A 55439-nucleotide genomic window follows, 5' to 3' on the forward strand; every position below is an offset into this window, starting at 1 on the left:
AGGCGTGATGCGCATCTTCGACCCGCACATCCACATGACGTCCCGGACCACGGACGACTACGAGCGGATGGCCGCGGCCGGGGTGCGGGCCGTGGTGGAGCCGGCCTCCTGGCTGGGGCAGCCGCGGACCAGTGTGGACACCTTCGTGGACTACTTCGACTCGCTGATCGGGTGGGAGCCGTTCCGGGCGGGCCGGTTCGGCGTCCGGCACCACGCCACCGTGGCGCTGAACCCGAAGGAGGCCAACGACACCCGCTGCCGCCCGGTGCTCGATCTGCTCCCGCGCTACCTGGACAAGGACGGCGTGGTGGCGGTCGGCGAGATCGGCTACGACTCGATGACCCTGGCCGAGGACGCCGCCTTCGCCGGCCAGCTCGCCCTGGCCGTGGCGCACGACCTGCCCGCCCTCGTGCACACCCCGCACCGGGACAAGGCGCGCGGGGTCGCGCGCACGCTGGCCGTGGTCGCCGAGTCCGGCATCGACCCCGGGCGGGTGCTGGTCGACCATCTCAACGAGGTCACCGTGGAGCTGGTGCGGGACACCGGCTGCTGGCTCGGCTTCTCGATCTATCCGGAGACGAAGATGTCGCCGCCGCGGATGGTCGAGCTGCTGCGGGCGTACGGGACCGAGCGGATGCTGGTCAACTCGGCCGCCGACTGGGGGCGCTCGGACCCGCTGCTCACCCGGGACACCGGGGAGGCCATGCTGCTCGCCGGGTTCACCGAGGACGACGTGGACCGGGTGCTGTGGCGCAACCCGGTCGAGTTCTACGGTCAGTCCGGCCGGCTGGATCTCGCCGACCTGGGCGGGCCCCGAGGCTGAGCGGCTGTCCGGTGGACTCCACGGGACAGGCACGCGCGGTATTGTCAGCCATGGATACCGACCGGCTCGGGATCTGCCTGGATCGGGCGCCCCGGGAGGGCGCTGTGACCGTGACCGTCGCACCGACCGACGCGGCCCTGCTGCGGGGCCGTTTCGACGCCGCGCTCGCCGCGTTCCTGCACGAGCGCCGGCCGGGCCGGCCGGACGACGACGGCACGGCGGCCGTCCACGCCGTGCTCCGCCGGTTCGTCCTGGCCGGCGGCAAGCGGCTGCGACCCCTGTTCTGCTACTGGGGCTGGCGGGGCTTCGGCGGCACCGACGGGAGCCCGATCGTGGTGGCCGCGGCGGCGCTGGAGCTGTTCCACGCCTTCGCGCTGATCCACGACGACATCCTGGACCGCAGCGACCGCCGGCGCGGCCGGCCCACCGTGCACCGGGTCTTCGCCGAGTGGCACGCCCGGTCCGGCTGGCAGGGCGACCCGGAGGCGTACGGCCGGCAGGCGGCCCTGCTCTGCGGGGACCTCTGCGCCGCCTGGTCCGGCCAGATGTTCCACGGCTGCGGGCTGGACACCGAGCGGCTGCGCCGGGGCCACGCCGTGTTCGCCCGGATGCGGGCCGAGGTGATCGCGGGGGAGTACCTCGACGTGGTGGCCGCGGCCGGCGACGGCTCGGTGGAGAGCGCCCTCGCGGTGGTGCGGCTCAAGACGGCCCGCTATACGGTCACCCGGCCGGTGCAGCTCGGTGCCGCCCTGGCCGGTGCGGATCCGGACGTGGTGGCCGCGCTGGCCGGATTCGGCGACCCGTTGGGGGACGCCTTCCAGCTCCGCGACGACCTGCTCGGCGTCTTCGGCGACCCGGCGGTGACCGGGAAGTCCAACCTGGACGACCTGCGGGAGGGCAAGCCGACGGTGCTCATGGCGTTGGCCCGGGCGGCCGCGGGGCCGGCGGGGGTGGCGCGGTTGCGGGCGCTGGTCGGCGATCCGGCCCTGGACCCGGCGGGGGCGGCCGAGGTGCGCGCGATCGTGGAGGCGTCCGGGGCGCGGGCGACGGTGGAGCGGATGATCCGGTCCCGCGCGGACGCGGCCCTGGCCGCGCTGGACGGGTTGCCGCTGGCGGAGCCGGCCCGGACGGCGCTGGCCGAGCTGGCGGCCCGGGCCGTCGACCGGCGTCGCTGACCCCACTTTTGTCGCTCATTGACGAAAGTCGTTCCGGAACCAGCGGAAGCTATGGACAGGCAGATCGAAAGGTCTTAATGTCGTCCGCAAGCACAGAGCTGTTTCGTCGAGGGTGAACCGCCCGCACCCGGCACCCTCGTCGAGGTGACCGGCCGGCCGCAACCACCGGCGGTCACGGCCTGCCGGGCCGCACCCGGCGGGCCCGGCGCAGCATCCCCGCACGGCATCCGGCGCGACGCGCGCCCGATCCAGGCTGCGCGCGTCAGGAAGGGACAGCAGAAGCATGTCCAGCCCCCACCACACCCCCACCCGACGATGGCTCCCCGCCGGATCGGCGCTGCTGCTCGCGGCGGCCGCCGGCGCGGTCAGCCTGGCCGCGACCCCCGTCCCGGCGTCCGCGCACCCCATCCCGGCCAGCGACTTCCAGCAGGTCGAACTCGCCCGCGGCGTCGCCGAGACCGGCGAACCCATGTCCCTCGCGGTGCTGCCCGACCGGTCGGTCCTGCACACCGCCCGCAACGGCACGCTCCGGCGCACCGACGCCGCCGGCACCACCACCGTGATCGGCACCCTGCCCGTCTACAACCACGACGAGGAGGGGCTCCAGGGCGTCGGGGTCGACCCCGGCTTCGCGAGCAACCGGCAGATCTACCTCTACTACGCGCCCCCGCTGTCCACCCCGGCCGGCGACGCCCCCGCCACCGGCGGCGACTTCTCCGCGTGGCGGGGCGTCAACCGGCTCTCCCGGTTCAACCTCAACGCCGACTTCACGCTCAACCAGACGAGCCGGGTCGACGTGCTCGACGTGCCGGCCGACCGGGGCATGTGCTGCCACGTCGGCGGCGACATCGACTTCGACGCCGCCGGCAACCTCTACCTCTCCACCGGCGACGACACCAACCCGTTCGACTCCGGCGGCTACGCCCCGCTGGACGAGCGGACCGAGCGCAACCCCGCGTACGACGCGCAGCGCAGCGCCGGCAACACCAACGACCTGCGCGGCAAGATCCTGCGGATCAAGGTGAACGCCGACGGGTCGTACGCCATCCCGGCCGGCAACCTCTTCCCGCCCGGCACCGCCCGGACACGGCCCGAGATCTACGCGATGGGCTTCCGCAACCCGTTCCGGATGAGCGTCGACCGGGCCACCGGGACCGTCTACGTCGGCGACTACGGCCCGGACGCCGGCACCAGCTCGGCCCGCGGCCCGTCCGGGCAGGTCGAGTTCGACCGGGTCACCGGGCCGGGCAACTACGGCTGGCCGTACTGCACCGGCACCAACACGGCGGCCGAGACGTACGCCGAGTGGGACTTCGCCACCGGCACCGCGGGCGCGAAGTTCAACTGCGCGGGCGGCCCGACCAACAACTCGTTCCGCAACACCGGCCAGAGCACCCTGCCGGCCGCGAAGCCGGCCTGGATCCGGTACGCGGGCGACGCCGGCAGCCCGCCCGAGTTCGGCGGCGGCTCCGAGTCGCCGATGGCCGGCCCGGTCTACCGCTACGACGCCGCCAACCCCTCCACCACGAAGTTCCCGCAGTCCTTCGACGGGCAGTTCTTCGCCACCGAGTTCGGCCGCGGCTGGATCAAGCCGATCCACCTCAACGCCGACGGCTCACCCGGCACCATCGACGCCTTCCCGTGGACCGGCAAGCAGGTGATGGACTCCGCGTTCGGGCCGGACGGCGCCTACTACGTGCTCGACTACGGCACCGGCTACTTCAACGGCGACGCCAACTCGGCGCTGTACCGCTTCGACTACCTCGGCGGCGGCAACCGCGCCCCGGTGGCCCGGGCCGCCGCCGACCGGACCTCCGGCGTGGCTCCGCTGGCCGTCGCCTTCTCCTCGGCCGGATCGTCCGACCCGGAGGGCGGGGCGCTCACGTACGCGTGGGCGTTCGGCGACGGCGGCACCTCCACGGCGGCCAACCCGTCGCACACCTACACGGCCAACGGCCGCTACACCGCCACGCTGACCGTCCGCGACCCGCAGGGCGCCACCGGCACGGCCAGCGTGGTCGTCACCGTCGGCAACACCGCGCCGACCGTCACCGTGAACAGCCCCGGCAACGGGCAGCTCTTCTCCTTCGGCGACACCGTGCCGTTCCGGATCACCGTCACCGACCCGGAGGACGGCACGATCGACTGCACGAAGGTCAAGATGACCTACGTGCTCGGCCACGACCAGCACGGCCACCAGATCACCTCGGCCACCGGCTGCACCGGGTCGATCAGCATCCCCGTCGACGGCGAGCACGACGACGCGGCGAACATCTTCGCGATCTTCGACGCCGAGTACACCGACTCGGGCGGCCTCACCACGCACACCCAGCACACCCTCCAGCCCCGGCACCGGCAGGCCGAGCACTTCAAGACCTCGGCCGGCATCAACACCTTCGACAAGGCGACCGCCGAGGGCGGCCGCACCGTCGGCGACATCCACAACGGGGACTGGATCGCGTTCGAGCCCTACCAGCTCGGCAACGTCACCGGGTTCAGTGCCCGGGTCTCCTCCGCCGGGGTGGGCGGCACCCTCCAGGTCCGGGCCGGCTCGGCGACCGGCACCGTCCTCGGCTCGGCCACCGTTCCGGTGACCGGGGCGTGGGACACGTTCACCACGGTGACCGGCACGGTCGCCAACCCGCCCGCCGGGACCACCACGCTCTACCTCACCTTCGCGGGCGGCGCCGGCGCGCTCTACGACCTCGACTCGTTCACGCTCACCACGTCCGGCGCGCGCACCGGGCCGGTCCGTGGACTGGCCGGCAAGTGCCTGGACGTGCGCAACGCCGCGACCGCCGACGGCACCCAGATCCAGCTCTACACCTGCAACGGCACCACGGCGCAGAGCTGGACGGTGACCCCCAACTCGACGGTCAGGGCGCTCGGCAAGTGCCTGGACGTCTCGGGCGGCGCGACCGCCGACGGCACGAAGATCCAGCTCTGGACGTGCAACGGCACCGGCGCGCAGAACTGGTCGGCGCAGGCCGACGGCACGCTGCGCAACCCGCAGTCCGGCAAGTGCCTGGACGTCTCCGGCAACAACTCCGCCGACAGCACCCCCGTACACCTCTGGACCTGCACCGGCGCGGCGAACCAGAAGTGGATCCTGCCCTGATCCGACGGTGCGGGGCCGGTCCGCCGGCTCCGCACCCCGTCCGGCCCTGGAGAGCGACATGAGACTCCTCCGCACCGTCCTCGGCGCGGCCACCGCCGTCCTCGCCACCCTCGCCTGCACCACCCCGGCCACCCCGGCGGCCGCCGCCGACGCGCCGTACGACGTGCTGGTCTTCTCCAAGACCGCCGGTTTCCGGCACGACGCCATCCCGGCCGGCATCCAGGCCGTCCGGGACCTCGGCGCGGCCAACAACTTCACCGTCACCGCCACCGAGGACGCCGCCCAGTTCACCACCGCCAACCTCGCCCGGTACGAGGCGGTGGTCTTCCTCAACACCACCGGCGACGTGCTCGACCCCACCCAGCAGGCCGCCTTCGAGGCGTACGTCGGCGCGGGCGGGGGCTACGTGGGCGTGCACGCCGCCGCGGACACCGAGTACGACTGGCCGTTCTACGGCAACCTGGTCGGCGCCTGGTTCGCCTCCCACCCGGCGATCCAGCCGGCCACCGTGCGGGTGGAGGACCGGGCGCACGCGGCCACCGCCCACCTGCCGCAGGCCTGGAACCGCACCGACGAGTGGTACAACTACCGCACCAACGCCCGGTCCACCGCGCACGTGCTGGCCACCCTCGACGAGTCGTCGTACTCGGGCGGCTCGATGGGCGGCGACCACCCGCACGCCTGGTGCAAGACGTACGCGGGCGGCCGGTCCTTCTACACCGGCGGCGGCCACACCCAGGCGTCCTACGCCGACCCGGCGTTCCGGGCTCACCTGCTGGGCGGCATCCGGTACGCGGCCGGCCGCGCCAAGGCCGACTGCCGCCCGGAGACCGGCTACGCGCCGCTCTACGCCGGCGCCACCACCGGCTGGTCCCAGGCCGGTCCGGGCAGCTTCACCAACGCCGACGCCACCCTCACCTCGGTCGGCGGGATGGGCCTCTACTGGTACAGCGCCCGGCAGTTCACCAGCTACTCGCTCAAGCTGGACTGGCGGCTGGCCGGCGACGACAACTCCGGCGTCTTCATCGGCTTCCCGCCGTCGAGCGACCCCTGGTCGGCCGTGGACAACGGCTACGAGATCCAGATCGACCCGACCGACAGCCCCGACCGGACCACCGGCGCGGTCTACACCTTCAAGTCCGCCGACCTCCCCGCGCGGGACGCGGCGCTCAACCCGGCGGGGGAGTGGAACACCTACGAGCTGCTGGTCGAGGGGGAGCGGCTCCAGGTCCTCCTCAACGGCGTGAAGATCAACGACTTCACCAACACCGACCCGGCCCGCTCGCTCGCCGGCCACATCGGCATCCAGAACCACGGCACCGGTGACGACGTCTCGTTCCGCAACATCCGGATCAAGGAGCTGGGCGGCAACCCGCCGACCGGCAGCACCACCGTGCAGGCCGAGGCGTTCAGCTCGGCCAGCGGGGTCACCCCGTTCACCAAGGCCGGCGCCAACGGCGGGCAGACCCTGGGGTACGTCGACCCGGGCGACTGGGCCGCGTACCAGGGGCTGGACCTGACCGGGGTGACCGCGCTGCGGGCCCGGGTGGTCTCCGGCGGGCCGGGCGGCACCCTCCAGCTCCGCACCGGCTCCCCGACGGGCACCGTGCTCGGCCAGGTGGCGGTGCCCAACACCGGCGGCTGGACCACCTTCGCCGACGTCAGCACCGCGCTGGCCGGCGTGCCGGCCGGCAGCCAGACCGTCTGGCTGACCTTCGCCGGCACCGGCACCGGCCTGTACGACGTCGACGACTTCACCCTGGTCCGGGGCGGCGGGGGCGGCGGCGGCACGGGTCCGGTCCGGGGCCTGGCCGGCAAGTGCCTGGACGTGCGGGGCGGCGCGACCGCCGACGGCACCCAGATCCAGCTCTACACCTGCAACGGCAGCACCGCGCAGACCTGGACGGTGACCCCGAACTCGACGGTCCGGGCACTGGGCAAGTGCCTGGACGTCTCGGGCGGCGGGTCGGCGGACGGCACGAAGATCCAGCTCTGGACGTGCAACGGCACCGGCGCGCAGAACTGGTCGGCCCAGGCCGACGGCACGCTGCGCAACCCGCAGTCCGGCAAGTGCCTGGACGTCTCCGGCAACAACTCCGCCGACAGCACCCCCGTACACCTCTGGACCTGCACCGGCGCGGCGAACCAGAAGTGGACCCTGCCCTGACCGGCCGACCGGCGGCGGACCGGGCGACCTGCGGGATCCGCCCGGCCCGCCGCCGGGGTGCTGCCGTACCTTGACCGTGTGGGACGCCTGGAGCGGTGGCGTCGGGTCGCCCGGGCGGGCCCGAACGTCGGTGACGTGCTGCGGGCCGCCCTGTTCCGGGTGCGGGGCCGCGCCGAGCCGCCGGCACCGTCCACCGGACCCGCGCCCAGCCTCACCCGGCTGGACGCGCTCATCGACGAATTCGCCGCCGGCCAGCTGGTGCGCTGGCGGGTGGGCGGCCAGCCCCGCCCGCTGCCCGCCGCGGTCGACGCGGCCGCGTACCGGATCATCCAGGAGGCGCTGACCGACGCGCGCCGGCACGCGCCGGGGTCGGCCGTCGCGGTCCGGCTGCGCTACGACCCGGCCGGCCTCACCGTCGAGGTACGCGGCGACGGGCCGGCCATCCCGGCGGCCGGCCTGCGGGCGCGGGCCCAGTCGGTCGGCGGGGCCGTCCACGCCGGTCCGTGCCCCGAGGGCGGCTGGCTGGTCCGCGCCGAGCTGCCCGCCCCCGAGGACGAGGCCGACCCGGCCTGACGGTTCCGGGCCTTCCGCGCCGGCCCCGACCGACCTAGAGTGAGGGCGGCGACCGCGAGGTGGCCGGTGACTCGGTGGGAGGCGCAACCCGTCGGGCCCAGACGCGACCGCGTCCACCGGTGCCCGTCGAGGTCGCCCGCACCCCGGTCGCCCTCGCCCCGGTCCGCTACGGAATCCCCCCATCACGACAGGGGAGAAGGACAATGGCGCGACCCATCACGCTCTTCACCGGCCAGTGGGCCGATCTTCCGTTCGACGAGGTCTGCCGGCTGGCCGCCGAGTGGGGGTACGACGGTCTGGAGATCGCCTGCTGGGGCGACCACTTCGAGGTCGACAAGGCGCTCGCCGACGAGTCGTACGTGGACCGCAAGCGGGCCACCCTCGCCAAGCACAACCTCCAGGTCTTCGCCATCTCCAACCACCTCGTCGGGCAGGCGGTCTGCGACCACCCGATCGACGAGCGGCACCAGGACATCCTCCCCGCCCGGATCTGGGGCGACGGCGAGCCGGAGGGCGTACGCCGCCGCGCCGCCGAGGAGATGAAGGACACCGCCCGGGCGGCGGCGAAGCTCGGGGTGAAGACCGTGGTCGGCTTCACCGGCTCGTCCATCTGGCACACCCTGGCCATGTTCCCGCCGGTCCCGCCCGCCATGATCGAGCGCGGCTACCAGGACTTCGCCGACCGGTGGAACCCGATCCTGGACGTGTTCGACGAGGTGGGCGTGCGCTTCGCCCACGAGGTGCACCCCAGCGAGATCGCCTACGACTACTGGACCACCAAGCGGGCCCTGGACGCGATCGGCCACCGGCCCGCGTTCGGGCTGAACTGGGACCCGTCGCACTTCGTCTGGCAGGAGCTGGACCCGGTCAACTTCATCTTCGACTTCGCCGACCGGATCTACCACGTCGACTGCAAGGACGCGAAGGTGCGCACCGGGGACGGCCGGCGCGGCCGGCTCTCGTCCCACCTGCCCTGGGCGGACCTGCGGCGGGGCTGGGACTTCGTCTCCACCGGCCACGGTGACGTGCCGTGGGAGGACTGCTTCCGCGCGTTGAACGCGATCGGCTACACCGGCCCGATCTCGATCGAGTGGGAGGACGCCGGCATGGACCGCCTGGTCGGCGCGCCCGAGGCGCTCCAGTTCGTCCGCCGGCTCGCCTTCGACGCCCCGTCCGCCGCCTTCGACGCGGCCTTCAGCAGCAGCCGCGACTAGGTGTGCTGTCCAGGCAGGTTGGTCGAGGTTGTGTGACGACCTGATCTAGATCCTGGACGGGTGAAGGCCTCCGGTTGTGGAGTGGAGCTGTCTAGGAACCGCTCCGGCAACAGGAGGCCTTCGTGCTCCACCGTAATGCTGCTTTGACTCCACGCGCGCGTCTGCGGCTGGCGCGTTTGATCATCGAGGAACGCTGGCCGGTCGCGCGGGCCGCCGAACGCTATGACGTGTCCTGGCGCACGGCGAAACGATGGGCCCAGCGTTACGCCGAGCAGGGCGAGGCGGGGATGCAGGACCGCTCGTCACGCCCGCATCACAGCCCGGCCCGGACACCACGGCCGGTGGTCCGCAAGATTGTGCATCTGCGGTGGAGACAGCGGCTGGGTCCAGTGCAGATCGGCGGGCGGCTCGGTATCCCGGCCTCGACCGTGCATGCGGTGCTGACCCGCTGCCGGCTCAGCCGGCTCAGTCATCTCGACCGGATCACCGGCGAACCCGTCCGGCGTTACGAACACGACCGGCCCGGGGCGATGCTGCACGTCGACGTCACCAAGTACGGCAGCATTCCTGACGGCGGCGGCTGGCGCTACGTCGGCCGGGTCCAAGGCCGCCGCAACCGTGAGGCCACGGCCGGACGCACCGGAGCCCGCAGCAAAACCTACGAACCACAGATCGGTACTGCGTTCGTGCATACCGTCATCGACGACCACTCCCGCGTCGCCTACGCCGAGATCCGCGATGACGAGAAAGCCGCGACCGCGATCGACGTGCTGCGCAACGCCGTCGCCTGGTTCGCCGCCCGGGGCATCACCGTCGAACGCGTGCTGTCGGACAACGGCTCGGCCTACAAATCCTTCGCCTGGCGTGATGCCTGCACCGAACTCGGCATCCGGCCGAAGAAGACCCGCCCCTACCGGCCCCAGACCAACGGAAAAGTCGAGCGCTTCCACCGCACCCTGACCGACGGCTGGGCCATCGCCCGCTTCTACAACAGCGAACAAGCCCGCAGGAAAGCCCTACCGGCCTTCCTGCATCACTACAATCACCACCGGCCTCACTCAGCCATCGGCGGCCTACCACCCATCACCAGGTTGACCAACGTCCCTGGACAGCACAACTAGGCCGTGTTTCATAAGCCGGGTCGGAGCCATTCGTTGATCGTGGCGATGTGCACGGTGGCGTGGTAGCGGACGGCCAACTTGTCGTAGCGGGTGGCCAGCGCTCGGTTGCGTTTGAGCTGGTTGATGCCGCACTCGACGGCATGGCGTTGCCGGTAGGTGCCGGGGTCGAAGGTCGGTGGCCGGCCGCCTTTCGAGCCCTTCCTGCGTCGGCTCTCCGCCTGGTCGATCTTGATCGGGATGGTCGCCGCGATGCCTCGACGGACCAGGTGCTGCCGGTTGGCGCGGGAACTGTAGGCCTTGTCCGCCAGGACCCGATCCGGTCGTGTGCGGGGCCGGCCACCGCCGACCCTGGGGACCCGGATACCAGCCAGCACGGGAACGAACTGCGGGCTGTCGCCGCGGTGCCCGGCGGTGAGCACCGTCGACAACGGCTTACGACCCTGTTCACAGGCCAGGTGAAGCTTGGTGGTCAACCCACCTCGTGACCGCCCCAACGCATGATCATCGGGTTCGTCATCGACACCGCCGGGCGACTCGACCTGCAACTGGCCACGGTTGCAGGCGCCGGCAGCGTGCTGATGAGCGCGGGCGCTGGTGGAATCGACGCTCACGTCCCACGTGATCATCCCCGCCGCGTCGGCCCGAGCCTGCAACCCGGTGACCACATCCCGCCACACTCCGGCCCGCTGCCACCGCCGGAACAACCCGTAGACGGTCTGCCAGGGCCCGTAGAGCGCCGGCACGTCCCGCCACGGCGAGCCGACCCGGGTGCGCCACCGAATCCCGTCGATCAACTGCCGTCTGCTCCACTTCGGCGGACGTCCTGACCCACGCAGCCTGGGCAGCAACGGCTCCAGCACCGCCCACTGAGCGTCGGTCAGGTCGTGTCGCCTCGTCACCGCTAAGGTGGCCACGAGGTCTCCGGTATGAAAGTTCGTCTTGGTCGATGAACCCTCTACCGGAGACCTCACTGTCTATCGATCACCGACACGCCTGAGCCGGCCCGGTGCGGGCCAACGGCGGACGATCAGACGGTTTTCATTTTTGAAACAGGGCCTAGATCCGTCGGCCGCTACGAACTTGATGGCGTGAACGACTCATCCGCTCCGCCGGGCGGCGACCCGGACGGTCGGCGGGTGAGTCACCTGCGTCATCAAGTTCGTAGCGCCGAGACAAGGTCGGCCGCCGGTGCGGGGCGGTGGGCGGTCAGCAGGCGGCGAAGACCTGGTCGCTGACCAGCCGGGCCGCGCCGATCAGGGCGGCCCGGTCGTCGAGGTCGGAGAGGACGATCGGCATGCTGCCGGTGGCCAGCGGGGTGGAGCGCCGGTAGACCACGCCCCGGATCTCGGCGAGCAGGACCGGCCCGATACCGGGTGCCGCGCCCCCGATGATCACGATGGCGGGGTTGACGAAGCTGACCAGGCCGACCAGCACCTGCCCGAGCCGGCGGGCGGCGTCGCGGACCAGCGTCTGCGCGGCCGGGTCCCCGGCGGTCGCCGCCGCGGCCACGTCGGCCACCGTGAGCGCGCCGGCGGCGGCCAGCCGGTCGGCGAGCGCCGTCGAGCGCCCGGCCCGCGCGGCCGTCACCGCCTCCCGCACCAGGGCGGCATCCCCGCAGTACGCCTCGACGCAGCCGGTGCTGCCGCACCCGCAGAGCGGCCCGTCCTCGGTGAGCTGGAGGTGCCCGATGTCCCCGGCGCCGCTGGCCGCGCCCCGGTAGAGCGCCCCGCCGAGCACCAGCCCGCAGCCCACCGCGTCGCCCAGCTTGACGTAGAGGAAGTCGTCGAACGGCCGGCCGGTGCCGGCGTGCCGCTCGCCCAGGGCCATCACGTTGGCGTCGTTGTCGACCTGCACGGGGCAGCCCAGCTCGGCGGCGATCGTGTCGCGTACCGGGAACTGGTGCCAGCCGGGCAGTGCGGGTGGGGCGACCGGGGCGCCCTCGCGGACCGCGACCGGGGCGGGGAGCGCGACGCCGACGCCGGTGAGCCGGGCCAGCCCGGCCTCCGCCCGTAGCTTGCCGAGCAGCTCCACGGCCCGGCCGATCACGACCTCCGGGCCGAGCCGCACGTCGACCGGCTCGTCGTGCCGGGCGAGCGGGGTCAGCTCGCCGTCGGTGAGCGCCACCGCCAGCCGCCCGTCGCCGATCCGCACCGCGCCGAAGCGCACCTGCCCGCCGACCCGCAGCAGGGAGGAGCGCCGGCCGCCCCGGGACGCGGCCGGCCCGGCGGTCTCCACCAGGCCCTGCGCGGCCAGCCGGTCCGCCTCGGCGGTGAACCGGGCCCGGGGCAGGCCCAGGGCGTCGGCCAGTTCGACCCGCGAGCGCGGACCGTCGTCACGCAGCAGGCGCAGCAGCCGCGCCTGGTCGGCGGTCTCCGGTCCGACCATCGTCATCACGATCACCTGCCCCCGAATGTGCCATACCGGCATCACGACCGCGTGATGCGAGGGGGCCGCCCCGGTTTCCCGGGCGCGGCCCCCTGCGATCCTGGTGTCGAGTCCGTCAGCCCCGCAGACCCGACATGTGCTGGTAGCTGATCTCCGCGTAGCGCAGCGACCGGCCCGGGTCGGCGGCGCCGCCCGGTGCGTTGTCCTGCTCCCACATCGGGTTGTGGTAACCCTTCGCGCCCATGTTCGCGAAGAAGTTGCCGTAGTCGATGTCGCCCTGGCCGAGCGGCACCATCTCGTAGCCGGCCGCGCTGGCCGGGTCGTACGTGCCGTCCTTGGCGTGGAACAGCGGGAACCGGATGGTCTGGGCGGCGACCACGGCCAGCGGGTCGAAGATTCTGGTCTGGGTCACCCCGTCCGGGTCGGTGTAGCTGCGGAACCGGTGCTGGGCCACGTGCGCCCAGTAGATGTCCATCTCGAACCAGACCCACTCCGGGTTGGTCCGCGCGATGAAGTACTCCAGCTTGCGTACGCCGGAGGAGCGGGTCGGCCGCCCCAGCGCGTCCAGCGGTCCGCTGTCGAGCAGGAAGTTGTACGCGGCGTCGTGGTTGTGCGTGTACAGCTTCAGACCCCGGGCGGCGGCCATCTCGCCGAAGGTGTTCCAGCGGTCCACGGCGGCGTCCCAGTCGGCCTTGTAGTTGCTGCCGGTCGGGTCGTTGCCGGTGCCGATGTGCGTCATGCCGAGGATCTCGGCGGTGTCCAGCGTCTGCTCGAACGCGGCGATGGTGTCCGGGGTGACCGTGTTCGGGACGGAGGCGTGCGAGCCGTTGGCACGCAGCCCGTTGTCGTCCAGGACCTTGCGGATCTCCGCCGGGGTGATCTGCCGGCCGAGAATCGAGGTGTGCTGGGTGTACCCGGCGAACTCGACTTCCTTGTAGCCGATCTCGGCGAGCCGGGCGAGCACCCGCTCGAACCCGTACGGCACGCCGGTGGCGTCCGGGGCGGCGCTGATCCGGTCGCGGACGCTGTAGAGGATGATGCCCCGCTTGCCGGTCGGGACGAGCACCCCGTTGCCGGCGAAGGCGGCCGACGGGAGTCCGGCCGCGCCGACGGCGACGGCGCCCGCCGCCCCGGCGATGGTGCCGAGTACCCGGCGGCGGCTCATTCCGTGCGATGTCTCGGTCATGTCCTGACTGCCTTTCTCACGGTGCTGGTGGTGTGGGAGGGAGAGGGTGAGGGTGGGGCCGCCGGGGTGGCGACCCCACCCCGGGCGTCACGGGGTGACGCCGATGCCCTGGCCGGTGAACTCGACCCAGTTGAGGTTGCCGAAGCCGCTGGCCGGACCGCCGGGGACGGTGGTCAGGACCAGGTAGAGCTTGTGCGTCCCGCCCGGGTCGGTGACCGGCACGGTGGTGCTGGTGAAGGCGTTGTTGCCGGCGGTCGCGTTGACCGTGGCCGTGGCCAGCAGCGGGCCGGTGGGGGAGTCCAGCCGGAACTGGACGCCGAACCGGGGCTGCCCGGCGGTGGCGGCGCTGCCTCCGGAGGTGCGCAGCGTCACCGACTGCATGTTCCGCAGGTTCACGGTGTTGTTGACCGCGATCCAGTCGCCGGGGTCGAGGCTGCCGCGCTGCTGCCCGCCCCCGGTGTCGGTGGTGGTGCCGACCGTCGTACCGGACGCCTCGGTGGCGAACTCGACCTCCTGCCGCTTGGCCTGGATGATCTGCTGGTCCACCGTGGTCAGCGCCGGCTGGCCGTTGGCCCCTTGGTCGGTGTACGACGCGCTGACCACGCCGTAGATGTAGCCGCCGTGCGAGGCGTCGTCGGCGTCCGTGGGCAGCGCCCCGGAACAGCCGAACTGGTTGGCCTCGCCGTGCCCGTGGCTGTCGTGGCCGAGCACGAAGGTCACCTCCACCTTCGCGCAGTCGACCGGCCCGTCCTCCGGGTCGGTGACGGTGACCGTCCATGGGATGTCGTCGCCCCAGTTGAAGAAGCCGCCCTCCAGCGGGGTGGTGACCGTGACGGTCGGCGCCGTGTTGCCGACGGTGATGGTGGTGTTCGCCGACGCGCTCTTGCCGCTGGAGTCGGTCACCGTGAGCCGGGCGGTGTAGACGCCGTTGGTGGTGTAGGTGAACGACGGGTTCGGGTCGATCGAGTCGGTGGTGCCGTTGCCGTCGAAGTCCCAGGCGAACGAGATGGAGTCCGCCGGGTCCGGGTCCGCCGAGCCGTCGCTGGAGAAGGCGACGGTCAGTGGCGCCCGGCCGTTGGTGGGGGTCGCGTTCAGTGCGGCCGTCGGCGCCCGCAGGCCCTTGACGTAGCTGAACTTGAGCATGGCCGCGTCCGGGTTGACGTTGAAGAACCCGTCCCCGTACGTCAGCAGGTAGAAGTTGCCGTCCGCGCCCCAGCGCATGTCCATGGGGTTGTCGCAGAGGAACGGCTTTGCGGGCGTGGTGGGCGCCTGTCCGCAGTTCAGCACGTTGTTGATCTTCAGGATGTCGCCCTGGTCGTCCAGCCGGATCTCCTTGAGGGTGTCCCGGGTGAACTCGCCGAAGAAGATCGCGCCGTCGTAGTACTCGGGGAACTTCGTCTCCGACCTCAGCTCCGGGTCGAAGTCGTACTTCGCCGCTCCGTGCGGGCCGACGCCGCCCGTGCCCAGCTCCGGGAAGAGCACCGGGCAGGTCTGCGTCGGAGTCGACAGGTAGGACTCCGGGCAGGGCGTTGGGGCCTGGAACGAGTACCACAGCTCCGACTTCTCGACCCGCGGCAGGTCGGTCAGGCCCGTGTTGTGCCGCGAGGTGTTCTTCGGTGCCGCGCAGTCAAACGGGGCCACCGGCGAGATCGGGCTGGTGGTCCAGTTCATCTCGATGTACGGCAGGTTCGGCTGCACGCACATGGGCCAGCCGTAGTTCGCTGGCTTGTCGACCACCATCATCCGACCGGTGCCGGCGGGACCGCGGCCTACCTGGGCGACCGAGGAGTCCGGCGAGTAGTCGGTGATGTAGGCGATGTCGTTCTTGTCGAGGGTGATCCGGAACGGGTTCCGGAAGCCCATGGCGTAGATCTCCGGCCGGGTCCTGTCGGTGCCGGCCGGGAACAGGTTCCCCGTCGGGACCGTGTACGACCCGTCCGCGCCGACCGTGATCCGCAGGATCTTGCCGCGCAGGTCGTTGGTGTTGGCCGCGCTGCGCCGGGCGTCGACGAACGGCGCCTGGTAGACGCCGCTGGCACTCACCGAGTCGTTGTGCGGCGAGAAACCGCCCGACCCGCCGCCGCCTGCCGGGGTGTCGTCCCCGGTGACCAGCCAGAGGTTGTTCTTCGAGTCGAACGTGATGTCCCCCGCCACGTGGCAGCAGGCGCCCCGGTCCACCGGCACCTGGAGGATCCTCTGCTCGGTGCTCACGTCCAGCGACGGCGTCTCCCCGTCGACGAACTTGAACCGGGACAGCTGGAAGTAGCCCTTCCACTGCTCCCACGCGGCCGGGTCGGTGCTGGTGGTCGGCGCGCTCCCCGGCGGGGTGTCCAGCGGGGGCGCGTAGTAGAGGTAGACCCACCTGTTCGTGGCGAAGTCGTGGTCCACCGCCGGGCCGTACATCCCGTCCTCGCTGTTGGTGTAGACCGGGATCTGGGCCAGCACCGTGGTCTGGTTGGTCTCCGGATCGTGCAGCCGGACGCCGCCGCGCCGGTCGGTCTGGATGACTCGCCCGTCGGGGAGGACGTCGAAGCCGATCGGCTCGTTGACGTTGGGCTGCGCCCCGACCACCGTCATCTGGTAGTTGGCGAGCACCGTCGCGCCGCAGTCGCCGTCGGTGACGCCGGCTGCCCACTGGATCGCCCCGCCGAGGTGGGCCCGCAGGTCGGCGCTGTCGTAGCTCGCCGGGGTGGCGCCGAGCCCGGTGTAGAACGAGCGGCCGCCCTGGTAGTCCTTGCACCAGGTGACGGGGTGGTCGAAGCCCATGCTCCCGCCGGCGTAGGTCTTCTCATCCACCGTGGCCAGCACGTGCGAGACGCCCCGAACGTTGGCCGCGAAGTTGTACCACCGGTCGGTGGTGGACCAGCGCTGTGGCAGCGTCTCCGACGCCGGGTGGACCCGGTCGGCGACGGTGACGGTCGCTCGGCTCGCGGCCGTCGGCGCGCCGGTGGCCCGGGTACCGAGCACGTTGGTGAGGAACGACCAGTCCGGCTCGGCCTCGATGGCGGAGTGGACGCCGACGAAGCCGCCGCCGTCGCGGTAGTACGCCTCGAAGGCGGCCTGCTGGGCGTCGTTGAGCACGTCGCCGGCGGTGTTCAGGAACACCACGGCGCGGAACTGCTTCAGGTGAGCCTGATCGAACTTGCGGGGGTCGTTGGTGACCTCGACGGTGAAGCGGCGGTCCTGCCCGAGTTGCTGGACGGCCTGCACGCCGGCCGCGGTGGCGGCGTTGTTGCCGCCGGCCGACCGGGTGAAGACGAGCACCTTGTACTGGATGCCGTTGCTGACGGGTGCGGGGGCGGTGAGCACCGGCGCGGCCTGCGCCGGGGTCGGGGCCCGCTCCGCCGTCGCGACGAGCGTCGCAGCGACGAGAGTGAGCAGGCCGAGATATGTGGTGGCCCTGCGGCCGAACGGTCTTCTGCGCATCGAACCTCGCTCTGGTCGGGCGGGTCCGCCTCAGCGCCGGGACGAGGCTGAGGAGGTCGCTGGAAGTGACGAGAGCCTGGCCAGGTTCTACGCGAGACGATATTTGTGCCCGCGACCAAAGAGAAGAGGTTGAAGCCAAAAGTTTGCGATTAATCCCCGCGACTTTTGTTCAGGATGAGCAAAAGTCGGAGCGAGTCCCATTCGGACAGACGAGAGCGGGCCGGTCGCCCGATGGCGACCGGCCCGCTCCCGCTGGGTCAGAGGTTGGTGCTCGTGCCGGACGACCTGGTGGTCGACGAGCCGGTCGAACTGGTCGAACCCGTGCCGGTCGAGCCGGACTTGGCGCCGACGGCGGCCGGCGTGCCCGCGAACGGCTTGTCGGCGTCGGTCAGCCCCGGCTTGCTGCCGGCGCCGTTGCCGTTGCCGGTGCCCAGCTTCTCGCCGAGCTTGGTCTGCCCGAGCTTGTCCTTGCCCTCCGAGTAGAGCCGGGTCGCCTGGGCCTGCGCGACCCCCGCCGCCTCCTGGACGGTCGGGTGGTCGAGCACCTTGCGACCCCGGACCACCAGCTCCTCGTACTTCTCTCGGCCGGCACGGGCGCCCAGGACGAATCCCGCAGCCAGCCCGCCAAGAAACATGATCTTTCCGCGCATGGCGGCTCCTTCCGTACCTGACGCGCCGCCGATCCCGACCGGGGGGTCCCGGCGGGAGCGACCTTCTCGCGCCTGCATTCTCTGTCGGCGGCTAACTACCCATCCTGCTCTCCGCTCATGCCTCCCTGTGCCGAGATGGCGATTTGTCCGGTAATCTGAGCGGGCTCCGGGGCGGGCCACCGGGCGGCGGAAGTCGGGTAACCCCCTGGCGCACCACCCCCCGATGTCCTGTACTCTTGTCCCCGTCGCACGGCACGGAGAGATCCGCAGCCGGGCGATCTACGGTCCCCCGTAGCTCAATTGGCAGAGCAGCCGGCTGTTAACCGGCAGGTTTTTGGTTCGAGTCCAAACGGGGGAGCTCCACTCACGCAACGCCCGTCGGCCCAGCCGGCGGGCGTTTCCCGTTGTGCCGCCCCGCGCGCCGGGTCGGGTGGTTTCCGCCCGCCGGTGCTGCTTCGCCCGGCAGGATGGTCGATGTCGACTTAGACTCGCGCTGCGTCGATTGCTGCGTCGATTCGAGGGTGGATGGGATGGCCGGAGGGCGGAGCCGCTGGACCGCGACGCTGGTCGCGGTCGTCGTGGTGCTGGGCTGGCTGGTCGTCGGCGGCCTCGCCGGCCCCTACTCGGGGAAGCTCGGCGACGTCGCCACCAACGACAACGCCGCCTTCCTGCCCGCCGACGCCGAGGCCACCCGGGCGCAGGACCTCGCCGCCGGCTTCGTGGAACGGGAGACGACCCCGGCGCTCGTCGTCTACGAGCGCGCCTCCGGCATCACCCCCGCCGACCAGGAGCGGATCCGGGCCGAGGCGGCCCGCTTCGCCCACCTGCCCGGCGTCGTCGGCCCGCTGCCGCCGCCGATCGTCAGCCAGGACCGGCAGGCCGTGCAGGTGATCGTCCCGATCGACGCGGCCGAGGGCGAACAGATCGGCGCGGTGGTCGACCAGCTGCGGGACATCGCCGGCGCCGACCGGGACGGACTCACCGTCGACGTGGCCGGCCCGGCCGGACTGCTCGCCGACCTGATCGAGGTGTTCACCGCCATCGACGGGCCGCTGCTGCTGGTCACCCTGGTCGTGGTGCTGGTCATCCTGCTCATCGTCTACCGCAGCCCGGTGCTCTGGGTCTTCCCGCTGCTCGCCGCCGGGATGTCGTACTCGCTGGCCTCGCTCGTCGTCTACCTCCTGGCGAAGAACGACGTCGTGAAGCTCAACGGGCAGGCCCAGGGCATCCTCACGGTCCTCGTCTTCGGCGCCGGCACCGACTACGCGCTGCTGCTCATCGCCCGCTACCGGGAGGAACTGCACCGGCACGAGCGGCCGTGGGACGCCATGAGGGCCGCCTGGAAGGGCGCCGCCCCGGCCATCATCGCCTCCGGCGCCACGGTCATCGTCAGCCTCCTCTGCCTCCTCCTGTCCAGCCTCAACTCCAACCGGGCGCTCGGCCCGGTGAGCGCCGTCGGCATCGCCGCCACCCTGCTGGTGATGCTGACCTTCCTCCCCGCCCTGCTGATGCTCGGCGGGCGGTGGGCGTTCTGGCCCCGGCGACCCCGCCTCGACCACGCCGACCCGCGAACCGAACACGGCATCTGGGGGCGGATCGCGGGCTTCGTGGCGCGCCGCGCCCGTACCGTCTGGATCGTCACCGCGGTGGTCCTCGCCGCGCTCGCCCTCGGGGTGACCCAGCTCGGCGCCACCACCCTCGGCCAGTCCGACCTGTTCACCCAGCGCACCGACTCGGTGGCCGGTCAGGAGGTGATCGCCCGCCACTACCCGGCCGGCACCGGCAGCCCGGCCACCATCTTCACCAACCAGGCCGCAGCCGAGCAGGTCGCCCGGGTGGCGCAGGGCGTACCGGGGGTGTCCTCGGTCCAGCCCTTCAGCCGGCAGGGACCCACCGGGTCGCCCGAGGTGGTCGACGGGCGGGTGCAGTTGCAGGCCACCCTCGCCGACCCGCCGGACAGCAACGGCGCCGAACACGCCCTCCGCGAGCTGCGCGTGGCGGTGCACCGGGTGCCCGGTGCGGACGCCGTGATCGGCGGCTTCACGGCCATCAACGTGGACACCGCCGACGCGTCCACCCGGGACCGCAACGTCATCATCCCGGTGGTGCTGCTGGTCATCGCGGTCATCCTGGCGCTGCTGCTGCGGGCCCTGCTCGCCCCGGTGCTGCTGATCGCCACGGTCGTGCTGTCGTTCCTCGCGACGCTCGGCCTCTGCGCGCTGATCTTCCGGTACGTCCTCGACTTCCCCGGCGTGGACCAGTCGTTCCCGCTGTTCGCGTTCGTCTTCCTGGTCGCGCTCGGCATCGACTACAACATCTTCCTGATGAGCCGGGTCCGCGAGGAATCGGTCCGGCGCGGCACCCGGGCCGGCGTGCTCACCGGCCTGGCCGTCACCGGCGGCGTGATCACCTCCGCCGGCATCGTGCTCGCCGCCACCTTCTCCGCGCTCGCCGTGCTGCCGCTCGTGGTGCTCGTCGAGCTGGGCGTGGCGGTCGCCGCGGGGGTGCTGCTCGACACCATCGTGGTCCGCTCGCTGCTGGTGCCCGCGCTCGCGTACGACATCGGGCCGAAGGTCTGGTGGCCGGGCCGGCTGTCCCGGACGAACCGCAACGGCGACCGGGCCGGGACGGAGGCGGACCGTGCCCGCTGAGACGGACGTCGTCATCGTCGGCGGTGGCCTGGCCGGCCTCGCCGCCGCCCGCCGGCTGCACCGCGCCGGCGTGCCCTGGCGGCTGCTGGAGGCCGCTGACCGGCTCGGCGGCCGCGTCGCCACCGACGAGGTCGACGGCTACCTGCTGGACCGGGGCTTCCAGGTGCTCAACACGGCGTACCCGCGCCTCGGCGGCCTGGTCGACCTCGGCGCCCTCGACCTGGGCTGGTTCACCTCCGGCGTGCTGGTGCGCCGCGGCGACCGGCTGGAACGCCTGGTCAACCCGCTGCGCGACCCCGCTGGCGCACCCGGCACCGTGGCCGCGGGCGTCGGGTCGCTGGTCGACCGGCTGCGCTTCGCCGCGCTCGCCACCGGCTGCGCCACCCTGCCGATGGGCCGGCTGCTCAACGCGCCCGAGACCACCAGCGAGGCCGCGCTGCGCCGGGCCGGGCTCTCCGCCGCGTTCATCGAGGAACTGCTCCGGCCCTTCCTCTCCGGCGTGCTGCTCGACCGCGAGCTCGCCACCTCCAGCCACGTGCTGGCCGTCCTCCTGCGCGCGTTCGCCCGGGGCCGGATCGGGCTGCCCGCCCGCGGCATGGCCGCGCTGCCCCGGGCTGTCGCCGGCCCGCTGCCCGCCGAGCTGATCGACCTGCACACCCCGGTCGCCGAGGTCGCACCCGGCCGGGTCCGCACCCCCGCCGGCGACATCGCCTGCCGCGCCGTCCTGATCGCCGCGGACCCACCGGCGGCGGCCACCCTGCTGCCCCGGCTCCAACGGGTACGCATGCACAGCTACACGACCTACTACCACAGCACCGACACCCCACCGCTGGCCGAGCCGATCCTGCTGCTCGACGGGGAGCGGCGCGAACTGGTCGCCAACACGGTGGTGGTCAGCAACGCGGCACCCACCTACGCGCCGGCCGGGAAGCACCTGGTGGCCACCTCGGTGGTCGGCCCGCAGGCCCCGCCCGAGCCGCTGATCCGCGGCGAGCTGGACCGGCTCTACGGTCGCTCCACCGCCGACTGGACCCACCTGGCGACCGTGTCGGTGCCGCACGCCCTGCCCGCCGCGCCGCCACCGCAGGGCCGGCTGCGCAAGCCGGTCGCGCTCGGCGACGGGCTCTTCGTCGCCGGCGACCACCGGGACACCCCGTCCATCCAGGGGGCCCTGGCGAGCGGCTGGCGGGCCGCCGGGGCGGTGCTCGCCGAGCTGCGCGGCACGCACGGAGCAGGACCACCCGCACCCTGACGGCTCTCCGGCGGTGCGGGCGCTCCGGCCTCCGCCGGTGCCACCGAAAGGGACGCTGCGCGCTGTTATCCTCGCGTTGCCCATCGTGCCGGCCAGATCATCAACCGGCCCGACGGGTGATGGCCGGTGATCCGTTGAGCGGGTTACGATCCGGCGCGGTAGCGGGGCGGTAGCTCAGCGGGTTAGAGCAGGGGACTCATAATCCCTCGGTCGCGGGTTCGAGTCCCGCCCGCCCCACCATCCGTTTTCCCTGGTCAACGATGCTGCCGACGACCCGGGGCGAACCGCGTCCAGGTCCGGACCGAAGCCCTCGGTCCGCACTGAGTCCCGGAGGAACCTCTCGAAGAGGTTGCTCGACCTCCGATGAGTTTCCGCACGGTCCCGGGTCTTCAGGTACATCCACTCCGCGCGCGAACCTGGAGGCACCTTGAAGCTCCGGCTGACGTCAGGCGGCGTCACGAACCCGAGCATCCACGCGGCGCTCGTGCAGCTCCTCGGCAAGCCGGTCGCCGAGTGCCACGCCCTCTGCATCCCGACAGCACAGTGGGGTCACCCGATGTGCGGTCCGAAATCGGTGCGGGGCTTCGTAGCCGCCGAACCCGAGTGGCACCTGTCCGGCCTGGGTTGGGCGTCGCTCGGTGTCCTCGAGCTCACCGCACTGCCCACCATCGGCGCGGAGCGATGGATCCCCTGGGTCAGGGAGGCCGACGTTCTCCTGGTCGACGGCGGCGACGCGACGTATCTGTGCCACTGGATGCGGGAGTCAGGGTTGGCCGATCTGCTGCCATCGCTGCCCGACATGGTCTGGGTGGGAGTGAGTGCCGGAAGCATGGTGATGACGCCCCGGATCGGAACGTACTTCGTCGAGTGGCCGTCCGCGCCGGACGACCGCACCCTGGGAGTCGTCGACTTCTCGATCTTCCCGCACCTGGACGCTTTCCCAACGAACACCCTGGCCGACGCAGAGCGGTGGGCCGCGGAGATCGGCGTCCCGGCCTACGCCATCGACGAACAGACGGCCATCAAGGTCGTCGACGGCTCGGTCGAGGTGGTCTCCGAAGGGCAATGGAAGAAGTTCGGGTCATAGCCGCCCGGCATCCGTGACGTCGCGTCGCTGGACGTGCCCCATCGACTCGCAGCATTTCCGAGAGCGCCCGCCCATGTCGCAGGTCGCGTGCGCTCTCGGACCTGCCGCGATCCGCGCCTGTCGCAGTTGGCAGACGGTCGCAGCATCAGCGGACGGACAACCGCTGAGCGAACGCTAGACGTACCCACAAGGCTGGGCCAGAGACGCCTGGCTCCACTCGGGGCGGGGGTTCACGGACGGCGGGGAATGGTGAGAGATGTCGGCTGAAACCCGGGCGGTCAGGACTCGCGGCCGGGCGCGACGTAGCGCAACGCAAGGAATGATCCGTACTGGTTGGTCTCTGCCAAGGTCCACGGCGTGTATGCCGCTGCGTGCAGCAGTCGGGTGCCGGAGCCGACCAGGACCGGTGCGACGCCGATGTGCAGCTCGTCGACGAGGTCGGCCTGCACGAACTGGGTCGCAAGCTCCGCACCGCCGAGGATCCAGACGTTCTTTCCCCTGGCCGCCTCGACCAGCTGCTGGTGTACCTCGGTCACCTCACTGTCGGTGAAGCGTAGGTCAGCGCCGTCCGCTGCACCATCGTCAAGCCGCAGTTGCCGAATTGACCCCTCAAGTCCCCGCGCATGAGCCCGACCTTGGTCGGGTCCGGTGTCCTACCGCCCGGCACCTGCCATCCCGGCCACCGGCGTCTCCGATCGGAAGGTGTGCCCGAGTTCAGGGCCGAGGCCGAAGTAGTGCCGGAAGTTGTAGATCAGTGGGCGCCAAGCGGTGGGGGCGACGTGGTCCGTACCGGGCACGACGATGGCGGGATCTGCGTGCACGCGGAGCACGTGCGCTTCGACGATCAGGAAGTCGCCGTGCAGGTCGGGGTTGATCCGTGCGGCCCGCGCCTCCAGTTGGAGCGGGCACTCCGCGACCCGCTGCGGTCGCACCAGCGCTGCGGGCTCGGGACGCAAACCAGCGGCGGCGAACTTCGCCGGCTCATACCGGAAGGCACCCCGCTTGTGGTCTGGAACCGGGTCGCGGCCGGTGAGCGGGGCAAGCCGCTCCACCGCTTCCCACTGCTCTGCGCCAGGTAGGTTGATCACGAGGTCTGGCCGCTCGCGCAGGTTGCGGGCGGTCTGTCCTTCCGCCCCGAGGCCAAGCACCACGACCTGGCCGAGCGCCCAGGCCGACGACATGGGCGCGAGGTTGCTCGTCCCATCCTCGTTCTCGGTGCTCAACAGCACCACAGGCGTCCCGAAGTAGAGGATCTTGGGATGGATGGTCAGGTGATCGTTCGTCTGGATCATTTCGGGAGGGTATGGGCGAGACGATTCGGTGCGCGGCGAACGGTTCCCGAGGCGGCCCGCATGCGTCGACGAACTGCCAGCCCTAGGTTGCGTGGGTGGACCTTTCACATCTCGGCGCGCCGATCGGTCCGATGCTCCGCGTCCACGGCGGGTTCGCCAACCGGCTGTACCGACTCGACACCGACCAGGGGTCATTCGCGGTGAAGGAGTTGAACCTCCTCGATCGCCGCTGGACCTACCGGGCCGAGGATGTGTTCAGGTTCGAGCGGGCGGCCTTCGCCGCCGGCATCCCGATGCCAGAGCCGATCTCGGCCAGCCACCACACCCTCGTCCACCGGTGGGTCGAGGGCGAGAAGGTGCCCGAGGCGCCGGTGTCGGCGGCGTACGCGTTCGAGATCGGTGAGATTCTCGCGCGCGTCCACGCGCTCGACGTCGCGTGGACCCACGTCTCGATCGAGGACCAGACGCCACGGGACTGGCCCGAGCTCGCCGAGCGGGCGGCGGCGACCGGGCAGCCGTGGGCCGGCGAACTCGCCTCCCAGGTCGGGACGTTCCTCGCGATCGCCCACTTCGTCGACACCTGCGAGCGACCGGGCCCCGTCGTGCTGACCCACAGGGACATCCATCCGTGGAACCTGCTCGCTCGCGAGGGGCGGCCGGTGGTGCTCGACTGGGAGCTCTCGGGGGTGCTCGACCTGTCCGGTGAGCTCGGCTCGACGGCGCTGAGCCTCGCGAAGGGACCCGGCTTCGACGACATCAAGCCCGCCATCTTCCGCTCGGTCCTCGACGGCTACGTCGCAGGAGGCGGAGCGCTGCCGCCGCCGGGTCCGAGCTGGTTCGTGTTCATGATCGGCGGCTGGTTGGGGTTCACGAGGTGGAACATCCTCCGCTGCCTCGCCGGTATCGAGGCGAGCACGGGCCCTGACCTCGCGCTGTCGCACGTGTCCGTGCGCAACGGAGTGCGCGGCCTCCCCGAACTGTTCGGCCGACTTCCCGAACTCGAGGCGTGTCTGGTCCCACCCCATGCGTGACGTTCGGTCTGGGTCGCTTGGTCAGTCCAGGTAGTAGCCGGCATTCCAGCGGGCCTCCTCGGCTACGGAGAAGGTGTCGAAGTCGCCGGCGGCCTCGCACTCCAGCAGGTAGCGGAGCGCTTCTGCCGCCTCCACGGAGCCGTCGGCCTCCAGGTATGCCTTGGTCGGGTCCAGTCCTGCTCCGCGGAATCAGTTGGCGGGTTTGCCGAACCAGCGGGTGAGGTGGTCGTCCAGGTCCTGCTGGTCGTCGCCGATCCAGGCGACGTGGCCGTCGGGGCGTAGCAGGACGCACGGAACGTCCAGGGCCGCGGTGGGATCCGCGAGGTGGTCGACCCGGTCCGCCCAGCCGCCGACGGTCAGGCGTTCGGTGCGGTCCAGCAGCAGGCCGCGGCCGCGATGCAGCAGACCGTAGAGGTGGCCCTGTTTCACGTCGACGTCGGGCACGCGGCGGCCGACCAGGTCGTGGCCCTCGCCGAAGTCGTAGCGGATGCCGGTCGCGGTGATCTTCTCCAGCAGATAGCGGTTCACCTCGTCGAAGTCCATCAGCTCGGTGAGCAGCCTGCGCACGGCCTGCGGCCCCGGTCCGGCGGACAGCAGTTCCATCTGGGCGCGGGTGTTGTCCAGCACGTCCGCGGCGACCGGATGGCGTTCGGCCTGGTAGGTGTCCAGCAGCGTGTCCGGCGCCCAACCCCGGATCTGCGCGGCCAGCTTCCAGCCGAGGTTGAACGCGTCCTGAACGCCCAGGTTGAGGCCCTGCCCGCCGATGGGCGGATGGATGTGCGCCGCGTCGCCGGCCAGCAGCACCCGCCCCACCCGGTACCGTTCGGCCAGCCGGGTGGCATCCCCGAAGCGGGACAGCCAGCGCGGGGAGTGCACGCCGAAGTCGGTTCCGGCGATGGCGCGCAACTGTTGTTGGAAATCCTGGAGCGTGGGCGGTTCCGCGCGACCGCTGACTCCCGCGGTGGGGACCACGACGCGGTAGACCCCGACGCCGGCGGGCCCGAAGCTGAATCGCTTGTCGGTCGCACGGATCTCGGTCACCCTGGCGGCGACCTCCTCCGGCGGCACACCCACTTCCATCTCGCCCATCAGCGTCTCGGTCCGCGAGGGCTCGCCGGGGAAGCCGACGCCGAGCAGCTTGCGCACCGTACTGCGCGCGCCGTCACAACCGACGAGATAGCGCGTACGCAGTTGTTCCCCGCCGGCCAACTCGACGGTCACACCGTCGTCGTCCTGCGCGAAACCGGCCACCGCACCACCGTGCCGGACCTGCGCACCCAGTTCGATCGCATGGTCTTCGAGCAGCTGGACGATGACCGGCTGCGGGATGCCCAGCAGATAGGCGTACGCGGAATCCAGGCCCGCGGGCGCGGGCTTGTCGATGGCGGCGAAGAAGCCGGCGGCCGGACGCCGCCGTCCGCGTTGGAGAATGCGCTCCAGCAGCCCGCGCATCGCCATCAGCTCGATACTGCGAATGTGCAGACCGACGATGCGGACGTACGACGCGGGCTCGGTTTCCTTCTCGAGGACGAGAACCCGCACATCGTGCAGCCGCAGTTCGGCGGCCAGCATCGCACCGGTCGGCCCGCACCCGGCAATGATCACGTCGAACATGGGGGACGCGCCGTCGGTGCCGGAGGCTGGCGCGGGGAGTCCGGGGGCGTCGCCCACGACGGAATCGTGCTGGACCGTGTCGGTCGACGACGGCGCGGCGGTGACGTGCGGAGTGCGCATAGGTGATGCCTTTCGGGAGTGCCTTCATGGCGGGGCGCTCCCGGCGACACCTACGTCAATCGCCCTGCCGCGACGGGAAGGGGGAGCACCCACATCGATACAGCGGTCATGGGTCTCACCTCCTCGGGCGGTGTCACGGGCAGCTGCAAGCTACAAGCCCGGGCATCGTCCCGTCCAGTCATTTACCGGCCAGGCGCTCACGACTCCGAGCGGCGTGCCGTGAGGGGCGCGAGGACGAGGACGGCAACGCCCAGTGCGGCGGCGCCGATCGCCCACCACCAGAAGAATCCGGAGAAGACCGAGGCGACCAGGAGCCCCACGCCGAGGCCGGCGAGCAGGCCGAGTCCGAACAAGGCCCGTGGGGGCAGGGCGAGGTGTGGCAGGCGCCGCACCACGAGCACTTCCAGCCAGGTGCCGCCCACCGCGAGCAGTGCCGCGCCGGCCGCGTCCACGGCGGACAGCCCGTGACCTTCGCTGACGGGTACGAGGACCGGACCCTCGTCACCGGCGGGGATGAGCAGGATGAGCACGCCGGCGACGATGAGCAGTGCGGTGACGGTCACCTGGGTACGCGGCGCGGCCCGGATATCGTGAGACATCGCTTCAGTCTTGGTGATCAGGCGGCTTCCCGGCAGGAGCCGAACCGCCGAACCTCGACGGGCCGACGGTCATCGCCGCATTCGTGACCCGGCCTTCCTCACCCGACCCGGCGCGACCGGTCGGCAGGGACCAGCGGATCGGCGGACGGCCGCGAACTACGCGTTGACGATCTGCTCTCGGAGAATGTCCGCGTGCCCGCAGTGCTGGGCCAGCTCGCGCAGCACGTGGAGATAGACCCACCGCAGCGGCAGCGGGCCCCGCGGATGCCCGTGAAGGATGTCGTCCAGACCCAGGGATCGGATCGCACGCCGTGACGCTTCGCAGGCCTCGCGGTGCGCGTGCTGGACGGTGGCGATCGTGTCGCCGTCATCGAGGATGAACGACTCTTCCGACCTCGCCGGGATGCCGATCTCCGCGCGCGACCGGCCCGTCACGGCCTGGTCGAACCAGACCTTCTCCACGAAGGTCGCGTGCTTCACCAGACCCAGCAGCGTGGTCCGGGAGGCCACCAACGACCGGCGCGCCTGTTCCTCGGTCAGCCCGTCCAGGCAACCGTTGAGGGCGCCGCGGTGCTCGTCGAGGAACGCCTCGAACTGGGCAGGTGCGGGCTGTGCGATGACCTGGTCGGCGAAGGTGGGCGGGAAGGACGGCATGGGCGCAGCATTCCAGACCGTCGTCATCCAGGGGCAACTCGTGGGCACGAGCGGTCGGCTGACGTGTCGGTCTCGCAGGTACCGACCAGCATGGGAGCCCGGTGGCTCCAGAGCCACCGGAGATACTGCTGCACCTCCTCGGGCGTGGCGACCCACCCTTCCTCCATGTAGGTGAGGATGCGTTTGATCTCGCCGGGTACGAGGTCGTAGGCGGTCGCTCCGGTCTCCGGGACGGGTGTGTCGGGCGAGACGGCCACGGGCATCGGGATCATGGGGACTCGGACTCCCGCCTTCGTGAGGGCCTTGAGGACCGTCAGGTAGACGCGGGCCAGGTGGTAGGGGGAGACGACGAGGGCGAGGCTGGTGATGCCCCGGGCCCGGACCTGACTGACGATCCACGCGGCCTGCACGGCGGTGTTGGCGGCCGGCTCGGCCTGGAGGTGGACCCCGTCGGTACGACGAAGGCCGAGGCTCCGCAGGTGGTCGAGCGTGATGTCGACGTGGGTCCGTTCGTCCGGGTTGCCGTTCGCCACCAGAAGATGGGACAGCGCCGGGTTGGCCTCCCAGCTGCGGATCGCGTGCGTGAGGCGCCACTCCTCGCCCTGACCGACGGCTACCACGAGCGCGTCGACCTGGCGGGCGGCCGACTGGGGCAGGGTCAGGATCATCGTCAGGACTTTCATGACCGCCAGGAGTTGGCCGGCGGTGAAGCCGGCCAGGTCCTCGTCCGCGACAACCCGGGGAACAGCCGTGCCGGGGCTCACCGGACCGCCCCCGGCCGCGTCGCCCGTGCGGGCCGTTGCGCAGGACCAGGGCGCCAGGTCGTCGGATCGAGGTAGGGAGACCATCTCGCGATCGTTCCAGCCCTCGCGGCCGCGGGGGAGCCCGACACCGTCATCGAACTCGTCGGTGTCCCGCCTAGAGTCGGAGGATGCTGATCCGGATCGAGGGCAGCGACCTGCCGGGGCGGCGCGTCGGGGCCGAGGCGGACCTGCTCCGGCTCCGGAACGTGCACGTGGGGATGCAGCGCGGGGCCGCGGTGGTCGACCGAATCCGGGTCGACGCGCAGGAGGCGGCCTGGCGGTGCGAGGTCACCAGCCGTGAGGTGGACGACCTGCTCGACGTGGGCGGGCCGTGGGTGCACTGCCGGCCGGGGGCGCGCTTCCTCTACCTGAGCTGGGGTGCGGTGACGGACGACCGCTTCGAGATGTTCCGCCGGGCGAAGATCCTGTTCGGTGACATCCCGCCCGAGCTGCTCCGGGCCGGCCACGACGGTGCCGGTGTGCTGGTGGGCCGGCTCGGGCTGACGGACGCCCAGGGCGGGCCGATCTGCGCCCGGGTCCGGCCGCCCCACGTGCGCTGGGCCCTCGAATGACCGGTTGCGAAAGGGGCCTCTCCGACAGGGCGCGGCACGGCTGAGGTGCCCGCGCCCCCCGACCGAGTACGCATGCTCATCCGCGCGACCGTGGCGACCCGGCAGGATCGGGCCGTGACGAAGACGACGCGTACCCTGCTCGGCGGCCTGCTCCTGGCGGCCGCGACCGTCGGCGCCTGGTGGGCCTGGCTGGGCTGGGAGTCGGGCTACACGGTCGACCCGGAGACCGGCGCGACCAGCGGCCCGTACGCCGTCTGGCAGGTGGCCGCCGCCGTGCTCACCCTGCTCGTGATCGCCGCCGTGGGCGGCTGGTTCTGGAGCCCGTGGCTGGTGGCGCCGGTGATGACGGTGGCCTTCACCGCGGCCTGGGCGGCGCGGGCCGCGTCAACGGACGACACCGGGCTCTGGGCCGTGGGGGCGGCGCTGGTCGCCATCGGCACCGCCGCCGGCGCGACGGTGGTCAGTGGCGGCGCGGGGTGGCTGCGGCGGCAGGTGAGATGACAGCGGGGCCCGCCGGGCATCCCGGCGGGCCCTCGGTCAGGTCAGGCGAGCGCCTTCACGTAGTCGGGGTTGGCCTTGAGCCACTCCTCGACGGCCTTCTCCTCGTCGCCCTTGTGGGTGTTGAACATCAGGTCCTCCAGGGACGCGAGTTGCTGGCCGTCCATCTTGAACTTCTTCAGCATCTCGGTGGCCTCCGGGAAGTCCTTGCCGAAGCCCTTGCGGGCGAAGGTGTTGATCTGCTCGGCCTGGCCGAGGGTGCCCTTCGGGTCGGCGAGGTCCTTCAGTTCGTACTTGGCGTAGGCCCAGTGCGGGTGCCAGAGGGTGACGACGATCGGCTTCTTGTCGGCGATCGCGCCGTCGAGCGCGGCGAGCATGGCCGGGGTGGACGAGGTCTTCAGCTTGATGGCGTCGTCCAGGCCGTAGCTGGGGAGCACCTTTTCCTGGGTGGCCTTGGTGAGACCGGCGCCCGGCTCGATGCCGATCATCTGGCCACCGAAGGTGTCGGCCTTCGCGGCGAGGTCGTCGAGCGAGTCGACGCCCTCGACGTACTTCGGCACCGCGATGCTCAGGCTGGCGTCGTCGTGCCAGACCCCGAGCTTCTCCAGCTTGTCACCGTACTTCTCCAGGTAGGAGGCGTGGGTCTGGGGCAGCCAGCCGTCCAGGAACAGGTCGATGTCGCCGCTGGCGAGACCGCCGTAGACGAGACCGGCCTCCAGGTTCTTGAGCTGGACCTGGTAGCCCTTCTCCTCCAGGATGTGTTGCCACAGGTGGGACGCGGCGATCGCCTCGTCCCAGGCCATGTAGCCGATGGTGATCTTCTTGCCGTTGCCGTTGCCGTTGCCGGAGCCGTCCGACTCGCCGGTGCAGGCCGCACCGGCCAGCGCCAGGGTGGCGGTCACGGCGAGCGCGAGGACGCGCTTCATGGTCGTGAACACAGGGTTGTCCTTCCGGTTGTGGAACAGGCCGGCGGACCCGCCTACGCGGGAACTGGGGTGCCGGCGCGGAGGGCGACAGTCAGGCGGCTTCCCGCGCGAGGCGCTGTGCCCGCGCGGAGGGGAACCGGTCGCCTACGGAATCGGTGAGCCGGTCGAGCACCACGGCGAGGACCACGACGGCGATCCCGCCCTCGAAGCCGCTGCCCACCTCGACCTGGGAGAGCGCGAACATGATCACGTCGCCGAGGCCGCCCGCGCCGACCATGCCGGCGATCACCACCATGGACAGGGCCAGCATGATCACCTGGTTGACCCCGGTCATGATGGTGGGCAGGGCCAGCGGCAGCTTGGTGCGCAGCAGCACCATCCACGGCGGCGCGCCGAACGCCTCGGCCGCCTGCACGATCTCCTTGTCCACCTGGCGCAGGCCCAGTTCGGTGAGACGTACGCCGGGCGGCATGCTGAACACCAGCGTGGCCAGCACACCGGGCACCGTGCCGATGCCGAAGAAGAAGATCGCCGGGATGAGGTAGACGAACGCCGGCATGGTCTGCATGAGGTCCAGCACGGGCCGAGCGATCGCGGAGGCGCGCTTGTTCTCCGCCACGAAGATGCCGAGCGGAATCGCCAGCAGCAGGGCGAGCGCACTCGCCACGAGCACCTGCGCGAGGGTGCTCATGGTCTCCTCCCAGTACGGCATCCCGGCGACCAGTCCGAGGCCCACGGCGGTGCCGAGACCGAACTTCCAGCCGCGCAGCCACCAGCCGAGCGCGGCGAGGACCGCCACGACCGCCACCGCCGGTACGCCGGTGAGCAGGTCGCTGAGCGGGCGCACGAGGGCGTCGACCACGGTGGCGATCGCGTCGAAGACCGGGCCGAGGGTGGCGGTGGCCCAGTCGACGGCGGACTCCGTCCACGTGCCCAGCGGCACCCGGGGCAGCCAGGAGTCGAGCGGAGACTGAGTCAGGCTCATACCGGCTCTCCCTTCTTGCTGATCGGGTCCAGATCGGCCTGCGCTGCCGCGTCGGCCGGCCCGCTGTCGACGGGGTCGTCCACCCCGGGCTCGGCGTCGTCCGTCGGGGAGCCGTCGGGCGCCGTACTGGCCAGGGCGGCGAGCAGCGTGATCCGCGGGATGACGCCGGACAGCCGGCCTGTCGCGTCCAGTACGGCCACCGGATGGACGCTCGCCGCGCATTCGGCGAAGAGATCGGCCACGGAGGTGTCCGCGGTGACCGTCCGAACCTGTTCGGTCGAGACGTACCCCTCCAGGCTCTGCCGGCCCTCGCGGAACGCCCGCAGGACCTCGTCCTCGGTGACCGTGCCGAGGAACTGCTTCCTCGGACCGGTCACGTAGACCACCGAGGTCTGGTTCTCCCGCAGCGCACGGGCGGCCACCCGGGGGCCGACGTTGACGTCGAGCACGGTTTGCGCCTTCTCCATGACCGACGAGGCGGTGAGGATGCGGGTGCGGTCGACGTCCGCGACGAACTGCGCGACGTAGTCGTTGGCGGGGTCGGTGAGGATCTCCTCGGCGGTGCCGATCTGCACGATCCGGCCGTCCCGCATCACCGCGATCCGGTCGCCGAGGCGCATCGCCTCGTTCAGGTCGTGGGTGATGAAGATGATGGTCTTGCCCAGCTCGGCCTGGAGTTCCAGGAGCTGGTCCTGGATCTCCCGGCGGATGAGCGGGTCGAGCGCCGAGAACGCCTCGTCCATGAGCAGGATGTCCGTGCCGGCCGCGAGCGCGCGGGCCAGCCCGACCCGTTGCCGCATGCCGCCGGACAGGTGGTGAGGGAGCTTGTCCGCCCACTCGGTCAGGCCCACCATCCGCAGTGCGTCCATGGCGCGCACACGCCGCTCGGCCTTGCGGTGGCCGGCGACCTCCAGCGCGTACCCGGCGTTCTCCAGCACCGTCCGGTGCGGCATCAGCGCGAAGTGCTGGAAGACCATGCTGATCTTTTCGCGGCGCAGCTTGCGCAGGGCGGCGGGCCTGAGCGCGGTCACCTCGACCCCGTCGACCCGCACGCTCCCTCGCGTCGGTGGGAGCAGGCCGTTGAGCATCCGGATGAGGGTGGACTTGCCGGAGCCGGACAGGCCCATCACGACGAAGATCTCGCCGGGGCGTACCTCGAAGTTCGCGTCGATCACGGCGGCCGTGGCCGGCAGCCCGGCGAGGGCCTCCGCGCGGGGCGCGCCGTCCGCGAGGCGCCTCATCGCCTCGTCGGCTCGGTTACCGAATATTTTGTAGAGCGACTTCACTGCGAGTGCAGGCACGATCCCCTCTCCGATGAAAACCTCTGGCGGATCGCGCCATCGGTGGCCATCTTCGCGTCTCGTCCGTCGATATCAACATCGGTCACATCGGTGCGGCCATGGGGGCCGGCCCGGAAACCTACCGACTGCATCGCGGATGATCCAGCCCGGACTGCGGGGAATGTGGATCTGCCCACAAAAAATTGCGGTCCTCGGATGTCGAATTCGGTCGTCGCACGCAGCGAGGACAGGCCGCCCGGGCCGCCGCACGCGGGGTTTTGCCGCTCTCTGCCCCCTTCGTCCCCTCCGGGGGCAACCTCGGTGGCGACCGAGCCGATTGTCGTGGCTCGTCCCGGAATTTGTCAGGAGTGATAGAGAACTGTCATACGTTCGTCATATTCCGGCGTGGATCGGCCGTATCCACCGCTCGGGCTTCTCGTTTGCGATTCCGGATCTCGATGGCGTCGGGCGGAAATCCTTGACGACATATCCGCCGGCCACGTTCCGGCATGGCCGGCGAAGCTCGGCTGACCCGCGTCGGGGCCGGCCGCCGATCCCTTCTCGACGGCCGGCCCGCGCGTGGCCGGCGCCCCTCGCGCCGGCCGGAGACCGGGCCCCACCGGTCCCCACGACCGGGTCAGTACGCCAGCGCCGTTGGCCGTCCCAGCAGCCGCGCGCCGTTGTTGCCCAGCCAGCCCTCCGCGGCCGCCGCGTGCTGGGCGAACGTGTGGATGTCCCGGAACCGGCGCTGGAGCGGGGAGGAGTCCCGGGCCGCGCCGCCGCCGGCCGCCCGGTAGCAGGTGGCCACCGCGGCGATCGCCTGCTCGGTGACCCACGGCAGCGCCGCGGAAATGGTCGGTTGCAGCGCCGGGATCCGCTCCGGGTCCCGGGCGCAGGCCGTCCAGAGGTCGTCGGCAAGATCGGCGAGGAGCGTGCGGGCGGCGCGTACGTTCAGGTCGGCCCGGCCCAGGTGGATCCGGAAGGCGGGGGAGTCGGCGAGCGGCTGCCCGGCGTAGAGCCGCTGCCGGTCGCCGCCGAGCAGCGCGGTCATGTCGTCCAACGCGCCCTGCGCGATGCCGACCGCCACGGCGCCCAGGTGCAGGACGAACTGCGCCAGCGGCGCCACGAACCCCGGCCCGGGCACGCACGGCGTGCCGGTGAACAGGTCGAAGCTCGCCTCGGCCGGGCAGAAGGCCGAGTCGATCGCCACGTCGTGGCTGCCGGTGCCGCGCAGGCCCAGCACGTGCCAGGTGTCCACCACGGTCACCCGGTCGGCGGGGAAGAGCATCGAGCGGGTCTCCGGCGGTGCGCCGTCCGCGCCCGGCAGCGGCTGGCCGTCGGCGGTGACCAGGCAGTTGCCGAAGATCCAGTCGGCGTGCCGGCAGCCGCTGGCGAACGCCCAGCGCCCGCTGACCTGGAAGCCGCCGTCGGCGAGCTCGGCCCGGCCCTGTGGGGCGAAGGCGCCGGCCACCACGACGTCCGGACCGGCGGCGTAGATCTTGTCGAACCGGTCCCGGGACAGCAGGGCCAGCAGGTGCGGGGTCTCCGCGCCGATCATCACGGTCCAGCCGGTCGAGCCGTCCGCCCGGGCCAGGGCCTCCAGCACCGCCATGCCGGTGCGCAGGTCGACCTCGTGCCCGCCGTGGCCGCGCGGCACGAACATCCGGAAGCAGCCGGCGGCGCGGAGCCGGTCGAGCAGGTCGGCGGGCAGCTCCCGCTCCCGCTCGATCTCCGCGGCCCGCGCGGTCAGTTCGGGCGTCAGCTCGCGTACGGCGGTCAGCAGGTCGTGCGCCATTGGTGGCCTCCCTCGGCATCGTGTGCGGCTCCACGGTGAGCGGCCCACCGTCCCGACCACCAGGGACACCGGCACCGACCGGTCGGGACACCGCCGCAGCCCGGGTACGCCGCCGGAAGCGCCCGGACGGTCGGGACGCCTCGCCCCATGCGCCCGGGACGCCAGGACGGCGACGCTCTGACTCGCGGCGCTCCACCCGCGCCCCCGACCTGTAGGAGGAACCCATGACCAGCGCCCTGCTCGACACCACCGCCGCGCCGGCCGGCACCGGCCGCCCCCGCCGGGGCTGGGCGGTCGCCGGGGCCGTCGGCGGCCTCACCGGCGTAGCCCTGTTCCTGGTCAGCCCGGCGCTGACCGAGGTGGACCGGTCGCACTTCGCCGACAACGAGCGCTTCGTGGCGGCCATGGCGGGCCGCGAGGCGTACGCCTGGGTGTTCCAGGTCCTGGCCGTGCTGGCCGCCGGGTGCCTGGCGGTCTTCGCGGCCGGGCTGCGGCGGCGGCTGGCCGCTCGGGAGCCGGCCGGCGGCCTCCTGCCCGACGTGGCCGCGGCCGGTCTGCTGCTCACCGCCGCGCTGCTGCTCGTCGGCGGCGGCGTGGCCACCGAGCTGTACTGGGACCTGCGACACCTGTCCGAGACCGACCCCGACACCGTCGCCGCGCTGGCCGCCGCCTACAGCACCCTCCCGTGGGTGTGGGCCGGGGCCGGGCTGAGCGCCGGTGCGGTGGCCGTGGCCGGGCTGCGCCGCCGGTCGGTGAGCCGCTGGCTCGCGGTGTTCAGCCTGCTCATGACGCTGCTGGTGCTGGTCACCCAGGCGGTGCCGCTGCAGTACCTGGCGCTCGCCCCGGTGGCGCTCTGGGCCACTGTCGCCGGTCTGACATTCGCGCTGGAACGGCGGGGCCTCGGCAACTGAGCCGGCGACTGCCAGGATCAGGGCCATGTCCGTCCCGCCGACGCCCGCGCCTCCCCGCGACCGCCGCCGCCCGGTCGCCGCCCGGCTGGTCGCCGTCGGCTGCGCGCTCCTGCTCGTCGGTACGGCGGCCTGCTGGGTGGCGGCCCACCGGCCGTGGGGGCTGTCGCAGCTCTACTTCCTGGTCGACTTCACCGACTGCGCGGTCTACGGCACGGTCGCCTGGCTGGTCCTGCTGCGCCGTGGTCACCCGGTCGCCTGGCTGCTCGCCGCGACCGGGCTGGGCGGCGGGGTCTCCGCGCTGAGCGCGCAGTACGTGGATCTGCTCGCGGTCCGGCCCGACCTGCCCGCGCCGGTGCTGCTCACCTCGGCCCGGGACTGGGCCTGGGTGCCCGGGATGCTCTCGCTCATCACGGTGGTGCCCTGGCTGGTCCGGGAGGGGCGGCTGCCCGCGCCGGCCCGGGTCGCCGTGGTGGCCGGCACGCTGGTCACCTCGGGGATCGCGCTGTTCCACCTGACCTGGCCGGGGCGGCCGGGGCATCCCTCGGGAGCGCCGTTCCCGATCACCGCGCCGCGCTGGGCTGAGTTCGTGGTCGCCGGGGAGCCGTGGCTGTTCCGGGTGGTCCCGCTGCTCGGGCTGGTGGCCGCCGCCGGGGTGCTGCGGCGGTGGCGTACCGGGCCGCCGGCCGAGCGGGTGGGGCTGGGCTGGCTGGCGGTCGGCACCCTGCTGCTCGCGGTGAGCTTCGCCCCGCTCGGCTTCCCCGCCGGGTGGGCCCGCCAGGTCCCGGACTGGCTGGCCCCGACCGCGATGCTCGCCTCGCAGGCGTTCTTCCCGGCTGCGGTGCTGGCCGTGGTGCTCCGGCAGCGGCTGTGGGGGATCGAGATCGCGGTGCGCCGCACCCTGGTCTGGTTCCTGCTCACCTTCCTGCTGGTGACCGCGTACGTGATCGGGGTGAGTCTGCTTGACGGGCTGCTGCCGTCGTCGCCGGCCGTGCCGGGGGTGCTGGTCACCGCGCTCGTGGCCGCCGGCACCCAACCGGCCCGGTCCCGGGTGCAGCGCGGCGTGGACCGGCTGATCCACGGCGAGGCGGTGGAGCCGCTCGGCGTGGTCCGCGGCGTCGGCCACCGGATCAGTGCCTCCACCGACCCGGCGGACGTGCTGGACGGGGTGGCGCGCAGCGTGACGGACCTGCTCCGGCTGGGCGCGTGCGCGATCGAGGTGGACGGCCCGGAGCCGTACGCCGCCCACGGCTCCTCGGCTGGCCCGGTGGGCGCGCCGCTGGTGCTGCCGCTGCTCCGGGGCGGCACCGAGATCGGCCGGCTGGTCGCCTGGGCCCGGGCGGGCGAGCGGCTGGACGGCCGGACCCGCGCGGCGCTGCTCGACCTGGTGCCGTTGGTCGCCTCGGCCGCCAGCCTGGCCGCCACCGGCCGGGCGCTGGCCGCCTCCCGGTCCCGGCTGGCCGAGGCGCGCGAGGAGGAGCGGCGCAAACTGCGCCGGGACCTGCACGACGGGCTCGGTCCTGCGCTGGCCGGGGTGGCGCTCGGCCTGGCGGCGGCCCGTAACCTGCTCACCGTGGATCCCGAGGCGGCCGGCCGGTTGCTGGACCGGTTGCGCGACGAGACCGACCAGCGGGTGGAGCACGTCCGGGACCTGGCCCGGGGGCTGCTGCCACCGGTGCTGGGCGAGCGCGGCCTCGCCCCGGCGCTGCACGAGCTGGCCCAGCGCTACGCGGGCTCGGGGCTGGCCGTGCAGGTGACGGCCGAGCCGCTGCCGCTGCCCGAGCCGGTGGCCACCGCGATCTACGGGATCGTCTCCGAGGCGGTCCGCAACGCGCACCGGCACGCGGGCGCGACGGCCTGCCAGGTGACCGTGCATCGGGACGACGGGGGGCTCACGCTCCGGGTCGAGGACGGCGGTCGCGGCATCGTGCCGGGCACGCCCGCCGGGATCGGGATGCGCTCGATGCGGGAGCGGGCCGAGGGGATCGGCGGGGTGTGTGTGGTCGCGCCGGGGCCGGACGGTGGCACCACGGTCACCGTCCGGGTGCCGGCCGCCCGGCTGTCCGGCGACGCCGCGGCGGACGTAGCCGGGCAGCCGTTCGCGGTGGTCCCGTGACCGGGGAGACGATCCGGGTCGCGGTGGTCGACGACCATCCGGTGTTCCGGCTCGGCATGAGCGCGCTGCTGGCCTCGACGGCCGGACTGGAGGTGGTCGGCGAAGCGGCCGACGCGGACGCCGCGCTGCGGGTCGCCGACCAGTACCAGCCCGACGTGATCATCATGGACCTGCACCTGGGCGGCCGTTCCGGGGTGGCGGCGACCCGGGAGATCGTGGCCCGGCACCCGGGGATCGGTGTGCTGGTGGTGACCATGCTGGACGACGACGACTGGGTCTTCGCGGCGCTGCGCGCCGGGGCCCGGGGCTACCTGCTCAAGGGCGCCGCCCCGGCCGAGGTGGAGCGCGCGGTCCGCGCGGTGGCCAACGGCGAGGTGCTGCTCGGCCCGGTCATCGCCAGCCGGGCGGTGAATTACCTGTCCGGGGCGCGCGGCGGCGGGGCGGCCCCGTTTCCGGAGCTGACCGACCGGGAACGCGAGGTGCTCGACCTGGTCGCCCAGGGGTTGAGCAACGTGGTCGTCGCCCGGCGGTTGACGTTGAGCCCGAAGACCGTCCGCAACCACCTGTCGAACGTGCTGGCCAAGCTCCAGGTGGCCGACCGCGCCCAGGCGATCGTGCGGGCCCGGGAGGCGGGCCTCGGTCAGCCCTGACGGAAGTCGGCGGCCAGGACCCGCAGCGCCCGGGTCAGCTCCCGCGCCGAGGGGGCCGCCGCCGGGTCGACCAGCCACTGGGCCGCGACGCCGCCGATCAGCGCCTGGTGAAAGGCGCCGAGGGCGAGCGCGGTCGACTCGTCGAGGCCCGGGTCGAGCCGGTGGAAGACCTCGGCCAGCCCGAGCCGGGCCTGGCGGGTGACCCCGGTGAACGCCTCCCGCAGCTCGGGCGCCCGGTCGAGCTGCGCGATCAGCTCGAACTGGACGGCCCACAGCGGCCGTAGCCGGGTGAACGACTCGATGATCCGCTCCCACGCCGCCTCGAAGCGCTGCTCCGGCGTGGCGTCCGGCCCGGCGTCCTCGGCGAGGGCGCGTTCCAGCTCCTCGCCCCACTCGGCCATGGCCTCCACGAGCGCCTCGTTGAGCAGCGCCTTCGTGGTGCGGAAGTGGTAGCCGATGGCGGCCAGGCTGGTGCCGGCGGCGCCGGCCACGTCCCGGGCCGTGGTGGCCGCGTAGCCCTTCTCCATGAGGCAGCGCTTGGCCCCGGCCAGCAGGTCCTCCCGATTTCCCATGCGAGCAGCCTAGCCGATTCCTTGAACAAAGGTCTTGCACAAATGTCTAACACGCTTGTACCGTCGGTGGCATGACTGATGTGCTGATCTCCGGCGCCGGTGTCGCCGGCCCCACGCTCGCCTGGTGGCTGCGCCGCCACGGCTTCCGGCCGACCGTCGTCGAGCGCGCCCCGGCGCTGCGCGACGGGGGCTACAAGGTGGACGTCCGAGGCGCGGCGCTGACCGTGCTGGACCGGATGGGCCTGCTCGAGCAGGCGCGCCGGCACGACACCGGGATGCGGCTGGCCCGCTTCGTGGACGCGTCCGGCGCGCAGCTGGCCACCATGGACGCCGCGCTCTTCGGCGGCCGGGAGGGCGACGACGCCGAGCTGATGCGCGGCGACCTGGCCCGGCTGCTCGTCGCGGCCACCGGCGACGTGGAATACCTCTTCGGCGACTCGATCGCCACGCTGGATCCGGCCGCCGACGGGGTGGACGTGACCTTCGCCGGGGGCGGGCGCCGCCGCTTCGACCTGGTGGTCGGCGCCGACGGGCTGCACTCGACGGTACGCCGGCTCGCGTTCGGCCCCGCCGCCGCGCACCTGCGCCCGCTCGGGCACCACATCGCGATCTGCACGGTCCCCGCCGAGTTCGGCGAGGAGCGGGTCGAGCTGATGCACCCGGCGCCGGGCCGGACCGTCGGGGTCTACCGCACCGCCGGGGCGCCGGACGCCCGGGCGCTGTTCCTCTTCCCGTCGCCCGCCGAGGAACCCGATCACCGGGACCTGCCCGCCCAGCGGGCCGTGCTGGCCCGGGCGTTCGAGGGGGCCGGCTGGCGGGTGCCCGAGCTGCTCGCCGCGGCCGCCGACGCGCCGGACTTCTATCTCGCGCCCATGAGCCAGGTGCGGATGGACAGCTGGTCCACCGGCCGGGTCGGGCTCGTCGGCGACGCCGGCTACGGCCCGTCGCCCGCCTCCGGGCAGGGCACCAGCCTCGGGCTCGTCGGGGCGTACGTGCTGGCCGCCTCGCTGGCCGAGGCCGGTGGGGACCCGGTGACCGGCTTCGCGGGGTACGAGCGGCGGATGCGCCCGTTCGTGACGGCGAACCAGCTGCTGGCCGAGCGCAACCTCAAGGGCATGGTGCTCTCCTCGGCCGCACAGATCCGGTTCCAGACGCTGATGCTGCGGCTCATGCCGCGCATGCCCGGCCGGGAGCGGATGATCCGCCGGGTCACCGAGCCGATCCGCCGGGCGGCCACCGCGATCACCCTGCCGGACGCCCCGGCCGCCACCCGCTGATCCGTCAGTCCGTCAGGCGCTCGTCGTACGCGGCCCGCAGCTCGTCCCAGCCGAACTCCTTGGCCTCGGCGCCCCGGATCGGGCCGACCGGGTCGCCGTCGAGCAGGTGGCCGGCCACGTCGAGGCAGAGGTGCCAGCCGGCGGCCATGCTGGCGCCCAGCGCGCGGTCGTCGAAGCGGTGCCGCAGCGTCAGCCGGGTGCCGCCCTCCGTGCCGGCCAGCTCCCAGCGGAGCAGGCCGTCGCCCCAGGTGTACTCCAACAGGGTGGGCGGCTCGGCGCGCCGCACGGTGGCCGGGGCGGGCCAGCGCCGGTCGCCGTCGACGGTGCTCAGCGTGACCGCCCCGGGCGTGGCCAGGTCACGGTCGGCGAGGAAGGGCGCCCACTGGGCGAGCTGGTCCGGCTCGGTGAGCGCCGCCCACACCCTGGCCGGCGGGTGCCGCAGGTCGCGGACGAGGACCAGGTCCCACCGGTCGCCGGCCGGCGCCCAGGAGACGTCGGCGAGCGGGCCGGGCCGGAAGCTGTCGCGGTCCATGGTCACTCCTCACTGTCGAGATGGCGTTCCAGGGCGTCGAGGTGGTCGGCCCACATCCGCCGGTACGGCCCGAGCCAGTCGTCCACGGCGCGCAGCGGGCGGACGTCGAGCCGGTAGATCCGCTGCTGGGCGGCGGTGCGGCAGCTCACCAGGCCAGCATCCCGCAGCACCTTCAGATGCTTGGAGACGGCCGGTTGGCTCATGCCGAGCGCGTCCACGAGGTCGCCGACGCTGCTCTCCGCCCGGCGCAGCCGGTCGAGGATGCGGCGTCGGGTGGGCTCGGCCAGCACGGTGAAGGCATCCCCGGACACCCCCACAATATGCCCCGACGCTCATATGCCTGTCAAGGAATACGAGCCGCGCACACGGCCGGTCCGCCCGCTTTCTATGCTCGGGGGCATGGAACTGCGGATCTTCACCGAACCCCAGCAGGGCGCCAGTTACGACCAGCTGCTCGCCGTGGCCCGCCGCGCGGAGGAGACCGGCTTCGGCGCCTTCTTCCGCTCCGACCACTACCTGAAGATGGGCTCGGTGAGCGGCGACCCGGGTCCGACCGACGCCTGGACCACCCTCGCCGGCCTGGCCCGGGACACCACGCGGATCCGGCTCGGCACCCTCATGACGGCGGCCACCTTCCGGCTGCCGGGCCCGCTCGCCATCACCGTCGCCCAGGTCGACCAGATGAGCGGCGGCCGGGTCGAGCTGGGCATCGGCACCGGCTGGTTCGCCGAGGAGCACACCGCGTACGGCATCCCGTTCCCGCCGCTGGGCGAGCGGTTCGACCGGCTGGAGGAGCAGCTCGCGGTCATCACCGGGCTCTGGGCGACGCCGGCCGGGTCGACCTTCGACTTCCCCGGCAAGTACTACCCGGTCAGCGACTCCCCGGCGCTGCCCAAGCCGGTCCAGCAGCCGCGCCCCCCGATCCTGCTCGGCGGCATGGGACCGAAGCGGACGCCCCGCCTCGCCGCCCGGTACGCCGACGAGTTCAACCTGCCGTTCGCCTCGGTCGAGGACTCGGCCGCGCAGTTCCAGCGGGTCCGCGAGGCCTGCGCCGAGGCCGGCCGGGACGCGTCGAGCATGACCTGGTCCAACGCGCTGGTGCTCTGCTGCGGGCGGGACGACGCCGAGGTTGCCCGGCGCGCCGCGGCCATCGGGCGGGAGCCCGCGGAACTGCGGGAGAACGGCGCGGCCGGCACGCCCGCCGAGGTCGTCGACAAGCTCGGCCGGTACGCGGAGATCGGCAGCGAGCGGGTCTACCTCCAGGTGCTCGACCTGGCCGACCTGGACCACCTGGAGCTGGTCGCCGCCGAGGTGATGCGGCAGGTGTGAGGTCAGCGGGCCGGGCCGCGGCGCACCGTGTCGAGCCGGCCGTCCCGGTCGCTGTCCAGGTACGTCACGTCGGGGACACCGTCGCCGTCCAGGTCGACCTGCACCACGTCGGCCACCCCGTCGCCGTCGAGGTCGGTCACCACCTCGACCGACCCGTCCAGGTGGCGGGTGACGATCGACCGTCCTCCGGCGGCCCGGGGCGGCGGCCCCGGCCGGGGGACCGGGTCGGGCTCGGGTTCCGGTGTCGGCGCCGGCACCGGGGCCGTGGCGTACGCCGCCCCGGCCGGATCGGGACCCACGCCGGTCGGGTCGATCTCCTCCTCCGACGGGTGCACGTCGCCCCGGAGGGTCGGGTCGCGGTAGCTGCTCATGCCCACAGGGTTCCCTACCCGGCGGCGGGGCAACCACGCCTTGCGCGATTGGCGGATGATGCACGCGGACACCGGCGACCGGAACCGGGGAGGAACGACATGGAGCTGCACCGGAACCGAGGGGCCCTGCCGCTGGCCCTCGTCTGTGTGGCGGGCGGGGTGATGGTGCTCGCCGTCGCCGGCGACGGGCCGGTGCTGCGGATGCTGGTCGCCCTGGGCGTCGTGGCGGTCGGCGTGGCGGTGCTGGTCGGCGCGCTGCGGCCGTTCCGCTGCGTGCTCGGCCCGGAGGGGCTGGAGGTGCGCCGGCCGGGCCTGCGCGGGACGTACCGCTGGGAGCAGTTCGCGGCGCTCGCCCTCGACGACGCCGGCCGCCTCGTCGGCGTGCCTGAGGCCGGGCTGCCGCCGGGCCCGCGGGTCACCGCCCGGCACCCGCGCGACGGCCGTCCCGCCGTCGAGCTGCTCGACCTCCGGCAGGTGCGGGAGAGCCCCGACGAGGTGACGGCGGCGCTGGCCCGCTACGCGGGCGAGCGGTTCACCGACGACCGCACCCCGCACGCCGGCAAGGCCACGGCATGACCGGCACCAACTGGGCGGGCAACGTCACCTGGTCGGCCCGGGCCCGCCACGAGCCCGCCACCCTCGACGAGCTGCGCCGGCTGGTGGCCGGCGCGGACCGGGTCCGGGCGGTGGGCACCGGGCACTCGTTCAACCGGCTCGGCGACACCACCGGCGAGCAGGTGTCGGTCGTCGGGCTGCCGCCCACCGTCGCGCTCGACCGCGACCGGGGCACCGTCACCGTCGCCGCCGGGCTGCGCTACGGCGACCTGGCCACCGCGCTGCACGCCGAGGGGTACGCCCTGGCGAACCTCGCGTCGCTGCCGCACATCTCGGTGGCCGGGGCGGTCGCCACCGCCACCCACGGCTCCGGACCGACCAACGGCAACCTGGCCACCGCCGTGGCCGCGCTGGAACTGGTCACCGCCGACGGCGACCTGCTCACGGTGGACCGCGCCGATCCCCGGTTCGCCGGGATGGTGGTCCACCTCGGCGCGCTGGGCGTCGTCACCCGACTCACCCTCGACGTCGTGCCCACCTTCGCGGTGCGGCAGTACGTCCGGCTCGGCCTGCCCCGCTCGGCACTGGACGCCGCCCTCGACGCGGCCTACAGCGTGAGCGTCTTCACCGGCTGGCGGTCGCCGCGGTTCGACCAGGTGTGGGTCAAGCAGCGCGCCGACCAGCCGCCGCCCCCGGCGGACTGGCTGGACACCCGCCCGGCCGACACGCCCCAGCACCCGGTGCCCGGGATGCCGGGGGAGATCTGCACGGCCCAGTTCGGCGCGCCCGGGCCGTGGCACGAGCGGCTGCCGCACTTCCGGCTCGGCTTCACCCCGAGCTGCGGCGACGAGCTCCAGTCCGAGTGGCACGTGGCGCGCTCCGACGCCGCCGCGGCGCTGGCCGCGCTCGACCCGGCGGCGGAGCGGATCGCCGCCGTGCTCCAGGTCTGCGAGCTGCGTACGGTGGCCGCCGACGGGTTGTGGCTCAGCCCGAACCACGAGCGGGACAGCCTGGCCGTCCACTTCACCTGGATCGGCGACCCGGCGGCGGTGGCGCCGGTGGTGGCCGAGGTGGAGGAGCGGCTCGCCCCGTTCGCCGCGCGCCCGCACTGGGGCAAGGTGTTCACCCGCGACCCGGCCGCCACCTATCCGCGCCACGGCGACTTCCGCGCCCTGCTACGCGAGTTCGACCCGGCCGGCAAGTTCCGCACCGCGTTGCTGGACCGTTACTTCCCGCGATACTGACCTACCCGCGGGTCACCCGTAGCCTATGGGCCGACCATCCACGGTGGACAGCGGTGAGGAGAAGATGGTGCAGGAGACCTCCGGGCCGGGCGGGCTGGTCCGCGTCGACAACCGGGCGTTGTCCCGGATCAGCGTCGTCGCCCAGTGCCTGGACAACCAGTGGGTCACCCGCGACCTGCTGGAGCACATGGTGAGCCGGCGGCTCTCCTACGCCGAGGTGGAGCGCCGACGCCGGCAGGACGCGCGGGCCGAGTACCTCCGCTCGATCCTCAACGCCGAGCAGGTCATCGTGAACCGGGCGTACTTCTTCAACAACCCGGTCGTCTACCAGGACTTCGCGGTGCGCGGCCCGCAACGCGACGCGGTCCGGGCCCTGCTGGACGAGAGCGTGCTGGTGCCCTTCCTGCTCCGCGAGGGCTCACCCGCGGACGAGCCGCGGTTCACCGTCGACCGGGTCGGGTGGGACGCCTGGCGGAGCCTGCTCGGCGACCTCGACCACATCCGGTGCCTCCGGCTGAGCTGGGACGACGCCGAGAACGAGGAGTGCACCCAGCGGCTGATGTTCGAGGAGTTCCACCGCTTCCTGCTGCAGGTACGCGGCTTCAACCTCGACGCCCTGCGCCGCGACCTCGGTCTCGACGGGGAGAGCATCCCGGTGCTGCGGGAGCGGCTGCGGGAGGTGACCCTGTGGGCCGCGGACACCGACCGGGCCGACCGGGAAGGGTTCTACCGGCAGTTCCTCGTCGAGCCGGGCAGCGACCCCGCCCAGGGCCGCTTCCGGTCGGCGCCGCTCGTGGCGGAGCTCAAGCAGCTCATCGACCTGCGGTACAACACCACCGTGCCCGACGCGGTGGAGCGTTTCGCGCTGATCCCCACCGACTCGCTGCGGCGCACCGCCCTGCAGGAGCGGCCGCCGGTGCGGGCGGCCCGCCCCGCCGAGGAGGGCGCGCCGCGGGCCGACCTGGAGCAGCTCGTGGAGCTGCTCCGGACGCTCCGGCCGCAGGCCTTCGACCTGGCCCTGTCCCCGCTGCGGATCGACCTGACCGGGCTGGAACTGGCGCACGTGCGGCAGGCGCGGGACACCGACGAGTGGCGCCGCTACCTGGCCGCGCTGGAGTCGCTGCTCGACGACCCGACCGACTTCGTGGCCCGCGGCCAGCTGGTGTACGACCGCTACCTCGCCCTCGCCGGCCGGCTCGCGGAGATCGTCGGTGAGCGGCGACGCAGCCGGATGCGGATCTGGCAGCCGGTCGTCCGGATCACCATCGAGGTCCTCGGCGCCTCCGCCTCGGTCATCTACGACGGCGACCCCCGGCTGGAGGTCATCGGCGACGTGGCCACCGAGGTCGCCTCCCGGGGCACCGACGCGGTGCTCCGCTTCGCCGTCGTGGGCCGCGACCAGCGTCGTGCCGAGAACGAGCTGGCCACCGGCATCGACGTGATGCGGGTGCGGCTGGAGCGGGCCCGCGAGGACTGGCGGGAACTCGTCGCCCGGCTGCGGGAGGGTGGCTTCCCGGTGGTCGACGGCGACGTCGAACGCGACTCCGAACCGAACATCGACCGGCCCCGGGAGGGCGAATGAGTGAGGTTCCCGACGACCTCCGCTACCGGGAGCTGCGCGACCGGCTGCCGGAACTGTTCGTCAACCCGCCGGGCGCCGCGGTGGAGATCCTGGACGATCCCGCCGAGGTGGCCGCCGCGGAACGGGCCAAGGTCGAGGCGTTGCGTGCGCGGGGCCTGCCCGAGGAGTGGGGCCGGAGCGGGGTCGCGTACCAGGACGAGTGGCTCACCCTGTTGCGGGACCCGGTCCGGTTTCCCGGGGGCGGGCTCGGCACCTACATCCGCGCCATCTCGATGGGCGGCACGTACGGGGTCGTGCTCCTGCCGGTGCTCGACGGCGCGGTGGTGCTGATCGAGCACTTCCGGCACGCGACCCGGCGGTGGCACCTGGAGGCGCCGCGCGGCTTCGGCGAGCCCGGTGTGCCGGCCGAGGAGCAGGCGGCCCGGGAGCTGCGCGAGGAGATCGGCGCGGAGGTCGTCCGCCTGGTCGACCTGGGCGTGCTGCACCCGGACACCGGCACCTCCACCGACGAGGTCCGGCTCTTCCTCGCGGAGGTGGCGGCGGTCGGGGAGCCCGACGCGCGCGAGGGCATCCGGGCCCTGCGGCGCTGCCCGCCGGCCGAGGTGGGCGCGCTCATCCGGGACGGGGTCCTCACCGACTCGTTCACCATCGCGGCCTGGACCCGGGCGCACCTGCGCGGCCTGCTGGGCGACGGCTAGGAGCGGCCGGCCGCCATCTGCTCGCGCATGCTGCCGCGCTGCACGGCGCGGCTGATGTCGCTGGGCGAGACGATCCCGACGAGCCGCTGGTCGGTGACCACGAGCGCCCGGCCGTCGGCGCACTGGCTGAGCCGGGGGAGCAGGTCGTTGAGCTGCTCGTCCGGGCTGGCGAGCACCAGCTCGTCGGCCCGGCAGGAGACCTCGGCCAGGGTGGTCGCGGCGCGCCGGTCGGCCGGGACGCCGCGGACCCGGTCCAGGGTGACCAGCCCGACCGGCCGGCCCTCGTCGGCCAGCGGCAGCGCCGAGTGCCGGTACGCGAAAAGGTAGTGGTCGACGAAGTCGGCGACGGTCATCTCCCCGGAGGCGGTCTGCGGCTGCGGGGTCATCACGTCGGCGACCCGGATGCCGCGCAGCGCGGTGCCCATCCGGGCCTGGCGCTCCTCCGCGCCGGCGGCGCCGATCAGGAACCAGCCGATGAGCGCCAGCCAGAGCCCGCCCACGCCGCTGCCGGCCAGGAACTGCCAGAGCCCCAGCCCGATCAGCAGGGCGCCGAGCACCCAGCCGGCCCGGGACGCCACCACGGAGGCCTTCGTCCGGTCTCCGGTGGCCTTCCACACCGCCGCGCGCAGCAGCCGGCCGCCGTCCAGCGGGGCGGCCGGCAGGACGTTGAAGATCGCCAGCAGCACGTTGATGCCGGCCAGCCAGGACAGCGCGCCGAGCAGCAGGCCGTGCGAGCCGGCCACGGCGAGCAGCACCGCTATCGCGCCGAAGAAGAGCCCGATGATCAGGCTGACCAGTGGCCCCACCCCGGCGATACGCAGCTCGGCGCCCGGGTCGCGGGCCTCGCCCTTCAGCTCGGAGACGCCGCCGAAGAGCCAGAGCGTGATCCCCTCGACCTCGATGCCGTTGCGCTTCGCGACCACCGCGTGCGCCACCTCGTGGGCGAGCAGGCCGAGGAAGAAGACCACCGCGGCGGCCAGCCCGGCGGCGACGTACGCCACGGCCGAATGGCCCGGGTACGCGCGCGGGAACTGGCTGGCGGACAGCGCCCACGCGATCAGCAGGAAGATGACCAGGACGCTCCAGTTGACACCGACGGGTACCCCCGCGATCCGGCCAAGCCGGAAGCTCGCCCTCATGACCCCGTCATACCCGTCCGGACCGGAACCACACCCGGGCGGCGTGGGGCCCGGTTCAGCGGCGCCGGGGGGCCGTGCTGACCACGGTCGGCGAGTACTGGTTGGCCGCCTCCACGGCCCACTCCAGCGCGAAGTCGGCCTCCTCCTCCCAGCCGGGCTCGCCGCCGACGAAGTGCGACCGGCCGGGGAACTCCCGGTAGCTGGTGATCGCCGTCGAGCCCCGGTAGAGGTTGGCCACGGAGGACGCCAGCGAGGCCGGCACCACGTGGTCCGCGCCGCCGGCCGTCACCAGCAGCGGCGCCCGGTCGGCCCGTTTGGTGTCCGCCGCCGTCGCCGAGTTCGGGTCCAGGTTGGCAAACGCCCCCTCGAAGAAGACGTGGCCCGCGGCGGGCACCGCGTACCGCTGCCAGGCGGCGTCGGAGTCCTCCGGGCTGATCGTGTTGCCGAAGGTGTACCGGAAGTCATCCGGGGTGAATGCGACGGCGCGGTACCGGTTGGCCGGGTTGCGCAGGATGGGGAACCCGGAGCGCAGCGTGCTGAGCGGCAGCTTCAGCACGCCCTTCACCGGCGCGGGGTGCAGGCCGACGACGGCGGCGCCGAGGCCCCGGTCCAACAGCAGTTGCGCGATGAGACCGCCGAACGAGTGCCCCATGATGATCGGCGGCCGGGGCAGGTCCCGGATGATCGCCGTGTAGTGGTCGACGATGCCGGCGATGCGCTGCGCGGCGATCGGCGTCGGATCCTCCCGCAGCCGCTCGACGTCCTGGTCCATGCCGGGCCAGGCGGGGGTGAGCACCTGGAAGCCGCGCCCCGCGTACCGGTCGACCCAGTGCTCCCAGCTGCGCGAGGTCATCCAGAGCCCGTGGATCAGCACGATGGTGTCGACCCGTGCCGTCGGTGCGCTCATGCCCTGACCCCCCGGTGCCTCGACAACTGACGTCGGCGCTGGTTACCCGGCGCGGCTGCGGTCACTCCCGCCCGGGACGTGGGTGGCGATGCCCTGGATCAGCAGGTCGAGGCCGAACTCGAAGCGGGTGTCGCCGTCGCCGGCGAGCAGCACGTCCACGTGCTCCCGCAGGTGCGGGTACCGCCCCGCCGGCAGGTTCCGGTAGTACGTGCTGAGCTGCTCACGCATCCGCGCCCACCACGTCGGCTGGTCCTGACCGGCGGCCCGGACCTTCTCGGCGTACAGGGCGCCCTCGTAGGCGTCGCCGGCGATGTAGAGGAAGAGCCGGTCGAGGAACCAGGCTGCCTGCTGCGCCGGCACGCCGCCGCTGCGGAGGACGGCGAGCAGCCCGTCGGTGACCCGCAGGGCGTTCGGACCGGTGGGAATGGTGGCCAGTGAGGCCAGCGCCAGCTCGGTGTGCGCGGCGTAGACCCGGTACGCCTGCCGGGCCACCTCGCGGACCTGCTCCGTCCAGCGACCCGGGTCGGGCTCGGGCACGGTGATGTCCGCGCTGACCCGGTCGACGAGTAGTTCGAGCAGCTCTTCGCGCCCGGAGACGTGGGCGTAGAGGGAGGCCGGCCCGGTGCCCAGCTCCTGGGCCACCCGCCGCATGCTGAGCCCGCCCAGCCCTTCCCGGCTGAGCACGGCGAGGGCGGCGTCGACCACCGCCTGCTGGCTCAGCGGCTGCCGGGGGGCCCTGCTGCGGGGCCGGGTACGCCACGGCGGCGAGGGCTGTTCGCTCACGGACGACCTCCGGAATCAGGGGACTCGAACATCGTACTTGCTGCGAACGGCGTTCGTTGGTAGAACAGTGTTCGTCAACGAACAGCGTTCGCTCGATTCGGGGGACCCACATGACCACCCAGCTCATCGCGGCGCCACCGGCCACCGGCCACCGCTGGCGCTGGATCGCCCTCGCGGTGATCCTCACCGCCGAGGTGATGGACCTGCTCGACGTGCTCGTCACCAACCTCGCCGGTCCGGCGATCCGGGCCGACCTCGGCGGCTCGCCCACCGTCATCCAGTGGATCGGCGCCGGCTACACCCTCGCCATGGCCGTCGGCCTGGTCACCGGCGGCCGCCTCGGCGACCTGTACGGGCGGCGCCGGATGTTCCTCGTCGGGGTGCTCGGCTTCACCGCCGCCTCGGCGGCCTGCGCCCTCGCCGGCAGCCCCGGCACGCTGATCGCCGCCCGGGTGGCGCAGGGACTGCTCGGCGCGCTGCTCCTCCCGCAGGGGCTCGGCCTCATCAAGGAGATGTTCCCGCCGGAGCAGCTCGCCGCCGCCTTCGGCGCGTTCGGCCCGGTGATGGGGATCTCCGCCGTCGGCGGGCCGATCCTGGCCGGCTGGCTGGTCGACGCCGACCTCGGCGGCACCGGCTGGCGCGCCATCTTCCTGATCAACGTCCCGCTCGGCCTGCTCGCCGCCCTCGGCGCGGCCCGCTTCCTCCCGGCCTCCCGCCCCGGCCACGCCACCCGGCTCGACCTGCCCGGCGTCGTGCTCCTGTCGGTCGCGGTGTTCCTGCTGGTCCACCCGCTGGTGCAGGGCCGCGAGCTCGGCTGGCCGGCATGGAGCTTCGCCATGCTGGCCGGCGCGGTCGTCGTGCTGGCGGTCTTCGCCCGCTACGAGCAGCGCCGGCAGCGGGCCGGTCGGGACCCGCTCGTGGCGCCCGCCCTGTTCCGCCGCCGCGCCTTCACCGGCGGGCTGGTCGCGGGGCTGGCCTTCTTCACCGCGCTGGCCGGCTTCTCGCTGGTGTTCAGCCTCTACCTCCAGCTCGGGCTCGGCTGGTCCCCGCTGCGTGCGGGCCTGGCCGGCGTGCCCCAGGCGCTCGGCATGGTGGCCGCCTTCGTGCTCGCCGGCGCCGGCCTGGCCCAGCGGCTCGGCCGGCGGCTCATCCACCTCGGACTCGGGGTGGTGCTGGCCGGCGTCGCCGGGATGCTGCTCACCCTCACCGTGGCCGGCGCCGACGTCACCCCGTGGCGGATGACGCCCGCGCTGCTGGCCGTCGGCTTCGGCATGGGCCTCGTGATGGCGCCCTTCTTCGACATCGTGCTCTCCGGGGTCGAGGAGGCGGAGACCGGCTCGGCGTCCGGCACGCTCACGGCCGTGCAGCAGCTCGGCGGCGCGCTCGGCGTGGCGCTGCTCGGCACGGTCTTCTTCGACGGGCTGACCGAGTCGGTGTCGCACGCCGTGCGGGTCACCCTCCTGGCCGAGCTGGGCCTGCTGCTGGTCACCGTGGCCGGCGCGTTCCTGCTGCCCCGCCGGGCCCGGGAGGGGGCCGGTGGCGGCCACTGACCGCCGGCCTCCTGACAAATGTCACGGTCGGAAGGTGACGACCGCTCCGGGGACCGGACCGCCGGTCCCCGGAGCATCGTTGTCATGACCGACACCCCACCGGCCGTCGAGCTGGCCGGACTCACCAAGACCTTCGGCCCGGTGACCGCCGTCGACGGGCTCAGCCTCCGGATCGAACCGGGCGAGGTGGTGGCCTTCCTCGGCCCCAACGGCGCCGGGAAGACCACCACCGTGGACATGCTGCTCGGGCTGGCCCGCCCGGACGCCGGCACCGTCCGGCTCTTCGGCGGCACGCCCGGCGACGCTGTCCGGCTCGGCCGGGTCGCCGCCGTGATGCAGACGGGCGGCCTGCTCAAGGACCTCACCGTCGCCGAGACGGTACGGATGACCGCGCACTTCTACGGCCAGTCCCGTCCGGCGGCCGAGGTACTGGAGCGGGCCGGCATCGCCGACATCGGCGACCGTGCCGTGGGCAAGTGCTCGGGTGGCCAGCAGCAGCGGCTGCGCTTCGCCCTGGCGCTGCTGCCCGACCCCGACCTCATGGTGCTCGACGAGCCGACCACCGGGATGGACGTCGAGGGGCGGCGGGACTTCTGGCAGGCCATCCGCGCCGACGCCCGCTCCGGCCGGACCGTCCTGTTCGCCACCCACTACCTGGACGAGGCCGACGCGTACGCGGACCGGATCGTGCTGGTCCGCCAGGGGCGGGTGGTCGCCGACGGCACCACCGCCGAGATCAAGAACCTGGCCGCCGGCCGGGTGGTGCGGGCCACCCTCCCGGGCGCCGACCAGACCGCGCTCGCGGCGCTGCCCGGCGTGCGGTCCGTCGAGGTGCGCGGCGACGCCGTGCTGGTGCACACCGAGGACTCCGACGTCGTCGCCCGGCACCTGCTGACCCGGACCGACGCCCGGGACCTGGAGATCACCTCGCGCAACCTCGAGGACGCCTTCCTCGCCCTGACCGCCGCCGCCTGACCGCCGACCGCGCCGAACCCGGAGCCTGAGATGACCGTCACCGCCTCGTCCGCCACCACCACGCCCGACCGGGCCGGGACCCGCCGGCCCCCCGCACTGGGCGGCTTCTCCGTCCCCGTGCTCGCCATCGAGATCCGCCGGGTGCTGCGCAACCGCCGCACGCTGGTGTTCATCCTGGTCATGCCGGCGGTGTTCTTCCTGCTGTTCGGCCTGCCGCAGCGGGGGCAGAACCTGGACAACGGCCTGCCCGTCACCGCCTGGATCATGATCAGCCTGGCCGTCTACGCGGCCATGGTCGCCACCACGAGCGCCGGCGCGGCGGTCGCCACCGAGCGGGCGCTGGGCTGGAGCCGGCAGCTGCGGCTCACCCCGCTGCGCCCTGCCGCGTACGTGGCCACGAAGGTGGCCACCGCCATGGTGCTCGGCCTGCTCGGCGTGCTTGTCGAGTTCGCCGTGGGCGCCGCCTCCGGCGTCCGGATGCCGGCGCACGTCTGGATCGAGTCCGGCCTGACCGCCTGGATCGGCTCGCTCGTCTTCGCTGCCCTCGGCCTGTTCGTCGGCTACCTGGCCCCGGCCGAGAACGTCATGCAGTTCATGGGCCCGGTGCTGGCCATCCTGGCCATGCTCGGCGGACTGTTCGTCCCGCTGGAGATCCTGCCCCACGCCATGCAGCAGATCGCCAAGTTCACCCCGGTGTACGGCGTCGGCGAGCTGGCCCGGGCGCCGCTGACCGGGACCGGTGTGGACTGGGCGGCGGTCGGCAATGTGGCCGCCTGGACCGCCTTCTTCGGCCTCGGCGCGGCCCGGCTGTTCCGCCGCGACACCACCCGCGTCTGACGCGCGGCGGCGGAGGCTAGCGTGTTCACCGTGGGCCTGCCGCACCAGCCGAGCCAGCCGATGAGCCGCCGTTGGCGACTCACCGGCTGGCTCCTGGCCGCGGTCTGGCTGTTCTTCCTCAACATCCCGCTGCTCACCGCGCTGCACCAACCCGAGATGTGGCGCCGGGTGCTGGGCGCGGTCACCCTGATCGCCTTCGGCTTGCTCTACGTCTGGGTGTTCGAGTGGGCGCGCGGCCGGCGGCAGGCGCGCCGGAACATCCCGCCCGGTCGGGCGTGGACGTTCCTGGCGGCGCTGCTCGGGCTCGGCCTCGCGGGCATTCCGGGCACCGAGGGGGACTGGCTGACCACACTGGTCTTCGTGGCGGCCGCGGCGGTCTTCCTGCTGCCGATCTGGGAGTCCCTGCTGGTGGTCGTGCTGGCCGCGCTGACCCCGCCGGTCACGGCGGCGCTGGTGCCCGGCTGGGAGGCCGAGGGGACCGTGGTCTTCGCCGTCGTACTCGCCTCGTTCGCCATGTTCGGCGTCACCCGGCTGGCGCAGCGCAACGCCGAACTCCAGGGCGCCCAGCAGGAGATCCGCCGGCTGGCGGTGGCCGAGGAGCGCGCCCGCACGGCGCGGGACCTGCACGACATCCTCGGGCACTCGCTGACCGTGGTGGCCGTCAAGGCGGAGCTGGCCGGGCGGCTGCTGGAGCTGGACCCGGCCCGGGCGGCCACCGAGGTCGCCGACATCGAGCGGCTGGCCCGGCAGGCGCTGGCCGACGTGCGGGGCACCGTCGGGGCGTACCGCGGGGTGAGCCTGGCGACGGAGCTGGCCGGCGCCCGCTCGGCGCTGGCCGCCGCGGGTGTCGCGGCGGACCTGCCGGAGACGGTGCCGTCGCTGCCGGCGGAGCGGGACGAGCTGTTCGGCTGGACGGTCCGCGAGGGGGTGACCAACGTGGTCCGGCACAGCGGGGCCCGGCGCTGCCAGATCCGGATCGACCCGACGGCCGTGGAGATCCGCGACGACGGCCGGGGGCCGGCCGGCGAGCCGGACACGGCCGGCCACGGCCTGGTCGGGCTCCGCGAGCGGGCCCGGCGGCTGGACGCCACGGTCAGCGTCGGCCGCCCGCGCGACGGGCGCGGCTTCCTGCTCCGGGTGACGCTGCCCGACGACGGACGGGGGACGACCGGATGACCGAGCCGATCCGGCTGCTGCTCGCGGACGACCAGGCGTTGGTCCGGGGCGCGCTGGCCGCGCTGCTCTCGCTGGAGCCCGACCTGACCGTGGTGGCCGAGGTGGGCCGGGGCGACGAGGTGGTGCCGGAGGCGCTGCGTACCCGACCGGACGTGGCCCTGCTCGACGTGGAGATGCCCGGCCTGGACGGGGTCGCGGCGGCCGCGGCGCTGCGGGCGGCGCTGCCGGGCTGCCGGGTGCTCGTGGTGACCACCTTCGGCCGGCCCGGCTACCTGCGCCGGGCCATGGAGGCGGGGGCGAACGGGTTCGTGGTCAAGGACACCCCGGCCCGGCAGCTCGCCGACGCGGTCCGCCGGGTGCATGCCGGGCTGCGGGTGGTCGACCCGTCGCTCGCCGCGGAGACCCTGGCCACCGGCCCGAGCCCGCTCACCGACCGGGAGACCGAGGTGCTGCGCACCGCCCGGGGCGGCGGCACGGTGGCGGACCTGGCGGCGACGCTGCACCTCTCCGAGGGGACGGTGCGCAACCACCTCTCCGCGGCGATCGGCAAGACCGGCGCCCGGAACCGGGCCGACGCCGTCCGGGTGGCCGAGGAGAACGGCTGGCTGCTCGGCGACTGAGCCGGCTCAGGCGGTGGCCGGCGGGGCGGGGAGCTGGTCCACCACCACGACCGCGGTGCCGGGGCGCAGCTCCGCGAGGAGCTGCCGCTGCCCGCTGCGGGTGAGCCGGATGCAGCCGTTGGTGACGTTCTTGCCGAGCGTCGCGTCGGTGTACCAGCTGTGCAGTCCGATGTGCGCGCCGCGCAGCCCGGTGGGCACCGCGTCCGGGTCGTCGGGGATCGCGCCGAGGGCGAAGATGTCCACCCCGCCGTACACGTCCTGCGGGGGCGGGGTGCGGCCCAGCACGAAGGTGCGGCCGAGTGGGGTGAGCTGGCCGGACATGCCGAGGCTCACCTCCCAGGAGCGTACGGCGCGGCCGTCCCGGTACCAGGTGAGCCGGTGCGGGCGGCGTTCCACCACGATCTGGTCGCGCAGCGGCACGACGCTCCAGCCGCCGGCCGGTAGCCAGGCGATGCGCCGGTTGGCCGAGGGGAGCAGGACGGCGGTCCAGCCCACCCGCCGCTCGACGATCGGCATGGTCAGCTCGACGCCGCTGATGGTGGGGGCGAGGAAGGCCAGTGGCCGGCCGCCCGGCGCGTCGTAGGCGGCGACCTCGCGGGTGGGCGTGACACCCTCGTTTAG

Annotated in this window: 51 protein-coding genes and 2 tRNA genes (2 of these 53 running past the window's edge); 30 read left to right on the forward strand and 23 right to left on the reverse strand. The window is 73.0% G+C overall.

Features of this window, described 5'->3' with window-relative positions; translation table 11 throughout:
- From RMN56_RS18875 to RMN56_RS18910, 8 genes are all read left to right on the forward strand, one after another.
- A protein-coding gene (locus tag RMN56_RS18875; RefSeq protein ID WP_313718775.1) for an EboA domain-containing protein crosses the window boundary here: on the forward strand, positions 1–8 show its 3' end. It extends 613 nt beyond the left edge of the window; 8 of the gene's 621 nt are visible here — the last part of the coding sequence; the start codon falls outside the window, past its left edge; the stop codon is at positions 6–8.
- On the forward strand, positions 8–823 hold the full coding sequence (locus RMN56_RS18880) for a TatD family hydrolase (RefSeq protein WP_313718776.1): 816 nt from the start codon (positions 8–10) through the stop codon (positions 821–823). Before RMN56_RS18875 ends, RMN56_RS18880 begins: the two co-directional genes overlap by 1 nt.
- Before the next feature lie 104 nt (positions 824–927).
- Positions 928–1998, forward strand: coding sequence for a polyprenyl synthetase family protein (locus tag RMN56_RS18885; protein WP_313718777.1), 1071 nt, complete (start codon positions 928–930; stop codon positions 1996–1998).
- A gap of 283 nt (positions 1999–2281) precedes the next feature.
- On the forward strand, positions 2282–5116 hold the full coding sequence (locus tag RMN56_RS18890; protein ID WP_313718778.1) for an RICIN domain-containing protein: 2835 nt from the start codon (positions 2282–2284) through the stop codon (positions 5114–5116).
- 58 nt (positions 5117–5174) lie between these two features.
- The gene (locus RMN56_RS18895; RefSeq protein WP_313718779.1) at positions 5175–7283 is read left to right on the forward strand and encodes a lectin; all 2109 of its coding nucleotides are present in this window, start codon (positions 5175–5177) and stop codon (positions 7281–7283) included.
- A gap of 78 nt (positions 7284–7361) precedes the next feature.
- Positions 7362–7856: a sensor histidine kinase gene (locus RMN56_RS18900; protein WP_313718780.1), complete on the forward strand. Its 495-nt coding sequence runs from the start codon at positions 7362–7364 to the stop codon at positions 7854–7856.
- A 203-nt stretch (positions 7857–8059) separates the two neighbouring features.
- Positions 8060–9070: a sugar phosphate isomerase/epimerase family protein gene (locus tag RMN56_RS18905; RefSeq protein ID WP_313718781.1), complete on the forward strand. Its 1011-nt coding sequence runs from the start codon at positions 8060–8062 to the stop codon at positions 9068–9070.
- 122 nt (positions 9071–9192) lie between these two features.
- On the forward strand, positions 9193–10191 hold the full coding sequence (locus tag RMN56_RS18910; RefSeq protein ID WP_313718782.1) for an IS481 family transposase: 999 nt from the start codon (positions 9193–9195) through the stop codon (positions 10189–10191).
- Positions 10192–10199: 8 nt separating this feature from the next.
- Here the strand turns inward: RMN56_RS18910 and RMN56_RS18915 are convergent, their stop codons facing one another.
- From RMN56_RS18915 to RMN56_RS18935, 5 genes are all read right to left on the reverse strand, one after another.
- The gene (locus RMN56_RS18915; RefSeq protein WP_376787327.1) at positions 10200–11090 is read right to left on the reverse strand and encodes an IS5 family transposase; all 891 of its coding nucleotides are present in this window, start codon (positions 11088–11090) and stop codon (positions 10200–10202) included.
- Positions 11091–11397: 307 nt separating this feature from the next.
- A complete protein-coding gene (locus RMN56_RS18920; protein ID WP_313718784.1) occupies positions 11398–12582 on the reverse strand; it encodes an ROK family transcriptional regulator in 1185 nt (394 codons plus the stop codon).
- A 109-nt stretch (positions 12583–12691) separates the two neighbouring features.
- On the reverse strand, positions 12692–13762 hold the full coding sequence (locus tag RMN56_RS18925) for a sugar phosphate isomerase/epimerase family protein (protein WP_313718785.1): 1071 nt from the start codon (positions 13760–13762) through the stop codon (positions 12692–12694).
- Between the two features lie 87 nt (positions 13763–13849).
- Positions 13850–17188 carry a ThuA domain-containing protein gene (locus RMN56_RS18930; RefSeq protein ID WP_313718786.1) on the reverse strand — a complete coding sequence of 1113 codons (3339 nt, stop codon included), beginning with the start codon at positions 17186–17188 and terminating at the stop codon, positions 13850–13852.
- Between the two features lie 257 nt (positions 17189–17445).
- Positions 17446–17838, reverse strand: a complete 393-nt coding sequence (locus RMN56_RS18935) for a hypothetical protein (RefSeq protein ID WP_313718787.1) — start codon at positions 17836–17838, stop codon at positions 17446–17448.
- Between the two features lie 285 nt (positions 17839–18123).
- On the opposite strand from RMN56_RS18935, the gene RMN56_RS18940 reads away from it, so the two are divergent.
- The 5 genes from RMN56_RS18940 (at position 18124) to RMN56_RS18960 (ending at position 22828) form a co-directional block, all read left to right on the forward strand.
- A tRNA-Asn gene (locus RMN56_RS18940) sits at positions 18124–18196 on the forward strand.
- 172 nt (positions 18197–18368) lie between these two features.
- Positions 18369–20489: an MMPL family transporter gene (locus RMN56_RS18945; protein WP_313718788.1), complete on the forward strand. Its 2121-nt coding sequence runs from the start codon at positions 18369–18371 to the stop codon at positions 20487–20489.
- Positions 20479–21741, forward strand: a complete 1263-nt coding sequence (locus tag RMN56_RS18950; protein ID WP_313718789.1) for an NAD(P)/FAD-dependent oxidoreductase — start codon at positions 20479–20481, stop codon at positions 21739–21741. The genes RMN56_RS18945 and RMN56_RS18950 overlap by 11 nt, the downstream gene beginning before the upstream one ends.
- Positions 21742–21904: 163 nt before the next feature.
- Positions 21905–21981: transfer RNA gene (locus tag RMN56_RS18955), tRNA-Ile, on the forward strand.
- Positions 21982–22168: 187 nt separating this feature from the next.
- A complete protein-coding gene (locus tag RMN56_RS18960) occupies positions 22169–22828 on the forward strand; it encodes a Type 1 glutamine amidotransferase-like domain-containing protein (RefSeq protein ID WP_313718790.1) in 660 nt (219 codons plus the stop codon).
- A gap of 278 nt (positions 22829–23106) precedes the next feature.
- Here RMN56_RS18960 and RMN56_RS18965 read toward each other — a convergent pair whose 3' ends face one another.
- Complete coding sequence (locus RMN56_RS18965; RefSeq protein ID WP_313718791.1) at positions 23107–23364, reverse strand: dihydrofolate reductase family protein; 258 nt, start codon at positions 23362–23364, stop codon at positions 23107–23109.
- A 117-nt stretch (positions 23365–23481) separates the two neighbouring features.
- Positions 23482–24120: a flavin reductase family protein gene (locus RMN56_RS18970; protein WP_313718792.1), complete on the reverse strand. Its 639-nt coding sequence runs from the start codon at positions 24118–24120 to the stop codon at positions 23482–23484.
- A gap of 131 nt (positions 24121–24251) precedes the next feature.
- Between RMN56_RS18970 and RMN56_RS18975 the strand changes: the two genes are divergently transcribed.
- On the forward strand, positions 24252–25151 hold the full coding sequence (locus tag RMN56_RS18975) for a phosphotransferase family protein (protein ID WP_313718793.1): 900 nt from the start codon (positions 24252–24254) through the stop codon (positions 25149–25151).
- A 189-nt stretch (positions 25152–25340) separates the two neighbouring features.
- Here RMN56_RS18975 and rox read toward each other — a convergent pair whose 3' ends face one another.
- From rox to RMN56_RS18995, 4 genes are all read right to left on the reverse strand, one after another.
- A complete protein-coding gene (gene rox, locus RMN56_RS18980) occupies positions 25341–26765 on the reverse strand; it encodes a rifampin monooxygenase (protein WP_313724790.1) in 1425 nt (474 codons plus the stop codon).
- A 317-nt stretch (positions 26766–27082) separates the two neighbouring features.
- Positions 27083–27484 carry a hypothetical protein gene (locus RMN56_RS18985; RefSeq protein WP_313718795.1) on the reverse strand — a complete coding sequence of 134 codons (402 nt, stop codon included), beginning with the start codon at positions 27482–27484 and terminating at the stop codon, positions 27083–27085.
- A gap of 156 nt (positions 27485–27640) precedes the next feature.
- Positions 27641–28165: a DinB family protein gene (locus RMN56_RS18990; protein WP_313718797.1), complete on the reverse strand. Its 525-nt coding sequence runs from the start codon at positions 28163–28165 to the stop codon at positions 27641–27643.
- Positions 28162–28821 (reverse strand): YdcF family protein, encoded by a 660-nt coding sequence (locus RMN56_RS18995; protein ID WP_376787328.1) that lies wholly within the window; start codon positions 28819–28821, stop codon positions 28162–28164. Before RMN56_RS18995 ends, RMN56_RS18990 begins: the two co-directional genes overlap by 4 nt.
- 248 nt (positions 28822–29069) lie before the next feature.
- On the opposite strand from RMN56_RS18995, the gene RMN56_RS19000 reads away from it, so the two are divergent.
- Both RMN56_RS19000 and RMN56_RS19005 read left to right on the forward strand, forming a co-directional pair.
- Positions 29070–29513, forward strand: coding sequence for a DUF5990 family protein (locus RMN56_RS19000; protein ID WP_313718799.1), 444 nt, complete (start codon positions 29070–29072; stop codon positions 29511–29513).
- Between the two features lie 114 nt (positions 29514–29627).
- Complete coding sequence (locus RMN56_RS19005) at positions 29628–30014, forward strand: hypothetical protein (protein WP_313718800.1); 387 nt, start codon at positions 29628–29630, stop codon at positions 30012–30014.
- Positions 30015–30055: 41 nt separating this feature from the next.
- On the opposite strand, the gene RMN56_RS19010 is transcribed toward RMN56_RS19005, so the two are convergent.
- The 4 genes from RMN56_RS19010 to RMN56_RS19025 all read right to left on the reverse strand — a co-directional run bounded on the left by RMN56_RS19010 (position 30056) and on the right by RMN56_RS19025 (position 34997).
- Entirely contained in the window at positions 30056–30937 is an 882-nt protein-coding gene (locus tag RMN56_RS19010) for a glycine betaine ABC transporter substrate-binding protein (protein ID WP_376787329.1), read from the reverse strand.
- 91 nt (positions 30938–31028) lie between these two features.
- Complete coding sequence (locus RMN56_RS19015; RefSeq protein ID WP_313718802.1) at positions 31029–31922, reverse strand: ABC transporter permease; 894 nt, start codon at positions 31920–31922, stop codon at positions 31029–31031.
- A complete protein-coding gene (locus RMN56_RS19020; RefSeq protein WP_376787202.1) occupies positions 31919–33163 on the reverse strand; it encodes a quaternary amine ABC transporter ATP-binding protein in 1245 nt (414 codons plus the stop codon). Before RMN56_RS19020 ends, RMN56_RS19015 begins: the two co-directional genes overlap by 4 nt.
- A gap of 676 nt (positions 33164–33839) precedes the next feature.
- Positions 33840–34997, reverse strand: a complete 1158-nt coding sequence (locus tag RMN56_RS19025) for an acyl-CoA dehydrogenase family protein (protein WP_313718804.1) — start codon at positions 34995–34997, stop codon at positions 33840–33842.
- 224 nt (positions 34998–35221) lie between these two features.
- Here RMN56_RS19025 and RMN56_RS19030 point away from each other — a divergent pair, with 224 nt between their 5' ends.
- Genes RMN56_RS19030 through RMN56_RS19040 form a run of 3 tightly spaced genes read left to right on the forward strand, consistent with a single transcriptional unit; the run spans position 35222 to position 38671 of the window.
- On the forward strand, positions 35222–35908 hold the full coding sequence (locus RMN56_RS19030; RefSeq protein ID WP_313718805.1) for a hypothetical protein: 687 nt from the start codon (positions 35222–35224) through the stop codon (positions 35906–35908).
- 25 nt (positions 35909–35933) lie between these two features.
- Complete coding sequence (locus tag RMN56_RS19035; RefSeq protein ID WP_313718806.1) at positions 35934–38021, forward strand: sensor histidine kinase; 2088 nt, start codon at positions 35934–35936, stop codon at positions 38019–38021.
- A complete protein-coding gene (locus RMN56_RS19040) occupies positions 38018–38671 on the forward strand; it encodes a response regulator transcription factor (protein ID WP_313718807.1) in 654 nt (217 codons plus the stop codon). Before RMN56_RS19035 ends, RMN56_RS19040 begins: the two co-directional genes overlap by 4 nt.
- Here the strand turns inward: RMN56_RS19040 and RMN56_RS19045 are convergent.
- On the reverse strand, positions 38662–39243 hold the full coding sequence (locus tag RMN56_RS19045) for a TetR/AcrR family transcriptional regulator (RefSeq protein ID WP_313718808.1): 582 nt from the start codon (positions 39241–39243) through the stop codon (positions 38662–38664). The genes RMN56_RS19040 and RMN56_RS19045 overlap by 10 nt on opposite strands.
- Before the next feature lie 71 nt (positions 39244–39314).
- Here RMN56_RS19045 and RMN56_RS19050 point away from each other — a divergent pair, with 71 nt between their 5' ends.
- Complete coding sequence (locus tag RMN56_RS19050; protein WP_313718810.1) at positions 39315–40520, forward strand: FAD-dependent monooxygenase; 1206 nt, start codon at positions 39315–39317, stop codon at positions 40518–40520.
- A gap of 4 nt (positions 40521–40524) precedes the next feature.
- Here the strand turns inward: RMN56_RS19050 and RMN56_RS19055 are convergent, their stop codons facing one another.
- Positions 40525–41052 carry an SRPBCC family protein gene (locus tag RMN56_RS19055; protein WP_313718811.1) on the reverse strand — a complete coding sequence of 176 codons (528 nt, stop codon included), beginning with the start codon at positions 41050–41052 and terminating at the stop codon, positions 40525–40527.
- A 2-nt stretch (positions 41053–41054) separates the two neighbouring features.
- Positions 41055–41363 carry an ArsR/SmtB family transcription factor gene (locus tag RMN56_RS19060; protein ID WP_313718812.1) on the reverse strand — a complete coding sequence of 103 codons (309 nt, stop codon included), beginning with the start codon at positions 41361–41363 and terminating at the stop codon, positions 41055–41057.
- Positions 41364–41451: 88 nt separating this feature from the next.
- Here RMN56_RS19060 and RMN56_RS19065 point away from each other — a divergent pair, with 88 nt between their 5' ends.
- Complete coding sequence (locus RMN56_RS19065) at positions 41452–42381, forward strand: LLM class F420-dependent oxidoreductase (protein WP_313718813.1); 930 nt, start codon at positions 41452–41454, stop codon at positions 42379–42381.
- Positions 42382–42383: 2 nt separating this feature from the next.
- Here the strand turns inward: RMN56_RS19065 and RMN56_RS19070 are convergent, their stop codons facing one another.
- The gene (locus tag RMN56_RS19070) at positions 42384–42752 is read right to left on the reverse strand and encodes a hypothetical protein (protein ID WP_313718814.1); all 369 of its coding nucleotides are present in this window, start codon (positions 42750–42752) and stop codon (positions 42384–42386) included.
- 99 nt (positions 42753–42851) lie between these two features.
- Between RMN56_RS19070 and RMN56_RS19075 the strand changes: the two genes are divergently transcribed.
- The 4 genes from RMN56_RS19075 to RMN56_RS19090 are packed head-to-tail and all read left to right on the forward strand — an operon-like array spanning position 42852 to position 46831.
- A complete protein-coding gene (locus RMN56_RS19075) occupies positions 42852–43328 on the forward strand; it encodes a hypothetical protein (protein ID WP_313718816.1) in 477 nt (158 codons plus the stop codon).
- Positions 43325–44551 carry an FAD-binding protein gene (locus RMN56_RS19080; protein ID WP_313718817.1) on the forward strand — a complete coding sequence of 409 codons (1227 nt, stop codon included), beginning with the start codon at positions 43325–43327 and terminating at the stop codon, positions 44549–44551. Before RMN56_RS19075 ends, RMN56_RS19080 begins: the two co-directional genes overlap by 4 nt.
- 25 nt (positions 44552–44576) lie before the next feature.
- Complete coding sequence (locus RMN56_RS19085; protein ID WP_313718818.1) at positions 44577–46133, forward strand: hypothetical protein; 1557 nt, start codon at positions 44577–44579, stop codon at positions 46131–46133.
- A complete protein-coding gene (locus RMN56_RS19090) occupies positions 46130–46831 on the forward strand; it encodes an NUDIX hydrolase (RefSeq protein WP_313718819.1) in 702 nt (233 codons plus the stop codon). The genes RMN56_RS19085 and RMN56_RS19090 overlap by 4 nt, the downstream gene beginning before the upstream one ends.
- Here RMN56_RS19090 and RMN56_RS19095 read toward each other — a convergent pair.
- From RMN56_RS19095 to RMN56_RS19105, 3 genes are read right to left on the reverse strand one after another with little or no spacing between them, the layout of a single operon-like run.
- The gene (locus RMN56_RS19095; RefSeq protein WP_313718821.1) at positions 46828–47970 is read right to left on the reverse strand and encodes a site-2 protease family protein; all 1143 of its coding nucleotides are present in this window, start codon (positions 47968–47970) and stop codon (positions 46828–46830) included. The genes RMN56_RS19090 and RMN56_RS19095 overlap by 4 nt on opposite strands.
- Before the next feature lie 55 nt (positions 47971–48025).
- A complete protein-coding gene (locus RMN56_RS19100; protein WP_313718823.1) occupies positions 48026–48877 on the reverse strand; it encodes an alpha/beta hydrolase in 852 nt (283 codons plus the stop codon).
- A 42-nt stretch (positions 48878–48919) separates the two neighbouring features.
- On the reverse strand, positions 48920–49660 hold the full coding sequence (locus RMN56_RS19105) for a TetR/AcrR family transcriptional regulator C-terminal domain-containing protein (protein WP_313718825.1): 741 nt from the start codon (positions 49658–49660) through the stop codon (positions 48920–48922).
- A gap of 110 nt (positions 49661–49770) precedes the next feature.
- Here RMN56_RS19105 and RMN56_RS19110 point away from each other — a divergent pair, with 110 nt between their 5' ends.
- The 5 genes from RMN56_RS19110 to RMN56_RS19130 all read left to right on the forward strand — a co-directional run bounded on the left by RMN56_RS19110 (position 49771) and on the right by RMN56_RS19130 (position 54818).
- Positions 49771–51210, forward strand: a complete 1440-nt coding sequence (locus RMN56_RS19110) for a DHA2 family efflux MFS transporter permease subunit (RefSeq protein WP_313718826.1) — start codon at positions 49771–49773, stop codon at positions 51208–51210.
- A gap of 84 nt (positions 51211–51294) precedes the next feature.
- On the forward strand, positions 51295–52185 hold the full coding sequence (locus tag RMN56_RS19115) for an ABC transporter ATP-binding protein (RefSeq protein ID WP_313718827.1): 891 nt from the start codon (positions 51295–51297) through the stop codon (positions 52183–52185).
- Positions 52186–52215: 30 nt separating this feature from the next.
- Positions 52216–53022, forward strand: coding sequence for an ABC transporter permease (locus RMN56_RS19120; RefSeq protein ID WP_313718828.1), 807 nt, complete (start codon positions 52216–52218; stop codon positions 53020–53022).
- Positions 53023–53043: 21 nt separating this feature from the next.
- Positions 53044–54198: a sensor histidine kinase gene (locus tag RMN56_RS19125; protein ID WP_313718829.1), complete on the forward strand. Its 1155-nt coding sequence runs from the start codon at positions 53044–53046 to the stop codon at positions 54196–54198.
- Positions 54195–54818 (forward strand): response regulator transcription factor, encoded by a 624-nt coding sequence (locus RMN56_RS19130; RefSeq protein ID WP_313718830.1) that lies wholly within the window; start codon positions 54195–54197, stop codon positions 54816–54818. Before RMN56_RS19125 ends, RMN56_RS19130 begins: the two co-directional genes overlap by 4 nt.
- Before the next feature lie 6 nt (positions 54819–54824).
- Here the strand turns inward: RMN56_RS19130 and RMN56_RS19135 are convergent, their stop codons facing one another.
- Positions 54825–55439 carry the 3' portion of a L,D-transpeptidase gene (locus tag RMN56_RS19135; protein WP_313718831.1) on the reverse strand. It continues 300 nt past the right edge of the window, so only the last 615 of its 915 coding nucleotides appear in the window; the start codon falls outside the window, past its right edge; its stop codon occupies positions 54825–54827.

The sequence above is a fragment of the Micromonospora halotolerans genome (genome assembly GCF_032108445.1).
GTDB lineage: Bacteria > Actinomycetota > Actinomycetes > Mycobacteriales > Micromonosporaceae > Micromonospora > Micromonospora halotolerans.

What these genes read in the sequence shown, in the direction of transcription:
- RMN56_RS19025 (WP_313718804.1), bottom strand. Translation starts at nt 34,997, where the DNA reads ATGGCGCACGACCTGCTGACCGCCGTACGCGAGCTGACGCCCGAACTG.
- RMN56_RS18990 (WP_313718797.1), bottom strand. Translation starts at nt 28,165, where the DNA reads ATGACGACGGTCTGGAATGCTGCGCCCATGCCGTCCTTCCCGCCCACC.
- RMN56_RS18975 (WP_313718793.1), top strand. Translation starts at nt 24,252, where the DNA reads ATGCTCCGCGTCCACGGCGGGTTCGCCAACCGGCTGTACCGACTCGAC.
- RMN56_RS19115 (WP_313718827.1), top strand. Translation starts at nt 51,295, where the DNA reads ATGACCGACACCCCACCGGCCGTCGAGCTGGCCGGACTCACCAAGACC.
- RMN56_RS19110 (WP_313718826.1), top strand. Translation starts at nt 49,771, where the DNA reads ATGACCACCCAGCTCATCGCGGCGCCACCGGCCACCGGCCACCGCTGG.
- RMN56_RS19050 (WP_313718810.1), top strand. Translation starts at nt 39,315, where the DNA reads ATGACTGATGTGCTGATCTCCGGCGCCGGTGTCGCCGGCCCCACGCTC.
- RMN56_RS19010 (WP_376787329.1), bottom strand. Translation starts at nt 30,937, where the DNA reads ATGAAGCGCGTCCTCGCGCTCGCCGTGACCGCCACCCTGGCGCTGGCC.
- RMN56_RS18930 (WP_313718786.1), bottom strand. Translation starts at nt 17,188, where the DNA reads ATGCGCAGAAGACCGTTCGGCCGCAGGGCCACCACATATCTCGGCCTG.
- RMN56_RS19130 (WP_313718830.1), top strand. Translation starts at nt 54,195, where the DNA reads ATGACCGAGCCGATCCGGCTGCTGCTCGCGGACGACCAGGCGTTGGTC.
- RMN56_RS18905 (WP_313718781.1), top strand. Translation starts at nt 8,060, where the DNA reads ATGGCGCGACCCATCACGCTCTTCACCGGCCAGTGGGCCGATCTTCCG.
- RMN56_RS19045 (WP_313718808.1), bottom strand. Translation starts at nt 39,243, where the DNA reads ATGGGAAATCGGGAGGACCTGCTGGCCGGGGCCAAGCGCTGCCTCATG.
- RMN56_RS19120 (WP_313718828.1), top strand. Translation starts at nt 52,216, where the DNA reads ATGACCGTCACCGCCTCGTCCGCCACCACCACGCCCGACCGGGCCGGG.
- RMN56_RS18895 (WP_313718779.1), top strand. Translation starts at nt 5,175, where the DNA reads ATGAGACTCCTCCGCACCGTCCTCGGCGCGGCCACCGCCGTCCTCGCC.
- RMN56_RS19065 (WP_313718813.1), top strand. Translation starts at nt 41,452, where the DNA reads ATGGAACTGCGGATCTTCACCGAACCCCAGCAGGGCGCCAGTTACGAC.
- RMN56_RS18880 (WP_313718776.1), top strand. Translation starts at nt 8, where the DNA reads ATGCGCATCTTCGACCCGCACATCCACATGACGTCCCGGACCACGGAC.
- RMN56_RS18935 (WP_313718787.1), bottom strand. Translation starts at nt 17,838, where the DNA reads ATGCGCGGAAAGATCATGTTTCTTGGCGGGCTGGCTGCGGGATTCGTC.
- RMN56_RS18985 (WP_313718795.1), bottom strand. Translation starts at nt 27,484, where the DNA reads ATGTCTCACGATATCCGGGCCGCGCCGCGTACCCAGGTGACCGTCACC.
- RMN56_RS19035 (WP_313718806.1), top strand. Translation starts at nt 35,934, where the DNA reads ATGTCCGTCCCGCCGACGCCCGCGCCTCCCCGCGACCGCCGCCGCCCG.
- RMN56_RS18920 (WP_313718784.1), bottom strand. Translation starts at nt 12,582, where the DNA reads ATGACGATGGTCGGACCGGAGACCGCCGACCAGGCGCGGCTGCTGCGC.
- RMN56_RS19100 (WP_313718823.1), bottom strand. Translation starts at nt 48,877, where the DNA reads ATGAGCGCACCGACGGCACGGGTCGACACCATCGTGCTGATCCACGGG.
- RMN56_RS19015 (WP_313718802.1), bottom strand. Translation starts at nt 31,922, where the DNA reads ATGAGCCTGACTCAGTCTCCGCTCGACTCCTGGCTGCCCCGGGTGCCG.
- RMN56_RS18945 (WP_313718788.1), top strand. Translation starts at nt 18,369, where the DNA reads ATGGCCGGAGGGCGGAGCCGCTGGACCGCGACGCTGGTCGCGGTCGTC.
- RMN56_RS19070 (WP_313718814.1), bottom strand. Translation starts at nt 42,752, where the DNA reads ATGAGCAGCTACCGCGACCCGACCCTCCGGGGCGACGTGCACCCGTCG.
- RMN56_RS19055 (WP_313718811.1), bottom strand. Translation starts at nt 41,052, where the DNA reads ATGGACCGCGACAGCTTCCGGCCCGGCCCGCTCGCCGACGTCTCCTGG.
- RMN56_RS18925 (WP_313718785.1), bottom strand. Translation starts at nt 13,762, where the DNA reads ATGACCGAGACATCGCACGGAATGAGCCGCCGCCGGGTACTCGGCACC.
- RMN56_RS18970 (WP_313718792.1), bottom strand. Translation starts at nt 24,120, where the DNA reads ATGATCCAGACGAACGATCACCTGACCATCCATCCCAAGATCCTCTAC.
- RMN56_RS18890 (WP_313718778.1), top strand. Translation starts at nt 2,282, where the DNA reads ATGTCCAGCCCCCACCACACCCCCACCCGACGATGGCTCCCCGCCGGA.
- RMN56_RS19085 (WP_313718818.1), top strand. Translation starts at nt 44,577, where the DNA reads ATGGGCCGACCATCCACGGTGGACAGCGGTGAGGAGAAGATGGTGCAG.
- RMN56_RS19095 (WP_313718821.1), bottom strand. Translation starts at nt 47,970, where the DNA reads ATGAGGGCGAGCTTCCGGCTTGGCCGGATCGCGGGGGTACCCGTCGGT.
- RMN56_RS19080 (WP_313718817.1), top strand. Translation starts at nt 43,325, where the DNA reads ATGACCGGCACCAACTGGGCGGGCAACGTCACCTGGTCGGCCCGGGCC.
- RMN56_RS19030 (WP_313718805.1), top strand. Translation starts at nt 35,222, where the DNA reads ATGACCAGCGCCCTGCTCGACACCACCGCCGCGCCGGCCGGCACCGGC.
- RMN56_RS19000 (WP_313718799.1), top strand. Translation starts at nt 29,070, where the DNA reads ATGCTGATCCGGATCGAGGGCAGCGACCTGCCGGGGCGGCGCGTCGGG.
- rox (WP_313724790.1), bottom strand. Translation starts at nt 26,765, where the DNA reads ATGTTCGACGTGATCATTGCCGGGTGCGGGCCGACCGGTGCGATGCTG.
- RMN56_RS18995 (WP_376787328.1), bottom strand. Translation starts at nt 28,821, where the DNA reads ATGAAAGTCCTGACGATGATCCTGACCCTGCCCCAGTCGGCCGCCCGC.
- RMN56_RS19075 (WP_313718816.1), top strand. Translation starts at nt 42,852, where the DNA reads ATGGAGCTGCACCGGAACCGAGGGGCCCTGCCGCTGGCCCTCGTCTGT.
- RMN56_RS19090 (WP_313718819.1), top strand. Translation starts at nt 46,130, where the DNA reads ATGAGTGAGGTTCCCGACGACCTCCGCTACCGGGAGCTGCGCGACCGG.
- RMN56_RS19020 (WP_376787202.1), bottom strand. Translation starts at nt 33,163, where the DNA reads ATGAGGCGCCTCGCGGACGGCGCGCCCCGCGCGGAGGCCCTCGCCGGG.